Origin of the sequence: Arthrobacter sp. ISL-69, from assembly GCF_018613775.1 — a bacterium.
Taxonomy (GTDB): domain Bacteria; phylum Actinomycetota; class Actinomycetes; order Actinomycetales; family Micrococcaceae; genus Arthrobacter.
The window spans coordinates 1-57163 of the sequence record NZ_JAGGPO010000028.1 but is presented as its reverse complement, the minus strand read 5'-3'; the positions used below and the strand labels follow the sequence as shown (position 1 = coordinate 57163).

Sequence of the window (57163 nt, the reverse complement as noted above, 5' to 3'; positions counted from 1 at the left end):
CGCGGGGTGGCGTCTTTTTCGACCCGCTGGAAGGTCAGCGGTTTGAGGAAGCGGGCCACGGAAAGTCCGGCGGATGACCGGGCGCCTCCTCCGGTGGGCAGCACATGGTTCGTGCCGGACGAGCCTTTATCCGAGTAGGCCACAGTGGACCACGGGCCCAGGAAGATGGAGCCGTAGTTCTGCAGGTTCTCGTGGTAGTAGGAATCGTCCGAGGTCTGGATTTCCAGGTGCTCCGGCGCCAGCAGGTCCATGATCTGCACCGCTGTTTCCCGGTCCTCTGCCACGTACACGGTGCCGTAGTCCCGCCAGGCCGGACCGGCAATGTCCCGGGTGGCCAGCGTCCGCAGCTGCTTGTCGATGTGCCGGATAACCTCTTCGCCGAGTTTGCGTGAAGTGGTTACGAGGGAGGCCGGTGACTGCGGGCCGTGTTCGGCCTGGCCGAGGAGATCGGCGGCAACCAGCTCGGCGTCGGCGGTTTCGTCGGCAATGACGGCAACTTCGGAGGGGCCGGCCAGGAGGTCAATGCCGACGCGACCGAACAGCTGCCGTTTAGCCTCGGTGACATAGGCGTTGCCTGCGCCGACCAGGATGTCCGCCGGCTGCTCGTCCAGGAGCCCGAATGCCATTGCGGCCATTGCCTGCACCCCGCCGAGGGCGAAGGCCCGGTCCGTTCCGGCCAGATACGCGGCGTACAACACGGCGGGGTTCCCGCCGTCGGGCCCGGCAGGTGGCGTGCATGCCACAACGTTGCGGACGCCGGCGGTCTTGGCGACCCCTACTGTCATAAAGGCGCTGGCAAGAATGGGGAACCGGCCCGCCGGGAGATAGGCGCCAACGCGGCCGACGGGGACGTACTTTTGCCCGGTGAAGACTCCGGGGAGGAGTTCGGATTCAAAATCGGTGAGGTGTTCGCGCTGCTCGACGGCGAACAGCCGGGTCCGCTCGGCACTGGCGATGAGCGCCTCCCGCAGTTCCGGGGAGAGTGAGTCGCCGGTCCTGGCCAGGTCATCCTGACTGATCTCCGGGCTCGCGCCCTGCCATCCGTCCAGCTGCCGGGCGTATTTGAGGACGGCGTCCATCCCGTTGGCCTCGATGTCAGCGAGCATCGCGGACACGGTTGCCACAACATCGGGCAACCGCTGGGCGGGGACGCCCCCAATGGCCGGGCTCTTCAGGGTGAGGAAGTTTCCCTGAATGTGCGTTGCGTCACGTGGGGATAGCTGCATGAGTCAAAGCTACTGATTCCCATCCCATCGCACAACGGGACCTAAACCCGTATCTGCCATAGGGTTTCCCTGTGAATCGAATGGCGTGTTTCAAACGCGTAACGCAGCTTCTCCGCCACCTTAGCCCCTGCCGAAACCGCGGTATTCCGGGCTGTGACTAGGGTTGGTCCATGACCCTCGCGCAACTCCGGGCTTTCCTCGCCGCCTACGAGCTCGGCACTTTCACCGCCGCGGCACGAAAATTGGAAACAAGCCAAGCCTCCATCTCCGAGCTCATCAGCAGGCTGGAACACGAGCTGAAACTCAGCCTCTTTATCCGCGGCGGTCGGCGCCTTCTTCCCACCACGGCGGCCGTTGAACTGCAGGTGCATGCGCTGCAGTCCGTCACCTCTTTCGACAACGGCGTGGAGGCGCTTAAATCCATGTCGTCACTGCAAGGAGGCGTTTGCACCTTCGGTGTGCTGCGTTACGGAGCCCACTACGACCTGGCCGACCTGGTGCAGCGCTTCCACCGGCGCTATCCCAAGGTAAAGGTACGCCTCGTCGGCCTGAACTCCCTGGCCGTGGCCGAGTCAGTGGCGTCCGGTGAAATTGAAGCCGGGCTGATTGTCCTGCCGGTTGCGGAAGCCGGCCTTCAGGTCAGGCCGCTGTTCCGTGACGAAGTTTTTTACGTATCAGCCACCCGCAGTCCATCGCGCGGCCCGGTGACCATTGAGGAACTCACGGAGTCAAAGCTGGTGCTTTATGACGCCTTCGCCGGCTGGCATGACCCGACGCGTCGGCAACTCTTGGAGCGTGCCCGGCTTAAGGGGCTGAAAATCGATCCCGCAATCGAAGTCGAACACGTGGATACAGCCCTCGGCCTCGTCGCCACCGGAGCGGCCGACACCTTTGTCCCGCAGGCAATCGTCAACGGACCGGGCTTCCCGAAAAACGTCCATGCAGTCCCTTTTGCTGAGCCGTTGTACGACACGATCGCCCTGATTCAGCGCGAGGGTGCCTATCTGTCCCCCGCGACCCGCAAGATGGCCCAAATGGCCGCGCGGACCCTGCTGGCGAAGGTAACTCCTGAACAAACTCTCTGGCGCACCGGCATGCCCTAGGAGGGAGCGGTCGGGCGGCTTTAGTTCAACAGGCTCTCACTGCGGCTGGGCGCCGCGGACGATCAACGTCCCATAGCGGAAGCCTGCCCTCGGCGCCGAATGGCCAGACTCAGCTCACGGCTAGTAGGCATTTTCCTTAGTTCGTCGGGGTTTAGGCCCGGGCGGTCGGGTCGGCGAGATAGAGTCCACAGGCCGTGTCGAGTGGGTCCTCGGCGGTGCCGGCCGGGGAACCGGCCGGCAGCCAGGAGTCTTAGTAGTCGTTGTGGCGGCGCGGTAGATCGCGAGGCCCCAGCTGTTGCGTAGCCGGCGTAAACAACGGGTCCTCCCATAACGGAGCCCAGTCCATCGAGCGCACGAACATGGCCTGGCCGACCCGCGACCCTGGTCTTTCTGCCCGTGCATGCCTCGTGGCTGAACCAAAGCGGAGGTCTATTTCTCCATCCTGCAGCGAAAAGCCATCAGCGGCAGCGACTTCAAGGACTCGACTGGAAATACACCCGCTGCCTGACCCCCGACGAACTAACGACAATGCCCAATAGTGTCCTGCGCCTTGCCCGGGATTAGGGCTCCGGCCGCAGCTTTGAGTCCGATGGCAGGGAGCAACACGACAGCGGCAACGACTGACAGTACGGTCCAGCCCAAATCCTCCGGACTGAATCCGGCTGGGCGCTCCGGGCGCGAGTTCCGCCGGTGCCCGTCATGCATCAGTGTGATCATGGCCCAAGGCTATGTACGGAACTCCTAGCTACACCTCAGTAGCCAGTACCTGTCTTTAGCCTCACGCGACACTTGCTTGTACTGAGGAGCAGTGGCAGCGAAATCCTAGTGGTGCGCGCGGGTCTCCTGCAGGCGCTTGATGAACCAGCGGGACTGCTCCGGCCCGTACGGCAGCACCGGGATCGCCTTGGTGGCGTCGCTCGGGGTGTCGCGGATGGACTGGATGGCCTGGCGCACGGCCGTGGACATGGTGTTGGCCATGGTCTTCACGAACTGGTCGCTGCAGGGTTCGCCGTGGCCCGGGATGAGGAACTCGTAGCGGTGGCGCAGTGCGGAGAGGTGCCGCAGGGCGTCGGCCCATTCCTCGGGGAAAGCGTCCTCGAAGGACGGGTGCGAGCCCTGCTCCACGAGGTCGCCGGCGTACAGAGTGGTGGAGGTTCCCACCAGCAGGTCGCCGTCAGTGTGGCCGCGGCCCAGGTAGAAAAGCGTGACGGTCTGGCCGCCGAGGTCCACAAGAACCGGCTGGTCCTTCACGATCGCGTTCGGAACCACCAGCTCGGCGTCGGCGCCTTCGCCTGCGGCCATTTCCGGTTCAAGGGTGGCGACCATGCGGCGCTGCCGGTCCCCGTTTTCCTCAATCTCGCGAGCACAGTTTTCGTGGGCATAGAACTCCGTGACGCCGTCGTCCGCGAAGATGGCGTTGCCGAAGAAGTGGTCATAGTGGGCGTGGGTGTTCACCACCACCAGCGGCAGCTGGGTCTTTTCGCGCACGGCGGCCAGGATTTCCTGGCCCTGCCGGGGTCCCCCGCCGGTGTCGATCACCATGGCGCGTTCGGCGCCGACTATGAGTCCGGTATTGAGCTTCGAGCCTTCGGTGGTCAGCACATAGTTGCCCTGGCCGACCTCCATCCATCGCGACATTCTGTTCTCCGTATTCATGCGTTCCGGCGATCCTAGGCCTCGATTCTACCCACGACCAGCTGGTGGAAGCCTGATGAACGGCACGCGGCGGCGGACCAAATCAGCGGCCATCGCCATGTTCGGCGCAGGCGAGTAGCCTGTGCCGTACTTCAGTTGCCCGGCCGAGGAGACGGAGGTGACCCGCATGGAATCAGGAACGTCCCTGGAGCGCATGGTGTTTTTCAGCGACGCCGTCTTTGCGATCGCACTGACCCTGCTGGCCCTGGACCTCAAATTGCCCGAGAACATCGCGGCGGCACAGCTTGACGGCGCCCTGATCGGGGCACTTCCCGAGCTCTTCGCCTACGCGTTGTCGTTTGTGATCATCGCCAAGACCTGGTTGTCCCACCATTCGGATTTCGCCCTGATCCGCCATTTCAATCCGACACTGGCATGGCTGAACCTGGCCCTGCTGTTCTTCATCGCCATGCTGCCAGCACCCACGTCCGTCCTCAGCGAATACGGGGACGATCCCACCCCGTGGCCCAGCATTCTGTACGCCGCCAATATCGCCGCGATCTACCTGCTGATGGCAGTGATCTGGAGTTACGCCCGGCATGCGAAACTCATGGATCCGGGGATGGCCGCGCATGTGCACCGGCGGGTGTTTAGCGCCCGCATGGCCGTGCCGATGGTCTTCCTGCTCAGCATTCCGGCCTCTTTCGCCCTGAACGCGTACACGCCGCTGATATGGCTGCTGCTGCTTCCGGCATCGTGGGTGTCACGCTGGATGTCCGCCCGGTCCCATCGGATGGCGGCCACGGAAGTGGACGGCTAGTAGGGCTCCAAATGCCCGGACCAGGTGCCTGCGACCGAGGGCAGTACGGGAAGGCGCCGCCCAACGGCATGCCCGTAGCGCCCGGCCCGGAGCTATCGGCTGGTTCGGCGCCGAAGCAGGGCAACCGGATCGCCTCGGCGACCCCGCCGGCAGCTGAAGTCCTCACCATCTGGACGGCCATCACCTCCGACGGGTTCTCCGGGGATGGCTCGATGGCTTCCCGTGCGGCTGACCTTGCTGGCGGCGGCTCGGCAGCGACGTGGGCTGAGACAGTGGCGAACGCCGTGGCAACGTCGGGTGGGAAGCTGACCTTCGGTTCCAACCTCGCGTCCGCCCTGACCTACGTCCCGACCACGGCAACGAACATTTGCGCCTCAATCAGGGTCAATGCCTCGACCACGGCAAGCGCCTGGTACCTGATCGCGATGCGAACGAACCTTGTGTCCGGGTCGGCGCTCCAGCTCCGGGCAGTGTTCACGAACATGTCCGTAAAGCTCGGCAAGGTCATCAACGGCACCGCAACGTACCTGTCTGGCCGCCACACCGTCACGGCGGGCGACCTTGTGCAGGTTGAGAAGGTGGGCTCGACAATCAAACTGATCATCAACGGCGTGACACTGGAAACCGTTACGGATTCCTCGGTGACGTCGAACGCCTACGCCGGTATCGCGAACAGCTCCGGTGGCGGCACGCTGACGCTGGATGACTTCAAGATCGAGTTTGGCGCCTAAACCAGTCAGGCGTGGAACGGGTGCTTGCAGTCGCAGTATCCGTCGTGGACCATGCCGTCGCCCAGGCCGTCATCATAGGCGCAACCTGGGCGCGCTGGCCGCATGTGCAGCAACGAGCGAATCAGCCGAGTGGAGCGTGGCACCGACCGCCCTCGTGGTGGTCACAGTGCGGGCAGATCGAATCGCCGGACACGCCAACAGTCGGATCAGTGATTAAAGTAGAAGTCCCCATGCCAGAAGTATAGAGCGTGGGCCGATTAACGTTCTGCCATGTGCCGGGGTCGCTGGCTCTCTGCCTGCTTCGCCGGCCCACGCAACGCACCTCGCAGGCCTTCAATGGGACGCTCAACCAACAATCGGATCAGCAACGCAACGATCAGGGCAGCGGCCAGGCCGATGACGGCCTCAGCGGCGTGCGGGAGATTCAGATGCTCGTCCGCCAGAATGAGCAGTGGGCGGTGCACAAGGTAGAGCGAGTATGACAGGACGCCGATGTAGACGATGGGCTTCCAGTTCAGCACTCGGCCGAACACTGATTCAGGGCCAAGGATCAACGGGACAAACACTCCCGCCAGGACGATGCTCTGAACGGTGTAGCCCACCGACATGCCGATGCTGTCCGGCGCTCTACTCACAAGGTAGAACGCGGCGGCGCTGACCAGCAGCACGGCGGGCAGTACGAGCTTGTTCCGGGGCTTGGGAACCTCGCCATAGACAGGGTTTGCGATGATGGCGAGGATGGCGCCCCAAAGGATCGCGTCAGCCCTCGTATCCGTGGAGAGGTAAACCCGGTCAAAGCCAGCATCCTGCCAGACCAGGAAACAGCGCCAGGCAAGGATCACGAAACACAGCCCGGCCAGCACCAGAGCCTGGTGCAGACGGTTCGGGAGCCACTTCCGCATCGCCACATACAGCAGCGGGAACAGCATGTAGTAATGCTCCTCAACGGCCAAGGACCAGAGGGCATTCATCCCACCGGGCAGACCGTCCCTGCCCTCAAAGATGATGAAGTAGTTGGAGAGGAAGGTCGCTGATGAGGCGACACCGCCGGCGTTCATCGCGTTGGGGATCAGGCCCACCAGGGAGAGCGCCACCGCGCCGGCCAGCACGATGTAAAGCGACGGGAAGATCCGGAGCACACGGCGCAGGTAGAAGTTCTTGAGTGACACCCCACCGCGCTTGTCAGCCTCGGCGCGCATCAAGGTCGTGATCAGGTAGCCGCTGAGGAAGAAGAAAATGGTAACGCCGGTGGACTCACGGATCAGGGTGGGGAAACCAGCGTGGCCCCACAGGACGATCACGATGGCGACGGCACGCAGGCCATCAAGGGACGGAATTTTGCCAGCGCGCAGCAGCTCTTTTTTCATGAAATGACTTCCCCCAACGAGACCAAAGATTGCCCACAGTCTATCCGGCGCGTAATTCCGGTTATGCGCAAGCCCAGCCACCGCTCCGCACCGACTGCGCTTGTTAGTACAGCGCCCTAAGACGAATTTGGCATTTTCGTCATTTTGGTGCGCCGTTCTCGCGATCCGATCGGCTGCCCCAACAACAGTCCTGCACGCGCGAGAAGACCACACTGGCATTGTTGTCGTCAAGGCTCTTGAGACCGACCAAGTCATGGTTATCTTTACGGCATCCCGGACAAGGCGTCCCGGCCGGGCTCAGCCGAGAATCCGGGAGGGTCGGCCTCTTCCACGTGAGAATGATGTGCCCAAAGTGCGCATTCGCCTGACCTCGAATCAACGTTCCCAACAGTCAGGCCAGTGCCCCGCGCGGGTCTCCTGCAGGCGCTTGATGAACCAGCGTGACTGCTCCGGGCCGTACGGCAGCACCGGTATGGCTTTGGTGGCGTCGCTGGGGGTGTCGCGGATGGACTGGAAGGCCTGGCGGACGGCGGTGCTCATGGTGTTGGCCATGGTTTTCACGAACTGGTCGCTGCAGGGTTCGCCGTGGCCGGGGATGAGGAATTCGTAGCGGTGGCGCAGTGCGGAGAGGTGCCGCAGGGCGTCGGCCTATTCCTCCGGGAAGGCGTCCTCGAAGGAAGGGTGTGCGCCCTGTTTCACCAGGTCGCCGGCATACAGGGTGGTGGGCGTTCCCACCGGCAGGTCGCCGTCGGTGTGGCCGCGGCCCAGGTAGAACAGCGTGACGGTCTGGCCGCCGAGGTCCACCAGGACCGGTTGGTCCTTCACGATCGCGTTGGGAACTAACCAGCTCCGCGTCGGCGCCTTCGCCTGCGGCCATTTCCGGTTCCGGGGGTGGCGACCATGCGGCGCTGCCGGTCACCGTTTTCCTCAATCTCGCGAACACAGTTTTCGTGGGCATAGAACTCGGTGACGCCGTCGTCCGCAAAGATGGCGTTGCCGAAGAAGTGGTCGTAGTGGGCGTGGGTGTTCACCACTACCAGCGGCAGCTGGGTCTTTTCGCGCACGGCGGCAAGGATTTCGCGGCCCTGCCGGGGTCCGCCACGGGAAGACGCCGCCCAACGGCATGCCCGTAGCGCCCGGCCCGGAGCTATCGGCTGGTTCGGCGCCGAAGCAGGGCGGCAGACAGACCCAGTGCTGCCACCATCGGGACCAGCATGATCGAGAGTCCTACGAGATAGCTAGTAATCGTCATCTCAGCGCACCTTTCGTCCGGCGTGTGCACCGAGCCTAAGCACTGACCCTCAGTTTTGACTGAAGATACCCGGGCGTTTCGCTCAAGATTCCCGGGTATCTTCAGTCACAGGACGGGGTTCCGGCTGTCCGCTTCGATCCCGGCGAGCAACTGCTTCAGTGTCCGCTCGTAGTGGTCCTCACTCCCGTAGCGGTTCATCGGACCGGCCACCGCAGCAGTGAGCGGAAACTCCGGCGGCGCGTGCGGCAGCTGCACCGCTCCCCCTCCACTGGCCTGCTCGGTTGCCTCGCGGGCCAGGACGAAGGAGGACCAGCCGTAGTTCAGTGCAACTATTCCGCTGAAGACGGCGACGGCGGCGTCCCCAGTGATGCCCGCACGCTCAAGGATGCGCAGCGCTGCCTCGCCGATGGGCAGTGCATTGGGTCCCGGGTACGGGTGTCCGATCAGCGGGGTGACGGCCCACGGGTGGTCACGCAGCAGCTGCCGGTGGTTCCGCGCGAACGCCGCCAGGTCGGCCGGCCACTCAGCGGTCTCCTGCGGAGCGATAAACCGCCCCAGGACCCGGTTCAGCAGTGCGTCCACCAGCCCGTCCTTGGTGCAGAAATAGCGATAAAGGGACATGGGCGCAGCCTCCAGCGCCACAGCGACGGCGCGGACGGTCAGCGCCTCGAACCCGGCTGCCGCCACCTGCTCCGCCGCATTCAGGATGGCGTCCACGGTCAACGAGTTCCGGGCACGGCGGCTGCGGGGTTCCGCCGAGGTTTTCGAGGGCATGGCACAGGCTTTCAGTCGGAAAAGTTTGGTCGGAGAACTCTTGTGTACAGTGTACGTTATGCCCTAGCGTACTTAGTACACAAACACTTCCAAAAGGAGATCATCCCATGTCATTCCTGCGCTGGGCACCAACATTCCTCGGCTTCCCGGTAGGAGGCTGGCTGGCCTTCCAGCTGGCCGGCTCAATCACCGGCCCGCTCACCGCGGCGCTGGCAGGCGTCATCGCCGGAGCCGTGATTGCGGCGCACAATAGCTGGCACTGGGACGGGCCGCCGGGTGGCGCTGGCTCGCCGGCACCGTCCTCGGAATGGGCGCCGGCAGCGCCCTGGCGGAAGTCGTCGCCGGGGCAGGAACCCCGACGCCGGCCCTCGTCATGTCGGGGCTGATCACCGGAGCGGTGGTCGGCGCAGCCCAGGGGGCGGCGTTGCACCGCGGACTGCGCGTCACGGCGCTGTGGGCCGCGACAGTCAGCATCAGTTGGGCCCTCGGCTGGCTGGTCACGGCCAATGTGATAGTCGACGCCGGGAACGGCCACGTGGCGTTCGGCTCCAGCGGCGCGCTGGTGGCCACGGCTCTTACCGGCGTGGTGCTGCGCCGCATCCTCGGCCCCGATACCCGTCGCCCCGCAGCGGGAACTCCTTCGGCGGCTCCTGCGCCCGTGAAACCCGTTCAATGAACGCCACAGTTGCCGCCGCGGTCCTGCTGATCGTGCTGCCGCTTGCCTTCAACGCAGCCTTCGCGGCCCTGGCCGCCAAGTTCAACGACCCGGACATCCTCCGACGCCTCACCGGCGAAGTCCTGGAACGATTCCGGCAAGGAGGTTCTGGGCTGGTGCTGCTCTGGTGGGCGTTCGCGATGACGGCGGTCCTGCTGGCGCCGCTGGCGGTGCTGTTAGCGGGTGTCATGCCAGGCGCCGATCCCGTGCTGCTCAGCCTGGGATCAACCGTCGGCGTGTTGGCGGCGGTGGTGCAGTTCCTAGGGTTGGTCCGCTGGCCGTTCCTGGTGCCGTATCTGGCCCGGATGGCGGGCGACCCGGACGCCTCCGAGGCGCGGAAGGAAGCGGTGGACATCGTCTTTCAGGCATTCAACCGGTTCCTGGGCGTGGCGTGGGCGAGCATCTGGGCTACCCCTTCACTGGAGCATGGAGCGTGCTGGTTGGCGTCGCAATCATGCAGAGCGACACCGTGCCGGCGTGGCTGGGAGTCGTGGGGATTGTGGTCGGTGCGCTGTTGGCTCTCTGCTCGCTGGAGTTCGTCGGCCCGTTCGAGCGCAACGGCTGGAAAGCGGCCGCGGAGCTCACACCCGTCATCTACATCGCATGGTCGCTGTGGCTCGTGACGACCGGCGGGGCAATGTTGCTGTGATCTTGCTGCACACCTTTTGTTCCACTGCGGTAACCCCAGGGAAACCTGCGCCTGCATATGATCTGGGTATGGCTACTAAACAGCACAAGACTTTCTGCGCCCCGTGCGGCGCGAATACAAACCACGTTACATCCTATGGATCCCCCGACGGCGGGGGCGGCACCTCAGTTATTAGCGTCAGGTGCGCCGAGCACTCGGACTTATTTTCCTAGAACGCATACCCTTTTGGTCCGAGCCAAGGTTCGAAGTCCCTGAATACATATGCAGGCACCAACAACTGAGTTCTGCGGATAATTCCAGCTGAAATTCCAAGGATCGAGACTAGCAGTTCGCCCATGAAGATTGGCTACAACAATCATAAATAGTTGATTGAGTCCCCTGTATGTGCGGAAGATGCGCCAGCATCTACGGACGCATCCTCAGAACTCCGAACGCATGCCTGGAGAGTCTGCCAATGACATCACAACCCTAGAAATCAATGGTGCCACGTTCCGCATCGTGTTCTGGGAACATGGCACGAACCATCGTCTTGGTTGTCGGCATCGCCGATATGCAGTTTTTGGAGCCTTCGGACTCACCCTGCCTCGCCTTCACAATGAAGCCATCCCACGGGAAGAGGGCTGCCGCCTAGTCCATCAAGCCTCGATACCATGCCAGACCGATCCGACATCTGTTGTGGTAAAAGCGGACACGGCAAGAGTGCGGACAAACGGAACCTTGCTCGTCCACATGCCGTCGAATCATGCCCGGCGCACCCCCAGCGAATGCGTTGTGGGAGATACGCAATCCGGCGAGATTAAGATGGATCCGGGCCGGAATCTTAGGTCCGGGCCAACCGAAGAAGCCTATAGGATCCGCCCACTCCGGGCCCCTCAAGTTGGCGGTCAGATCCAGGCACACCGTCGTTGTCGGCGAGGATTGCGGACTTCTTGCCGCGTTGTAACGAGAGTGGGCGGCTCACGGATGAAGTATTCCACGCCGGCGTATTCCCGTTCCAGCCTCTGGCTGTCGATCGCCTATGACACTAGTGGCGCGCCACCGCACCTACCCAAGTTCTGAGGGTGCAAAGTCTTAATCGCGTCAGACACCCTGCGTATAACGACTAGCGTGCGGGTACCTATGAGAAAAAAGACGAGTACTTACTACTGTGGTTAACTCAATTTCCAGAATTTAGCGTTAGTCAAGGCGATTTGCCTGTTGGGATTGGCTGGACCAGCGATACCTCTTCTTAGAGCTAACGGCTGTGCTAGTGCTTGACCCGCTAGTCAATCGGCGGTTCTCGTTAAATTCATCTGGGATTGGGTGTACTGCTGTGAAAAACGAAGCTGGGGAGACCATTACGCCACTGCCGCGAGGTGGAAGTGTTGTTAAACGTCGAGAACTGCTGAGGCTTGGCACGTTGGCGAGTGCCATGACTGGGACATTGGCACTCTCAAGTCTCAGTGTCGGCCGCGCCGCAGAAGCGGCGCCAACTTCCGACAGGAACTATTGTGACGTCATTAATGTAAAAGACTTCAACGCGGTGGGCGACGGCGTGACGGATGACACCGCAGCGATTCAGTCCGCGATAAAAGCGGCCGAGAGCAACGGCGGCAGTGTTGTATTCATCCCGCGAGGCACGTACCTGGTCTCGACCCTGACGCCTCGGCCCTACGTCACAGTGAAGGGTGCCGGGCGCTATTGCACCAGCATTGTCGCCAAGCCTGGCGCCTCGGCCGCATTAATCAACTTCCCTGCCGGAATGGTACCGGCATTCTATCTTGAAGACATTCAACTGAGTCCGGGCGCAACACCGAACGCGGGCCAACACGGCATCTACGCGAGGGCCGTGGGCAACGGGCGTACACCCGACCAAGGTGGCTGGTGGTACGGCGGACTTCGACGCGTCCGTGTCGCCAAGTTCGATGGGCACGGCATCTGGCTCCGGGGTGGCGGAACAGACTTCCTGAAGCCGCACCAGTTCTTGTCATTCGATCACGTTGAGTCCTTCGCCGGGCCAAACGTGACGTCTCGTTGCCTGATGATCACCGGGCAGGTAGGTCAACTGTCTATCAACGCCAGCGAGTTTGACGGCAACGGGCAGGGCGTTGTCGGCGCTGGCACGTCCGTAGAGATACGGCGCGAAGTTAACGATGCCGGAACGTTCTACTCTGACGTGTCCCCGTACGCCATAGAGTTTCTAAACTGTACATTCCAGGCGAACGCGCTAGGTGCCCGTGTCGAACGCGCCTCAGGCATGAAGTTCAACAATTGCTGGTTTGAAGACCTTAAGTCTGGTGTGGTGTTCGATACCTCTGTGGAAATGGGCTTCGTGGAGGGATGCAATTTCTCCGACACTGGATCTGACGGTGGAAATGGCTACGCAATCAAAGCCGGAGCAACCTCTTACGTGACAGTGATCGGAAATAGGTTTGCCGGAACATACGATAGGGCCCTGGTCGCGGACGCATCCAACGGTTCCCTATTCCTGAAAGGTAACCGCTCAAACGTCGCTGCCTTTCCCACCGCCGGACTTACGAAACAACCAACGGCGTCTTCCGGTGCGATTGACATCCAGGGATCGAACACGGCCATCATCTCCGGTTCCCCCGTAATCTCGACAATCACCAGCAGACACGCACCGGGCGAGCCCGTTTACCTCCGGGCATGGGCTGCAGACTTCATGCTGGCATCGGGCGGGAACATCAGCCTTGGTAACAAAGTTTCCCCGCTGACGATACCCATTGGGGCTATTGTGACTCTGGTAAGAATGGACCTTGGCGCCAAAAACTGGTCTATTGTGAGCATCACCTAGCCGAGAGGTGAGACTTTGCCGTCAATGGACGATGACCACAAGCTCGATATAACGGGCGCCGGGCACAGACAAGACATGGATAGTCTGAACTCGTCACTTCCACATCGTGCATGCCATCAGATACTAGACGTCAGCCAGCACTCCGCTCGGATTTTCGATCGCGTCACCCACGTACCGGAGGAACCCGCCAGCCGTTCCCCCGTCGCACACGCGGTGGTCGAAGGTGAGGGTCAGCTCGGTGACTTTGCGGACAGCAAGCTCGCCATTGACGACCCACGGCTTGTCAATAATGCGCCCCACGCCCAGGATCCCCACCTCGGGGTGATTGATGATCGCGGCAGAGCCGTCCACTCCGAAGACCCCATAGTTGTTCAGCGTGAAGGTGCCACTGCCCAGCTCCGACGGCGTTGCCTTGCCTTCGCGCACAACTGCGGTGAGCCGGCGAATTTCGGCATCAAGCTCACGGGCGCTCATCTTGTCCGCGTTGCGCACTGAGGGCACCATCAGGCCGCGGTCCGTCTGGGCCGCGAAGCCCAGGTTGACGCCGTCGAACGCGACGATCTCCTGGGTCTCCCCGCCCGCGGCGTCCTCGCTGGTGACGATCCGGGTGTTCAGTTCCGGGTACTTCTTCAATCCGGCGGTCACAAACCGCGCGATGAATGCCAGCAACCCGGGGGTGTTGTGCGGGTCCGCCTTCTTCAAGGCGGCCCGCATCTCCATGAGCGCTGTGGCATCCACGTCGACCCATACCGTCGCTTCCGGAATCTCCGAGCGGCTGCGGGTCATGTTCGCGGCCACAGCCTTGCGAACGCCCCGTAGTGGCGTCCGGGCGGTGACGCCGAGACCCGTGCGGGAGTCGGTCTCGGCGCCAATTTCGGCAGGGTCAGCCACGAAACGCGGTTCAATCCTCGGACGACGGGTTTCCACGGGCTCAACCACCGGGTAGGGCTCATCCAACCGGCGCGGCTCTACCGCCGGAGCGGGAGCGATCGCCGCCTCGACATCCTTGCGCATGATCTGCCCGCTTACGCCCGACCCTTGGAGTTCCCCCAAATCAACTCCATGATCACGGGCCATCCTGCGGACCAGAGGCGAAATCACCGCACCGAGCTTGCCTGGCACACGGGTCCGCAGAAGCAGGAGATCGTCAGCTGCCTTCTCCTCGTCGCTGACCTTGGTTGCGACAGCACCGGTCACGGCGGCACCGCCGACCGGCTGCTTGCGTGTACGGGTGCGACGGGCGACGCCGTGTCCGCCCGGTGTTCCGTATCCGATAAGGACGTTGCCGGAGCCGGCCTTTTCCTCGTCCCGGTAGGCCTCCGCTGCGGCTGATTCCGCAGGCTCAGTTTCGATAGGCTCCGCCGCCGGGGCCGTGGCCGAGGCAGACTCAGCCACCGGGGAACCAACAGGTGTGACGGAGATCAGCGGTTTGCCCACATCGAGGGTCTGGCCCGGTTCACCGTGAAGCACGGCAACGGTGCCGGCGTACGGGGACGGGACTTCCACCATGGACTTCGCCGTCTCCACCTCGGCGATGGGCTGGTCCACCCGGATTTCGTCGCCAACGGCCACGAGCCAGCTCACGAGTTCGGCTTCCGTGAGGCCTTCGCCCAGGTCCGGCAGCAGGAATACTTTCGTTTCGCTCATCTGATCAGTCTTCCCACTGGAGGTCGTCAACGGCGTCGAGGATGCGGTCCACGCCGGGCAGATAGTAGTGCTCAAGCTTCGGTGCCGGGTACGGCACGTCAAAGCCGGTAACGCGGCGGATCGGGGCGGCCAGGTGGTGGAAGCAGCGTTCCTGGACCCGGGCCACGATCTCTGAGGACACGGAGGCGAAACCGTGGGCCTCGGCGATGACCACGGCACGGCCGGTCTTGCGGACCGACGCGCAGACAGTCTCGTCGTCGAACGGCACGATGGAGCGGACGTCGATGACTTCCAGCGAGCGGCCCTCCTCTGCCGCCGCTGCAGCGGCGGCCAGCGCGGTCGGCACAGACGGTCCGTAGGCGATCAGCGTGGCATCAGTGCCGGGACGGGCGACGGCGGCGCGGCCTTCCGAGGAAGTCCCCCGCTCGGCGTTCGCGGCGTGCTCGGCGCGGAGCCCTTCCAGGTCCACCAGGTCCTTGGACCAGTAAAGCTTCTTGGGTTCCATGAACATCACCGGGTCATCGGAGTCGATGGCTTCGCGGAGCATGCGGTAGCCGTCTGCAACGGTGGCGGGGGTGAAGACTTTCAGGCCCGCGGTGTGGGCGTAGTAGGACTCGGAGGAATCGCAGTGGTGCTCCACTCCCCCGATCCCGCCGGCGTACGGGACGCGGATGACGATGGGCAGCTTGACCGTACCTTTGGTCCGGTTGTGCATCTTGGCCACATGGCTGACGATCTGTTCGAAGGCCGGGTAGGCGAAGGCATCGAACTGCATCTCGATCACCGGGCGCATGCCGTTCATGGCCATTCCAACGGCCATGCCGACGATGCCGGATTCGGCGAGCGGGGTGTCGAAGCAGCGGGACTCGCCGAAGGTCTTGGTGAGGCCGTCCGTGATCCGGAAGACGCCGCCGAGCATTCCGACGTCCTCGCCGAACACCAGGACGGAGGAGTCGGCGTGCATGGCGTCCGCCATGGCGGTGTTCAGTGCCTTGGCGAGTGTGATGGTCTGCGGACCTGTTGATTCGGCGGTAGCGGCGGCCTTGGCGGCGGCGCGGGCTGTTGCCGCACTAACGTTGCCGTTGACCTCGGAGGAGGTGGTGACAGTGGGGCTCATTTTGCGGCCTCCGTATCGGATGATGCGCCGGCGCTGGCGTCGCGGGCCAGTTCGTCGGCGAGCAGGGCGGACTGTTCCTTCAGCTGCGGGGTGGGGGTGGAGAAGACGTACCGGAAGAGGTCCTGCGGGTCCACGGGGACGTCTTCGCCCAGGCCGTCGCGAAGCTGCGTGGCAACTTGCTCCGCTTTCTCCGCGATCCGGGCGGCGCCGTCGTCGTCCAGCAGGCCGCGGTCCGTCAGGTAGGTCTGCATCCGCTTCAGCGGATCCCTGGCCACCCACTGTGCCACTTCGCTGTCCTGGCGGTAACGGGTGGCGTCATCAGCGTTCGTGTGCGCCTGCATGCGGTAGGTGTGGGCCTCCACCAGAAGCGGGCCGGAGCCTTCCCGGGCGAGCTTGACCGCGCGGCCCAGCACGGCGAGGAGGGCGACGATGTCGTTGCCGTCCACCCGTTCGCCGGCCATTCCGTAGCCCACGGCTTTGTGCGCGAGCGACGGCGCCACGGACTGATGGGCCAGCGGCACCGAGATGGCGTACTGGTTATTCTGGACGAAGAAGACGACGGGAAGGTGGAAGACTGCCGCGAAGTTCAGAGCCTCGTGGAAATCACCTTCACTGGTGGCGCCGTCGCCGCACATGGCCAGGACCACGGTGTCCTCACCGCGGAGTTTTGCCGCGTGGGCGACGCCGACGGCGTGGAGCAGCTGGGTGGTCAGCGGCGTGCACTGGATGCCCACCTTGTGCTTGGCGGGGTCGTAGCCGCTGTGCCAGTCACCCCGGAAGAGCGTCATGGTCTGCACGGGGTCCACACCGCGGGCCATCACGGCAACGGAGTCGCGGTAGGTGGGGAAGATCCAGTCGCCGTCAGCAAGGCACAGGGCGGCCGCAACCTGGCACGCCTCCTGGCCGTGGCTGGACGGGTAGACCGCCATGCGGCCTTGGCGGACCAGGGCGGAGTTCTGGTCATTGACGCGGCGGCCGACGACGAGCTGCTCATAGGCCGCCAGCAGTTCGGCGTCACCGGGCAGCGCGTATTCGTGGCCGGGCTGGGCACCCTGCTCGGTGTGGGCGTTCAGCGTGCCGTCCTGATCCACCATCTGGATCTGATGGCGGGCCGGCAGCATGTAGTCCTCCACCGTGATGCCGAACTTGCGCACCGCCTCGGCTACGGCGCCTTCAGTCACGTGGTTCCCGGCCGGCTGTTCCGGCGAGTGCTGCCCGAGGGCAGTGTGGTCCGCGGAGATCGTCATTGGTCCGTCCTTCTGTAGCCACTATTCGCTTCCAGTATCGTCCTGAAGGAACTTTCGTATCCAGTCCCGCGGGAAATCGTGGAGAAGTAAGGAATTCTGGCCTAGTCTGAAAGACGAATCGTAAGTGTGAGCTGCGTTACCGGCGGGAGTTGTGGACAAATGGCAGGGACCGACGGGGACCAGGTGGCGGTGCCGCTGGATGACGTGGACCGGAACATCATCGCGGAGCTGACCCGGGACGGGCGGATGTCCGTCACCCAAGTGGCGGAAAACGTGCACATCTCACGAGCGCACGCCTATACGCGGATCGCCAGGCTGACGGGCGAGGGGGTGCTGACCAAGTTCACGGCCCTTGTTGACCCTATAAAGGCGGGGCTCAAATCCTCCGCCTACGTGACCCTCAAAGTCAGGCAGCATTCTTGGCGCGAACTGCGCGAGCTCCTTCGGGCTATTCCGGAGGTACACCACATTGCCCTGGTGGGCGGCGACTTTGACGTCATCCTTCTCGTGCGCGCGGTGGACAACGTGGACCTGCGGCGGGTGATCTTCGATCAGTTGCAGTCCATGCCAGGGGTGTTGGATACGCAGACGTTTCTGGTGTTTGAGGATGTGGATACGCGGTGACCAGCACATAGGAGGCGTCTCGCCCCGCTGCTCGACCGGAACCTGGTCGAGCAGGGACGCCAACCCAGCTCGCTGAGCACTGGCAAACCCACAAGACCAAGCCTCAGCTTTTAGGGAGCAGACCTGTCCTCGCCCTCGATGTCACTCCAAGGTAAACCTCGAAGTGCTTGCCACCTATTGTCGTCCAATTCCGTGCCGCAAGATCTGGGCTTCCGACCAAGCCCCGCACAGCCTCAGAGCCAGCAAGAATTGCATCAGGCGTAACTCTGCCCTCGAATCGCTGAACCCACCGTTCCCCAACTTCCCGAGCAAGGGCATCGGTAATTTCGTTTTTCGGAACAAGAACAGGCGTCCCCAAAGAAAGGGCGAGCAATAGGACACCTGAATTGTGCATAGACTGATACGGCAATACGACAAGCTCGGATTCGGCTACGCTCAGCGCCAGTTCGTCGTCAGGGATATGGCGGAGATCCGCCGCTACTTTCATTGAACTGCCAATCTCCTCAAGCAGCGAGTCGGCAATACCGGCTGAGACTGGCTTACCCATAATACTGAGTGTGAGTCCAGTACTCTCCGGTAGCGCCTTGAACGCTGCAACCAGATCTTCAACTCCCTTGTAAGGTCGAATCAGTCCAAAGTTCAGAACCTTTCCAGGCTTCTTGCTCACACTTGCCGGCAAGCGATAGCAATCCCGGTAATGTCCGTGAACGATCAACGTGACCTTGTGTTGCGGATGACCGGTTGGCACCTCATTCATGACGATCCAAGCGGCAGTCCTTCGATCCAAAAGGTCTAAGACGGCATTTTCCGCGCAATCGCCTTTCTCATGGGGTCGCACGTTGTGTTCGGTTCGCACAATCGGGATGCGAAAGAGAGCAAGTCTTAGGATCAAAAGCAGCGCAAGAGCCTGATTTATAAATCGTCGCAAGAGCGAGCGTCGCCTTATGAGGGCTTCAGGCCAGTGCAAATGAAAAACGTCATAGGAGCCCAAAAGTGCAAATTTCCAGCTGAAGTACTTTACCTTCGCATGCCCGGACACCGACCTGACCAAGAGATCCACGTACGGATTAGCGTCCTGGGCTGACGGTCCAAAGGAGAACAACACCCTCAACGGCTGCTCTTTGGTCATTGGTTCTACTCCGATTTCACCCATGCTCAGGATGCTACCGGACGCCAGTTTCACTTCATCAATCGGAGAGTCGTCCATTCGAAGTCAGACCGGTGCCGCGACGACGCGGCACCTAGAACAATGCCAGCCACTAGAGACGCCAGCACACGTGTGTGCAGTTCACCAACGAAACACCTCCAGCGTACCAAGGCCATTCCCGCTGTGGAACTTGGGTCTCGCCTACTATCAGTCCGCGCAAATGGTGCAGGCGGCCAGCTCAAGCATAGGCCGTAGTCGTTTCGAGAACCGGCGTCGAACGACTCTGCGGCCGTTGCACGGCGGGTACAATTGGCGAGACCGCACGAATATTGCCGTTCTGGGGGCGTGCCGAATGGCGGCTTCCTGCAACCGACCCAGGGGGACCCAAGTTTGGACCTACGCGAATACTTGCGCATCCTACGCCGAAACTGGATTCTGATCGTCGCAACTACCCTCGCCGGCCTCTTAGTGGGCGGAGCAGCTTCAGTGCTTGCCAAACCGGTTTACACGTCCGACACCCAGCTTTTCGTCGCGATTCAAAATTCCGGGTCTGTTCAGGAACTGCAGCAGGGCAACACTTTTAGCCAAGCGCGGGTTCAGTCGTATGTAAAACTAGTGGCCGCGCCAGCCGTTCTCCAACCGGCAATCGACGTGCTTGGACTCGACACAACAGCCGAAGCCATGGCAGGTCGGATCAAAGCAACTTCGGACTTGAACACTGTCCTCATCTCCATCTCCGTTGAGGATCAGTCGCCTGTTCAAGCCGCTGCTATAGCCGAAGCGGTCGCAAATAGTCTGATAAAGGCTATTGAGAGGTTTGAAAGCCCAAAAACTGGAGGCTCCTCCCCAGTAAGCCTCTCCGTAATCAAACCCGCCAAGGCGCCACAGTCACCTTCCTCACCGAACACACGACTCAACCTCATCCTTGGATTACTCGTCGGACTTGCAATCGGTGTCGGCTCTGCAGTTCTACGCACGAGCCTCGACAGCAGAATTCGCGGAGAAGAAGACCTCAGGCGGGTAAGCGATGCACCATTGCTCGGCGGTATCTCATTTGACCAAGACGCTTCGGCCAGACCTCTCCTGACGCAGACTGCACCTCAAAGTCCTCGAGCAGAGTCGTTCCGGCAACTCAGGACTAATCTGCAATTCGCGAATATCTCCGGACGAGCAAAGACTGTGCTAATCACCTCGTCTTTGCCAGGTGAAGGGAAAAGCACCACTGCAACAAATCTCGCCATTGCCTTGGCGCAGGCAGGACAGACGGTCTGCCTCATTGATGCCGACCTCAGGCGGCCGATGGTAAATGAGTATTTGGGGCTTGATCGAAACGCAGGACTCACGACTGCCCTCCTCCGCTCCGCCGATGTCAATGATCTGATCCAGCCGTGGGGTGAGGAGAATTTGTTTGTCCTTACATCCGGCGTAATTCCGCCAAACCCAAGTGAATTGCTCGGATCTGAGGAAATGAAGAACCTGATCGTTAGGCTGGAACAAGCATTCGATGCGGTGATCGTGGACGCACCGCCCCTCTTGCCCGTCACGGATGCTGCGGTTCTATCGCAGCACGTCGGTGGGGTGGTCCTAGTGGTTGGATCACAGAAATTGCGCCAGCATGACCTTGAAAAATCCCTCAATGCCCTCAGGATGGTCGGTTCAAATCTGTTGGGCATCGTACTCAACAGGCTGCCCACCAAGGGACCGGACGCATATTCCTATAGTTACTACACCCACGACGAAAAACCGACGCCTGTCCCCGCACGGACTGCAAAGAGGTTGCCGAAGCGCGTCCTGTCGGGCCAGCCCCAGGTGGACTCAGGAAATTTCGACGACGAAACATTCGAATCCAACGTCCACGCGCCGTCACACTTGTCGGGCAATCGCTTCGAACGATCATAGGGCGCCGGCTAAACCCGCGGCAGTGCCGCGGGTGAGAAGCCTTATCAAGCGACCGAACTTAGGCACCTCAGTCTGGACTGGGCTACCAAGCCCATGCAGATTTTAGAATAGAAAACTTGTCGAACCCCGGGGGCACCGAATGAAACCGAAACAGAGCGTTGCAATCATTGGAACGCGTGGATATCCCAGCTACTACGGTGGCTTTGAGACAGCCGTTCGTAAACTCGCACCGTTCTTGGCCGAAAAGGGCTGGGACGTCACCGTTTACGGCCGCCCCGGCGCAACGAAGGATACTGACCCAGACCGAGACAACCGCGTACGGACAAAAACGACGCGTGGACTCGAGACAAAGTCCTTAAGTACCCTCACCTACGGGCTCACGTCAGTCCTCGACGCTGTGCGAACAAAGCCGGATGTTGCACTCGTGATGAACGTGGCTAACGGTTTCTGGCTGCCGCTCTTGAAGTTGCGGGGAATAAATACCGTTGTCAACGTTGACGGTATTGAGTGGGAGAGGGAGAAATGGGGTAGCCTAGCAAAATTCATCTTCAAGCTCTCCGCAAAGTTCACGGCAAGGTTCGGTGTCACCCTAATTACGGATTCACTCGAGATACAACGCAGGTGGTCCTCCGAGTTTAAACGCAGTTCGGTCTTCATTCCCTACGGTGGTGACATTCCCGAAACGTTGCCGGTGGAACCTGGGCAGTCTTCACGGGGTTACATTCTTATGGTTGCCCGGTTTGTTCCGGAAAACACAGTTCCTGAATTCTTTGACGCCGTGGAGTCGCTCGCAAAAGACTTCCCGGTCGTCATCGTTGGGTCGGCAGGCTACGGTGGTGAGTTGGACGCACGGGCCGAAGAACTATCCAAAACACACGGCAATGTCAGTTGGCTTGGACACGTCAGTGACGACCGCCGACTCCTATCCCTCTGGCAGCACTCCGGCGCCTACTTCCATGGTCACAGTGTTGGGGGAACGAATCCGGCCTTGGTCCAAGCTATGGCTTGTGGCGCTCCCGTCGTTGCTCGCGACACCGTCTACAACCGCGAAGTTCTAGGCTCAGCTGCTAGCTTTACGGATCCGTCGCCAGACTCCATTACTGAGGCATTGCGCGCAACGATGGATAACTCACTTTCTGGCAGGTTCGACCCACAAGAAGGCGTGGATCGCGCACGGCAGCACTACTCCTGGCTTGAAGTTTGCGCGAATTACGAGAGGGCTCTGCTTTCCATCACAAGCCGAACTCATAAGACCGCCGAGACCGTCTCATCATGAAAATACTATTCGACGCCTACTGGTCCACCGATGGTCCACCGTCCGGGCGTATGGTCGTTACGGAGACAATTCGAGAGTGGGAAAAACAATTTCCACAAGACCAGTTGCTTGCTTTGGTGAGAGACACCTCGAATTCGTCACAACTGCCCGCCAATGTTGCTGTCGTGAAAACACGCCTCCGCCCGCATGCTCTTGCGGTTTCGACCCTGCGCCGCCTTGCCACGCGAACTGGCGCGGACGCCGTCATCACTCAAAACTTCGCGGTTAAGGGAAGGAATTCATGCGTCTTCATGCATGACGCAATTTTTCAATCAAACCCAGAGTTTTTTACGCCTTCCGAACGCGCTTATTTTCGGCTAATTACGGCGTCCCTGCCCCAGGCAACCACAGTCTTCACTAGTTCACAGAATGAAGCGGCAAGAATTCTTCGTCATAACGCTAAACTGAAGGATGTACGTGCGGTCGGTCTGGCGGTCGGAAATGAACTCCTGGGCGCCGAATCGGTCCGGCCAGGCTCCGTCGCCGATCTCGATGGTTTTGTGCTGGCAGTCGGTCGACTGAATATCAGGAAGAACCTGGCGACGGTCTTCGATGCCGTCAACTGCTCAACTCGCTTTTCGACGCGCTTTCCGCTCGTGGTTGTCGGCGAACGTGATGGCAAGATGAAGGATCTGTCGGAAGACGTCCGGCGTTTAGTTGCAAAGGGCCACATTCGCTTCCTCGGCGGTGTTCCGAACTCGCAATTGCGCTGGCTTTACGAACATGCCGCAGCGATGATTTTCGCCTCCTTGGATGAAGGATATGGGCTTCCACCCCTAGAAGCCCAACATTTTGGTTGTCCTGTTGTACTCAGCGACATTCCTGTTTTTCGGGAGCTATATTCGGAGTTTGCGACATTTGCAGCGCCATTAAGTCCTCACGATATAGCTGCGAAGCTAGATGAAGTTCTAGAAAGTGGCAGAAGATCCTCCGATCGGAAATTGAAAGCAACGCCTTCCTGGGAAGGCGTAGTCAGTGCAATGCGTAAACAAATTCTGGAGAGTTGGACTTCGAAGTAATGAAACGAGTTTTTGCTAGTCTTTATGAGAAAGTCCGCGGACATAGTCTAGAGGACAGCAGCCTCCCCACGTCTGTGATGATTGATTTTTCGTCCAAGAAGCTCGGTGACTTGGCTCGAGGAACCATCCATCAGGCCCTTTATGGCAATTCGTCGGGGTTGCATTTCCGCGGGAGGAGGACGTCTGTCAGCAATCCCCGGTACTTACGCGTAGGCAGCGGGGTAGTCTTCGGAGAAAACGTATCTATAAACGCGTTTGGCAGTGAAGGCATACATCTCGGATCGTCCGTTACAGTTGGATCGGGGTCTGATCTCCTGGCTACGGCAGTTATCCGCGAACCGGGCGTCGGTATATCGATAGGTCCAGGGACGTCCGTTGGGCGTTCCAACGTTATTTGGGGACAAGGCGGAGTGGTAATTGGAGCCAACTGTTTGCTGGGACCGAACGTAACTGTCCTCAGCGAAAATCACGAATTCAGTAACACTACCGTTCCGATCAAGTCCCAAGGGAATATCCGAAATGCAGTCCGCATCGGGGATGATTGTTGGGTTGGCGCCGGGGCTAAGATCTTGGCCGGAGTAACTATTGGACATGGCTCAATCATCGCGGCGGGCGCCGTTGTTACAAAGTCATTCGAACCATACAGCGTCGTGGGTGGCGTACCGGCGAAGATCATCCGACTACGAGAGAATCTAACGTCACAGCTGGACCACGGCTCCGATGTCTGACTTTGGTATACCTTGATGTGCGGAGTACTTACAAAATGAAACTTGCTGTCTTCCTAAAAGCTCCAGAAGTGTGGGGGGCGGAACGCAGTCTCCTGACTCTTTTGGCATCGGGACCGGCAAAAGACCATCTGATAGAGATTTTCGTCAGTCCAAAGTCACCGTTGTGTGAGGAACTTGATCGTCTAGGAATCAAGTGGACGGCATTCAACTTCGTCTCGCATCGCTCAATTGCAGATGGTGGGCTGAAAAACGCTTCCCCTCTGTCCGTCGTACTTGATTTATTCCAGATTTTCATGGGTGGTCTAAAGGCGCGTCGTCGGGTGAAGCAATTCGATGCCGTTCTTACGTTCGGGCTATGGGAAACGCCCGAAATCGCCCTAGCCGGCCGTCTGAGTAGGACGCCAGTGATTTTTGATTTCCACGTGACATTCTCGGGTCGAACCGGGCAGTTAGCTTTGAAGCAGATCATGCGCCTCGTCACCGGCGTCATTGCGCCAGCGAAGGCAACTTACACTCAAGCTGGGATTGATAGCCATTCCCTTTCCTGCCGTCAAGTCGTCGTTCCACGGCCGGTTACCACTCCTGCTGTGCGCGAAAACACGCAAATATCACCCCAAGCCAGAAGGCTTCGGGTGGGAATGTTCGGCCAGGTAGACGACCGAAAGGGCATTCTCGAGGTTATCGAAACCCTGAGTCCGTTGGCAGGTGAAGTTGAGTTGCTCATCGTGGGGGTCCGGCCGACGGCCTTCAGAACCGATTACGAACGCACCGTACTGGCGAACATTGAAGCGGTAGGACATGGATGGACTGCTCTTCCTAGGTCGACTGACGTGTCCGCACTGATGTCCCGTTGCGACGTCGTGCTCAACATGTCTCGTCATGAAGCATTTGGACGAACAGTTGTTGAAGCAGCTTGCGTTGGTACAGTGCCACTTGTTTTCAGCGGCGGCGGGCCAGAAGAAATTGTTAATGACATGGGGGCCGGGATAGTCGTCCACTCGTGGGAGGACTTGCGAGCCCGTATGGCTGAACTAAGCCGATCCGCCGCCGCCGGAGCTGATCTGAAGTTGACAAACGATCAAGTTCAGGCCATAAGGCACAACTACTCCCCAGGGGTCTTGGCCGAGAAGTATTTTCAGAAGGTCCAAGTATTAGCATCACCAGGACGCCGCTAGGAGTGAACTTCTGCTCAACAAGGGCGTTCTAGCGTCTGAAACTCATACGATAGTACTTCTGGCGTAAGGATGATTTTGAAACTGTTCTGGGCAGCAGCGCCAGTGGCTGCGGTGTTGATTCTGGCTCTTGGATTGTCCGGTATTGGCTGGGGAACTGCTGTCCTCATGGTTACGACGGGACTGGCATTACTAGGTGCATTGCGCTCGTCCCGTTTTGCCTGGGCCGCTTTCGTTGCGTCTTTGACTATGTCTGGACTCAGCATCGGACTAATGGGGCAAAACGTTCTACCAGAGCACGTCTTTCTTGCGCTGCTTCTAACCCATGCTCTTAGGAAGCAGCCGGTGACCACCGTTAGAAGCACTCTGATCCTAGGCAAGGAGAAGTACCGTCCCAGTCTAGTTCTGGGTGTTGTGCTGATCGTTACTTGGCTTTTGGTCACCCTCATTTTCAGTACATTCAACTCGCCGTCCCCGAATAGCAGCCTTCGGTTGTTGGCGTGGCTCTGCCTGAACCTAATCGCGCTTTTCATTGTGAGAGGCATGCTGAGGGATTCAGTTCGGATGGTATCGGACGCCCTTGTAACTAGTGTCTGCGTGTTCGGAATATATGTTTGCGGATGGCTTGTCGCGAACGTCACTGGCCTAACCAATGTATTTGTAGAGGCGGATTACGCAAGTAAGACCTTTCGGTTGAAGGGTCTTATGCTGGAACCAAACCTGCTGGCAGGTCTGGCGCTTCTCCTCCTATGTGTCGCATTTGCCTATAGAGAGGCAATTGGTCCCCGCATTTTTTGGATCGGGGCGTGTGTTCTTGCATTCGGAATATTCATTACCTACACAAGAGCAGCCTGGATCGTCCTTTTCGTCGTTTTGGCACACGCAATTTGGACCGCCGGAATCCGCCACCGGCTCCTCGTCATCCTTGGACTGGGCACCGCAGTAGTCGTGATCGGGTTATTGATAAGCGACATGAGTATGTCCGCAGGGTCAATCACCGACACCATTCTGCGGAGGTTTGACTCTCTGTTTGATTTTGATTCTGGAACCGGGGCATACCGTTTTAGAACTTGGGAAATAGCGTGGCAAGAGATACACATGGACGGGTGGTTCCACGGCCATGGCTACAACTCGTTCTCGCAGTCCCATGACGCCCTCGACACTTCCGATGGAACTCTCTACCTCAGTTTGTTGTGGCTTGCCCTTGTCTATGACGGGGGCCTGCTCGCTTTTGGCCTCTTCACCTGTGCGTTCTTGTTGATCTGGGCAAATGCCAAGATCGGATCGAACTGGTTCTTCATTGCCTTCGTGATAATTAGCACGAGTACAAACCCAACTTGGTTCATGTTTCCGTGGGTTTTTGCGGCGCTTCTGCTTCCTAAAGTTCGGAACGCAACAGTCTCAACCAGCCCTGGTAGTCAGGTTCGGTACTACCTCCCGGCCAAAGAGGTTGCACCCGTCGGCGTACCCACCACTCCTCCCCTTCGCTCGCGCCCCTAGCCTGCCTGCTGATGACGAGCGAGCCAGTTCCAGCCCACCCCGTACTGGGCTCTCGTGGAGATGCAATCGTGTTGACGTCGACATGGCCCAGGCTAATTCAGGCGATTGCTGGGCCTTCGCTATGTCCAAAAGCCATCGAACGGCTTAGACGCGGCTACCGATCTCCCGCTTCGAGTGCTTGCCCGTCGAAAACAGGTGGCGTATCTCCGCCCAATCATCCAAATTGATCACCTTCCATAATGGTCGGTGGCCCTATTTTCAGTTGGCGTTCCTGGCCCTATTTTCGGGTGGCGTTAACAGGCTCAAATGCGATGAGCCACTTCAAGCCGGAGTACATGACTTGGATCATCGAACACCACTGGGACTCCACATATCGGTGGGGAAGGCATCTACCAGTGCACGCTGGTTCCAATGTTGTAGCGGATCATAATACGATTCAGTGCTGAACGAACTGGCACGGGCTATAGCTTTGGAGAGGTCCGAAAAGGCAGTGTAACTTTCACGCCCAGTTCCTCTGAAATAATCCTCATATTTGAAGGCCGGCTCGGCCCCGGACTCCAACAACGCGGAAGGCACGCCAAGGCTGTCGGCGATTACAATCGCGTGCAGCGATGAACCGACGACGTACTCACTCTCGGCAATCCTGCGTAAAACTTGTTCCAGAGGAGCAACCGGGCTACAAAAACAAGGGTGGTTACGATATTGGTGGACCTCGTTGAGATTCGGAATGAGCGTTAGCTTTCGGGTCTTTGGGACCCTCCTAAGCTCCGGCCAGAAGTGTCCCACGAGCAATCCTGGATCCCCAAAAATTTCTGGGACATCTATTTTTTTGTTTTTTTCCAACCACTCGGCTGTGAGAGGTCCTCTGACGGCGCGCACGTCCAGGTTGCCATAGCCGTGTTCACTTGCAGCGACCTTGCCATTAACGCCGGTCCCCCAAACGACGTCTCCGTCTTTGGCCATATGCATGATCGAACCAACGGCTAGAAGTCTGTTGTTTGTGTCCGAAACAGCGCCGCGAGGCAACTTTTGATCACGTTTCGACGCCGTCTCGTTGTCGCAGCTTTTTAGGATTTCGTTCGCCACGCGCGGACCAAGAAGATCACCAAAGTTATTCTTCCGGCCACCGAACACTATTTGAGTTCTTGGAATACGATATTTTCGCGGATTCCAATGTACGACTTCAATATTTTGGATGCGCACTAAAGAGCCTTTCTGAGGATTATCCTTATTGCTATTAAGTCTTCCCGGAAACTTTTGTAGGAGAAAAAGACGACGCCATATAGGACGATCACTATCCCGACTTGAAGGCCAAGCAATGAAAGCGAGGGAAGCTGGTCGACATAAATAGCTCCAACTAATGCCACCGGAAGATTCACTAGAAGGTGAATTGTAATGGGGCGTATTACGGCCATGACCAGGTGCCGGACATTCAGCCCTGTGGTCCTCATGGGCCAGCGAGACAAAATGAGCCAATTCGAGATCAGACCGGCTGTGACACCGACCGCAACACCGATGGGGCCGAATACAACACCGCCAGCGATGAAGATCACCATGAGAGAACGGGTTATAATCGACGCTCGGAGCTGCACCCCTGTCTGATTTGTAATAAGAAACGCCCAGTAGTACACATATCCAATCGATTGGAATACGCCACCGAGGGCCAGAATGGCCAGAACGGGAGCGGACTCCAGCCAATTTGCGCCTAAGAGGACGCCAACCACAGACCACGCCATGCTGCCGAGGACGACAAAAACTCCGCCTACAACATAGGCCACAATCCGTTGAATTTGAACGAGTTTCTCAGAGACCCACGCGCGCTCGTCCTGCCTTCGAGAGAGCATCGGCAAAACAACTCGCGTTAGGGGCGTCGCAATCTGCTGGATGGGCATTCGGTAAAGCTGGTACGCCCTGTCGTAGAGCCCCAATGGCACTGGGCCCCAGAAGCGTCCAAGGAGAACCGAATCTACGTTGGAACTGACGTAGGTAAGCAGTTGAACGAGAAAAGAGTTAACCCCAAAGCCGACAAGTGACTTCATCTCGGCCCGCCTGGGAAGCTTTGGAACCCACCGCCCTGCGACTGACAAAATCAAAAGAGTCCATAGTGCTATGGCCAGTTGTTGGGCGACTAACGCCGTGACCCCGGCCCCTGCCGTTGCTAACACTAAAGCGGTGCTGAACCCGACAAGTTGTGCGGTCACGTCAACTTGTGCGAGCAACTTGAACCGGAGGGATCGTGCAGCATTGGCCGTTAGCTGAGAGATCGCTGCCTGAAGTACAAACGTGGGGGCAAGTGTCTGAACGGCCGCGGTCAACCGCGGTTGACCGTAGAAACCTGCGATTAGGGGCGCGCAGAGAAACGCTAGAACAGTGCACAGAACCCCGATTCCGGTGTTCATCCAGAAGAGGTTGCTTCGCTGCTGATCGGACAACGATTTCGCCTGCATCGCGGCCGATGAAAGTCCAAAGTCACCGAGCAGTGTTGCCAGCCCAGCGAACGCAATAATCATTGAAAACAGTCCAAATTCGCTTGGCGCAAGAAGCCTCGCGAGAATGACCGTTGCAGTCAACTGAACGGCAAATTTCAACCACTGGCCTAGAAGAGTCGCCTTGGCACCTCTAGCTGCTGACCCCGCCCCAAAGCGCCTATCACTCATACTGTTCCGGGTCACATGTCGGTATTAGTCGCAAACATTGGCTTCGCCGCGTCCCATGAATGTCCGCATGGGCGTCGCCAACGCATAAGAGTACTGAGGGACCGTCAACACATTTCATTTCCAACGTCCCCCGGTTGAGATTTGAGCTCGACGGTAGAGCTCACCGCTATGGATACCAGCTTAGGTTAACCGACCTTTCGGGTCCGTCCGGCATCGTGACATGTCCGGCAACTCCAATATGTGACCTAGGGCACGCCAATGGGCCGTGCGTGGACTTCTCTTCACTCGCCTGGGGTCGTGCGATTGACCGTGGTTTCGCTCTGCAACTGCATCGCCGCTCAGGCTAAAGGGCCTCCCAGATCGGGGCTAGCCCACCCGAACAAGCGCGTTTCTTTGTGGGTGCTCTAGACGCATTATTGATACAGTCGTTGCCGGCTGTATCCTGTCGTCGGGGTTCACCCGAGAAATTATACGAACGACTACATTTCGGGGATGCTTCGTGGGGATAGTGGCGGACTGGCGGGTACGGACGTCCCGGAGACTACGTGTTGTTGACGCGTTCGTCATTATTTGGGCTATTGCCGGCGCTTATGTCGTCAGGTTCGGTTTGGAACCGAACTTTGTCGTAGACGGGCAGGAGGTCACTTATGTGTGGCTTTCTGCAGCGTTGGTTGTTGCCTGGTGGCTCATGTTGGGTGCATGGAATACACGGCAGAGCCGGATTCTAGGATCTGGCGCCGATGAATACAAGAGAGTCGCCGCTGCGTCACTCTGGCTCTTTGGGCTCGTCGCAATCGTTTCTTATGTTTTGCGAATTGACACCGCCCGAGGCTATGTAGGCATCGCCCTCCCAGCCGGTTTGTTCGGACTGATTCTGGCACGCTGGCTACTCAGACAGCACCTGAGTGTCGATCGGCAAGTTGGGGAAAGTATGTCCCGACTCCTACTGCTCGGAGGACCCGGCGCCGTTGCACACTTGGCGAAAACTCTCACCGGAGCCAAATACGCAGGCTATCTGCCAATTGCCGTGTACACGCCTGGAGTAGCGGGCACGGAGTGTGTTTCTGGGCTTCCTGTTCTTGGCCATGACCCAGGGGTGAACGAAATTCTTGCTGCTATCGATCGCAGCAATGCAGATGCCGTTGCTGTTTCCGCTGGCGTTCAGTTGCATCCTCAGACACTCAGGCATCTGGGTTGGGAACTGGCTGCACGGAATGTTGGCCTCATCATGGCTCCCGCGCTTACTGATATTGCAGGCCCACGAATTCACACCCAACAGGTTGCTGGTCTTCCGCTGATTCACGTCACGACCCCTACCTTGGAGGGTGGCCAACGCGTCGCTAAGAGGCTTTTTGACGTCGTTGTGTCTGGATTCCTAATTATTCTTGCCGCACCCCTGATGGCCCTACTTGCCCTCATGGTCAAACTCGATAGCCGCGGACCAATCCTTTTCAAGCAAGAACGGGTAGGTATCGAAGGAGCACCTTTTGGCATGCTCAAGTTCCGTTCAATGGTTGTGGATGCAGAGCAGCGTCTCGCCGAATTAGCTGATCGCAACGAGGGCAACGGCGTACTGTTCAAAATCAAGAATGATCCGCGAGTTACCCGCGTGGGCGGAGTCCTGCGCAGATATAGTCTCGACGAGCTGCCCCAGCTGTTCAACATCTTTGCCGGCTCCATGAGCCTGGTCGGACCCCGCCCTCCGCTCCCTCGCGAGGTTGAGGCATACGAACATGACGTACGGAGGCGCTTGTTGGTCAAGCCTGGCCTGACCGGGCTTTGGCAAGTTAGCGGACGTTCGAACCTTTCATGGCAGGACTCTGTTCGTCTCGATCTGTACTACGTGGAAAATTGGTCGTTGGCGGGCGACTTGGTAATTATCCTCCGAACTGTACGCGCCGTGTTTCACAGCACCGGCGCATATTAATTGCTCTCTAGAGTCTTAACGACTGCCCTCTTGGGGAAGGACATATCACAATGCGCATTTCTGTTATTGGTTGCGGCTACCTCGGAGCAGTCCATGCTGCGTGCATGGCGCAACTCGGCCACGACGTCGTCGGAATCGATGTGGACCAGAGAAAGATAGACGCCCTCTCAGTGGCGAAAGCCCCCTTCTACGAGCCCGGCCTCGAAGCCCTCCTCGAGGAGGTACAAGCAACTGGACGGCTTTCATTCACTACTGACATGTCCGCGGCGGCGGGCAGTACCGTGCACTTCATATGCGTAGGGACGCCGCAGAAGAAGGGTGAGAACGGCGCCGATATGACCTACGTTGACGCCGCTGCCACCGCTCTTCTTGAACATCTTTCCCCCGGAGATCTAGTTGTCGGCAAATCAACAGTGCCAGTCGGTACCGCCTCTCGGTTGTCAGACCTCGTTCAGAAGCAAGAGCCATCAGCGCATCTAGTGTGGAACCCGGAGTTCCTTAGAGAGGGCCACGCCGTCTCGGATACGCTCAGCCCCGATCGTTTTGTGTACGGAGTTGCGGATGGCTCGGAAGATCACCGCGCAGTGGCTGTCCTGGACGAGGTCTATTCAGTCCCTTTGTCGACTGGAACACCACGTTTGGTCACCGACCACCCCACCGCAGAACTAGTCAAGACCGCAGCCAATTCGTTTCTTGCCACGAAAATCTCTTTCATTAACGCGATGGCAGAGCTGTGCGAGGCTGCAGGCGCCGACGTTACCCGGCTGGCTGACGCGATTGGCATGGACGACCGCATCGGGCGGAAGTTTCTAAATGCAGGAATCGGATTCGGCGGAGGCTGCTTACCGAAGGACATCCGAGCCTTCATGGCTCGAGCAGGCGAACTCGGTGCTGACCAAGCACTGACCTTCCTTAGGGAAGTTGACGCAATCAACATGCGACGGCGCACACGGGTGGTCGAGCTGACGCGGGAACTATGCGGCGGCACGCTGCTAGGCAAACGAATTACCGTCCTAGGGGCAGCTTTCAAGCCTGAAAGTGACGATGTTCGGGACTCCCCGGCCCTCAGTATCGCGGCGCAGCTCCAATTGCAGGGCGCCGTAGTAACCGTGACAGACCCCAAAGCGCTTGGTAACGCCTCCAAGAGGTTCCCAGAACTCCAGTACGAGGCCGAGACGAACAGATCTGTCGACAACGCTGATGCGCTGCTTCTCCTTACGGAGTGGGAAGAATATCGGAGTCTCGACCCTTATGAATTAGGCGGGCGGGTTTCATCGCTCCGAATCCTCGACGGACGCAACGTTCTGGATGCCGAGAAGTGGCGGGCAGCCGGTTGGACCTTCCGAGGGCTAGGACGCCCCTGACTATGGCCCAAATCGAAGGTGATAAGAGCGGTGCAACTACTAAGAGTCGAGGCAAGGGCCGCATTAGACGGAACAGGCGACGCCGCGCTCTGCTAGTTTCGTTGGCTTCAGTAGGCCTGGCCGGGGTGTTGGTGCTGCTAACTGCCGTTTGGTTGGGTTCGAGAGCCTCTATCATCAAGAACGAATTAGAGGCCGCGACCCAGCTAATACCCGTCTTGAAAGCGGATATCGCAAACAACAGCCCGGAAAAGGCGTCGACGACCGTAGAGCAGCTACGAACCCACACCGGAGCCGCACGTGATGCGGCCGATGACCCTCTGTGGACGATTGCCTCTGTCGTGCCAGGACTGGGACCCAATTTCAGCGCTGTCGCCGAAGTTACCCGTTCAGCCGACGATGTCTCCGCATTGGGCGTAGCACCACTTGTCAGAGTCTTCAGCTCCTTGAATTGGGACAGTCTCGTTCCGAGCGCCGCTGAGACTGATTTGGAACCACTCAGCAAGGCCGCGCCGAGCGTTTCATCCGCCGCTCACGCAGTAAGAGTTTCGGCCGAAAGGCTGAACAGAATTGATGCGAGCGGTCTCCTGCCCCAAGTCGCCGAACCACTAACCCAGGCTCGCGAGCAACTGCAGTCGGTGACTGGCGCTCTGGACGCTTCCGCCGATGCTGCGCAAATCGCCCCGGAAATGCTTGGATCCGAGGCTCCACGCGATTATCTCCTTATGATCCAGAATAATGCCGAAGCCCGGGCGACTGGTGGAATTCCCGGGGCTCTCGCCATACTCACACTTCACAAAGGTAAGTTGACGCTAGGCGAGCAAAGCACAGCCAGCGATGTTGGCATTATGTCGCCGCCCTTCCCTGTGGAGGCAGAGCAGCAGCAGATTTACTCTGGACGTGTGGGAAAGTTCATGCAGGATGTAAACCTGACCCCGGATTTCCCCACTACCGCCAGCACGGCTCAGGCCATATGGGAACAAAAGACCGGCAAGCGCGTCGCCGGCGTTATATCCATTGACCCGGTGGCTCTCGGGTATCTCTTGGACGCAACCGGGCCTGTCAAAATTAAGAACGCTGAGCTCGCCACGCTCGCCAGCGTTGGATTGCCAACAGAACTGAACGGCAAGAACGTCGTACCGACATTACTCTCGGACGTTTATGCCAAGATCGAACAGCCTAAACTTCAGGACGCCTACTTTGCTGGCGTCGCCCAAGAAATTTTCGCTGCACTCTCCAGCGGCAAAGGTGACGCCAAGGCACTCGTCGACGGCATGACGCGGGGAACGGCAGAAGGGCGGGTACTCGTTTGGTCGGGCAACTCCGATGAACAAGCCACCATCGCGAAGTACCCTCTGAGCGGCTCTATCGCCGGCTCCAGCGTCTCGCCCGCGCAGTTCGGGGTCTACTTCAATGATGGCACTGGTGCCAAGATGGATTACTACGTGAAGCGCACCGTGCAACTCGTCGAAGAATGCACGGGTGATGACTACGGGCAGGTCAAGGTGCGCATCACAAGCACCAATACCGCTCCGGCAGATGCCGCCAGCTCGCTGCCGGCCTACGTGACCGGAGCCGGCGCCTTCGGCGTAGCGCCTGGGTCGGTGCAGACAAACATCATTGCCTATGGTCCAGTCCAAGCGAACGTCGAAACAGCGACGGTAGATGGCACCAAGACGGATTTCGCCGCGCATAGGCACAGCAACCGGCCCGTTGGTTCGGTGACTGTCACTTTGGCACCCGGTCAGAGCAGTACCGTAGAACTGACCTTTGGGAAAATCGTTCAGCACACAGAACCTAACTTGGTTGTCACGCCGACCGTCCAGCCCGTCAACGAGGTAGCCCTCGGCACCAAACAGGCAGAATGCATTCCGGAGAAGTAGACATCCCGTTAACAGTATGTAAAGCGACTTGATTCACTTTGGTAACACCCGTCACGGGGTGTTACCGTTTACTCGGGCACAGCAAATGAGATTTCAACCTACGGTCACTCGGGGGATCGGAAATCTCCACTCATCACGTGACACATCGTAATTACGGTCTCAGGGGGACTCATGAAGAAATCACTTGCAGCAATCGCACTCGCAGGTTCCATCGCACTTATCGGCGCCGTTCCGGCCGTCGCAGCCACCTACCCGGCACCGCCGGCCAACGCAGCAGTTTCTGACGGCACCGTTGGCCCGGGCGAGCAGTTCGTCTTCCGCGGCAACGGCTTTCTTGCTGGCGAAGGCCTGACCATCACCGTAACCCCGGGCAACCCCCCGGCAGCAAACGGCTCCAGCGTCTCCAACGGTAGCCGCACGGTTCCGACCAAGATCACTCTGCCGCTGGCTCCTCAGACCTTCTCCACGACGGCTGACGCCAACGGCGCCTTCGCCTACACGCTGTCCATCAACGAGCCGGGCGTCTACACCCTCACTGCCACTGGCGCTACGTCCGGCAAGACCGCCAGCGCGACCGTCACCGTCGTCGCCTCAGGCACTGGCCTGGCAAACACCGGCGGTGCCCCGCTGGCGAACACTGGCACCGGGCTCGCCAACACCGGTGCGGACGCAAGCCTGGTTCTGTGGTCCCTGGTGGGCGCAGGCGCACTGGCTGCCGGCGCAACCTCAGTAGTTGTGGTTCGCCGCCGCGCCAAGGCTGAGGCCGGAGCGTAAGGCTAAACTTACAAACACCAAAGAGGGTGGGTGGTCCTCCGGGAAACCGGAGACCACCCACCCTCTGCATTTAACCCGGAATACCTACGCCGAAACGTCATGCCGTGGTATTCATAAGAGCTATGGGGAGACATTGGCGCAAACCGCGGTGGCAGTTCCGTATCCCTTTCGACGTGGCCGCTCTGGTGCCGCCGCCTCAGACACTCCCCTACATCTTCCTGGCATTGCTTGCGATAGCGGCCTTTGGAGTGGGCGCCCTGGCCTTGCTGCGGACCTCCTGAGGCCCGCTTGAATCGCCTGGAACAGCCCCTCCTCTGGCGGATAATCCTAGGGGCCATGATCGTGCCTCTGGCGTTCGTGGCTTACTGGCCAACTCCGGTAGACCAACCGGTGCAGGGAGAGCTTGCCGGCTTCCTCCTCGTGATCCACGCCCTGGGGATTCCCGGCTGGGTCAATTATTCATTCATCGAGGCCACAGCGAACGTGGCCCTCTTCGTGCCCGTTGGAGTTGTCTCATCACGGGCTTTCCCAGGCAAACGTATTTGGCAGCTCGGCGCCTTCGGTCTGTTGGTCTCTGGCTGCATGGAACTGGGCCAGCAGCTATTTCTTCACGATCGGTTCGCAAGCCCGCTGGATCTTGTCACAAACACAGCCGGCACTGTCATGGGCTGCCTCTTCGCACGAAGGGCCGCTGCGATTCTTAAAGCGAGACGGGCCCAACGCTTTTCAGCGCTGAGCCCGTCCCACAACAGATCCTGAGTCTGCTTATTCGTTCACGAATTCCTTCATCCATGCTTTCAGGTCTTCGCCAAAGTCCACGCGCTCCGAAGCAATGGAAATGACGGCCTTGATGTAGCTGAGCTTGTCTCCGGTGTCATAGCGACGCCCACGGAACACAACCCCATAGACACCACTGCCTTCGCCCTCCGACGTCGCGAGGGTCTGCAGCGCGTCCGTCAGCTGGATCTCGCCGCCGCGGCCCGGCTGGGTCTCCTCCAGAACGTCGAACACCGCCGGGTGCAGCACGTACCTGCCTATGACGGCCAGGTTCGACGGAGCCTCGTCCACAGAGGGCTTCTCCACCAGACGGTTCACCCGGAAGTAGTTCTCGCCGTCCACCGGCGTGATGTCCGCGCAGCCGTAAGCACTGATCTGGGACGGGTCCACCTCGATCAGCGCAATGACAGAACCCCCGGTCTTGGCCTGGACGTCGATCATGGTGCTCAGCAGCTCATCGCGTTCGTCGATGAGGTCATCACCCAGCAGGACAGCAAACGGCTCGTCACCCACGTGCTGGCGGGCACATAGCACTGCGTGTCCCAGGCCCTTGGGGTCCCCTTGGCGCAGGTAATGCAGCGGCGCGAGGCTGGAGGCGTGCCGGACGGCCTCCAGCCGGTCCAGGTCGCCCTTGAGCTCCAAGGTCCGCTCAAGGGCCGGTGCGCGGTCAAAGTGGTCCTCCAGCGCCCGTTTCTGGCGTCCCGTGATCATGAGGAGGTCCGTCAGGCCTGCCTTGACGGCTTCTTCCACCACGTACTGGATTGCGGGCTGGTCAACAACCGGCAACATTTCCTTCGGCATTGCCTTGGTGGCGGGCAGGAAGCGAGTTCCCAATCCGGCAGCAGGAATGACAGCTTTTCTTACTCTTTTCCCCAAAGTCATAGCTGAACCATACAAATCGTTGGGCGAAACTGGCAATTCATTGCCCAGATTACGCGGGAATGGGGAGCGCTGCCCATCGCAGGCATTCGATTAACCGGACATACTCGGATTGCAGCTTTCACGAAACTTGGGGGACAACTTGAACAACGACCAGCAGCCCGGAACTCCGCAACAGCCGGACCACAACGGATGGCAACACCCCGACGCTCCGGCACCGGGACCCGACAGCCAACAGCAGCAGCAGTTCCCGCCCTACCCGCCGCAGCCCGGGCAGCCGTATCCGCCGCAGCCCGGCCAGCAGAACCAACAGGGCCAGCCGGAATTCGGCCAGCCGCCCTATCCTCCGCGGGCGGACCAGTACAACGTCGGCCAGCCGCCGTACGGCGAGCCCGGACACGGACAATACGGGCAGCCCGGACCGGGTCAGTTCGGCCAGACCCCGCCAAAGGGCGGCATCCCGGTCTGGGGCTGGGTTGCCGGCGGTGTTGGTGTAGTGGCGGTCCTTGCTGTGGCCGGCGTGATGGTCCTGGGCGGCATCGTGTCAGCCAACGCGCGGAACGTGACCCCGGCACCGACCGAGACGGCCGGGAGTACAGAGTCAGCCGGCGCTACCGAGGAAGCCACAGCCGATGGGTCGTCGGCCGCAGCCACTGACGACGCGGTATACCTCTTCGAGGACGCCGACTTCACCTCGGCGCCTGTCTGGGCAACTGCCCTCCCGGCCGGCTGGACCATGTCCGACGCGAAGGGTGGCACTTTCACGTACAGCAACAGCGACTATCCGTGTATCTTCACCGTGCACCAGGCAATCCTGCCGCCACGCAGTGCCATCACCGATGAAGAGGCGACGAAAGCCTCCATGCAGATCGAGATTGACGGCATCAAAAAAGCGGCAAGTTCCCCGGTCACGGTGGTGACAGACGCTGACTCGCTCTACACGAAACTTCGGAACGCGGACGGCCAGACCATTGAACTCCAGGAAGCCGAACTGCGGTTCAAGAACAAGAGCAACGTGGACCTGGTGTACCGCTTAGCGGTACGGTCCATGCCCGCCGGCGACGGACTAATGGAACTCATCCTTACCTGCCCGGCCAATCTGCCGACCGAGTCTGAGCTGTGGACGGAACTGACGGACACCGTCACCATGAAGGACGATCCGGCAGCCTGATTTCGAGGGGCCCTTACCGGCCCTTGAACTCGGGTGTCCGCTTCTCCTGGAACGCCTTGAAGCCCTCCGTGTAGTCCTCGGACTTGCACAGCCGGGCCTGCTCCGCGTTTTCCTCCTCCATGGCCTCCCAGAGGCCAAGGCGCTGGTCGCGGATCTGGGCCACCAGGTCCTTGCTGGCGTTGAAGGCACCCGTGGCGCCCGTGGCAACCTTCGCCACGATGCCGCGGGTGTTTTCCAGCAGCTCGCCCTTGGGCATCGCCCGGCTGAACATCCCCTGCGCTACGGCCTCGGCGCCGGTCATCAGCTCGGCCGTGTAGATCAGGTCCAGCGTCCGGTGCATGCCCAGCCGCTCGGTGAAGTACCAGTGCCCGCCGGAGTCCAGCGTGGCACCCAGCTTGGCGAACGGCGAGCCGAACTTGGCGTCCTCCGCCACGTACACCACGTCCGTGGCCAGCAGCAGGCCCAGCCCCACGCCCAGGCAGGCACCCTGCGCCGCCGCGAACGTCGGAGCCGGGAACGCGGTCATCTTCTTCAGCAGCGGCTGCAGCAGCCCGCCCAGGTACCCCTGGACGTCGTCCGTCTCCGGCGTCACGCCGGCGATGTCCCGGCCCGCACAGAAGGCGCGGCCCTCACCCCTAAGCAGCAGCGCCCGCACCTCACCGCGCAAGGCGGCGTCAGCGGCGTCGTCGTACGCCTGTGTTAAATCCTTGAGCGCCTGCTCGTCCAGTGAGTTCAGCTTGTGCGGGGCGTTCAGCACAACCTCAGCGATGCCGTCGGCGATGGAGAGGGAGATCATGGGGCTCCTTGCGGTTGGAAAGTCTTAGACGTCGAAGTCGACGGTGACTTCGGGGGTGGTGGGGTGGGACTGGCAGGTGAGCACGTAGCCCTTGTCCAGTTCATCCTGCTCCAGGGCGTAGTTCTCGTCCATGGTCACCTTGCCCGTGACCACCTTGGCGCGGCAGGTGCCGCACACTCCCCCGGCACACGCGAACGGCACGTCCGGGCGCACGCGCAGGGCGGCGTTGAGGATGGATTCGCGGGCGTGCGTGGGGCTGGCCACCTTGCCCTCGAGCCCGTCCAGCTTGAACGTGATCTTGTACGTCTCCTTGGACTCGTCCTCAATCACCGGCCGGCCGATGTTGCCCTCGGGGCGGTCCGGCTTGCCCGAGGTGAACAGCTCGAAGCGGACGTGCTCCGGCTTCACCCCGCGGGCGGCCAGGGTATCGCGGCACAGCTGCACCAGCTCGAAGGGACCGCACAGGAACCACTCGTCCACATCGTCCGCGTGGATGGCGGTGCCCAGCAGCTGCTGGAGCTTCTCGGCGTCGATCCGTCCGCTGAGCAGCGGCGCGATGCGCTGCTCGCGGGACAGCACGTGGTGCAGGGCCAGGCGCGCCGGGTACTTGTCCTTCAGGTCCGCCAGCTCCTCCAGGAACATCACGTCCATGGCGGCCTTGTTGGCGTAGATCAGGTCGAAGCGGGTGTCCGGGTTCGCCGCCAGCAGGGTGCGGGCAATGGCGATCACCGGGGTGATGCCGGAGCCGGCGGCGATGGCCACGAAGCTGCCGGGCTCCCCCGCCAGATCCTCCGGGTGGTTCATGGAGCTCATGATGTCCTGCTCCACGGCTTTCCCGTCCCGGCCGTGCTTGGAGACGAACGCGCCCATGGGGCTCATCACGTCCAGCTCATCGCCGGCCTTCAGCTCGGCGTTGGCCCACGTGGAGAACAGCCCGCCCAGGTCCTTCTTGATGGCCACCCGGACCTCGCTGCTGCCGTCCGCGAAGCTGCGCGGTTCGGCGCAGATGGAATAACTGCGGCGCACCTCGTGCGGCTGGCCGTTCTCATCCGGCATGGTGGTGCGCAGGGCCACGTACTGGCCCGGGAGGTAGTCGAACTGGCCGGCCAGTTCCGCCGGGACGGCGAACTTCACCTCGATGGCATCGTCCGTGAGCCGGCGGACTTCATCCACCGTCAGGGTGTGGAAGGTCGCGCGACGGCGGCCGGTGGCTGCAGCCGACTCAGCGGCGGTCTGGCGGACAACAGTCATGGGAGCACCTGTTCCTTACAAAACTTTGAAATAGTCGAACGGTTCCTTGCAGTCCTGGCAGACGTACAGCGCCTTGCAGGAGGTGGAACCGAAGCGGGTGAGTTCCTTGGTGTTCAGGCTGGAGCATTGGGGACACTTCACAGCCATTTGCAGGCGGATGGGCCCGGCGTGCCTTGCAGCATCGGAGCGGCCCGTGGGCGGTGCAATGCCGTACTCCTCCAGCTTCGCCTTGCCGGACTCGGTCATCCAGTCCGTGGTCCATGCGGGCGAGAGCACCAGCTCCACATACACGGTGGGATAGCCCTCCTTGGCGAACGCCGCCCTAAGGTCATCACGGATGGCGTCCATGGCCGGGCAGCCCGAGTACGTGGGCGTGATGGTGACCTGCACTGCGGGGACCATACCGCCGTCGTCGAACATCCTGACATCCCTGAGGATGCCCAAATCGGCAATTGTGAGCACCGGGATCTCCGGATCGCACACCGTGGCGGCCAGGTCCCAGGCCTTCTGCTCCGGCGTTTTGGCGTCCGCGCGGCTTTCGGTCGCGGTGGGGTGGCTGACGTACATGTCCGGCATGGCTACCAGCTCGCCCCGGGGAACTGGCGGGCGAGGACCTGCATCTCGGCCAGGAGGTAGCCCAGGTGCTCGGAGTGCTTGCCCTGGCGTCCGCCACCGCGGGCGGCCGGAACCTGCGGAATGTCCAGTAACGCTTCAGCCAGGACCTCTCCGGTGAGGCGGTCAAAGTCCGCGCGCAGGCTGGAAGGCTCGACGGCGGCACCCGCCGCTGCGAGGCGTGCGGTGAGTTCGTCGTCGCGGAACAGCTCGTCGACGTAGGGCCAGATGACGTTGAAGCCATGGATCATTTTGGCGCGGGACTCGTCCGTGCCGAGGGCCAGGCGGAGCACCCACTGGGTGCTGTGGTCCCGGTGGTAGTCCACTTCCTTGACGGCCTTGGCGGCGATGCCGGCCAGGGTGGCGTCCGTGGACTCGGTGAGCCGGCGGTAAAGCTCGAACTGGTAGTAGCTCACCACGAACTGCCGGGCGATGGTGACGGCGAAGTCCCCGTTGGGCTGTTCGAAGAGTTCCACCGAGCGGAACTCCTCCTCGTCGCGGAAGTAGGCGAGCTCGTCCTCGCTCTTGGCTGTTCCGTCCCCTCCGAGGGCCCCGCCGGCGTAGCTGAGGAACGAGCGGGCGTGGCCCAGCTGGTCCAGGGCGATGTTGCCCAGGGCCACGTCCTCCTCCAGCTCGGGGGCGCGGGAGATCCAGTGGCCCAGGCGCTGGGCCAGGACCAGGGCGTCGTCGCCCAGGCGCAGCGCGAACTCGGCGGCGTCCTCGCTGGGCTTGGCGGTGCCGCGGCTGACCGCGAGCGCGATGTCCTCCGGGCGGAGGGCGTTGCCCGGCGTGATGCGGGTGGCGCTGGCGTTGGCGTCCCCGCTGGTGCCGGCGGTGGCGACGCCGACGGAGATGTCCCCGTGGCCGCCGTCGTGCGTTTCAGTCGTGGTCTCAGGTGTGGTGCTCACAGGTGCTTCACGCCCTCGCTCTTGGTGTAGTACGTGGCGTGGCGGTAGTCCTTGCCCTGGGGCGACTCGAAGAAGGAGCCCTTGGCGTCCGGGTCGCTGGAGGCGATGGCGTCCGCGGGGACAACCCAGATGGACACGCCCTCGTTGCGGCGGGTGTACAGGTCACGGGCGTTGCGCAGCGCCATCGCTGCGTCCGGCGCGTGCAGGGATCCGGCGTGCACGTGGGAGAGGCCGCGGCTGGAGCGGACAAAGACTTCCCAGATGGGCCAGACGTTGCCGGCGGGGGTTTCGGGGCTCATGCTGCGGATTCCTTCTCTGCTTGCTTGCGGGCGTACGCGGCGGCGGCTTCGCGCACCCAGGTGCCGTTCTCGTGTGCTTCGCGGCGCCGTTCGAGGCGCTGCGCGTTGCAGGGGCCGCGGCCTTTCAGGACCTCGTGGAACTCGTCCCAGTCCAGCGGGCCGTGCTCCCACTTCTTGGTTTCCTCGTTGAAGCGGATGTCCTTGTCCGGGAGGGTGAGTTCCAGGACCTTGATCTGCTCCATCATCATGCCGACGAACCGGTTGCGCAGTTCGTCGTTGCTGAAGCGCTTGATGTTCCAAGCCATGGACTGCTTGGAGTTGGGTGAATCGTCATCCGGCGGGCCGAACATCATCAGGGCCGGGGCGTACCAGCGGTTTACGGCCTCCTGGGCCATCTGCTTCTGCTCCGGGGTGCCGTGGGAGAGTTCCAGCAGGATCTCGAAGCCCTGGCGCTGGTGGAAGGACTCCTCTTTGCAGACGCGGACCATGGCGCGGCCGTAGGGGCCGAAGGAGGCGCGGCACAGCGGAACCTGGTTGGCGATCGCGGCGCCGTCCACCATCCAGCCGATGGCACCCATATCCGCCCAGGTGCGTGCGGGGTAGTTGAAGATGGAGGAGTACTTGGCCTTGCCGTCCATCAGGTCCTGCATCATCTGGTCGCGCGGCTGGCCCAGGGTCTCGGCGGCCGAGTACAGGTAGAGCCCGTGGCCGGCCTCGTCCTGGACCTTGGCCATCAGGATGGCCTTGCGCTTCAGGCTGGGGGCGCGGGAAATCCAGTTGGCTTCCGGCTGCATGCCGATGATCTCCGAGTGCGCATGCTGTGAGATCTGGCGGATGAGGGTCTTGCGGTAGGCAGCCGGCATCCAGTCGCGGGGCTCGATGCGCGAGTCCTCCGCCATGACGCGGTCAAAGTACGCCTGACCTTCTGCCTCGTGCCGGGCTGCCTCTGCGAGCTGTTCAGGTGAAAGCTCAGCGGGCACTGACTGCAGGGTCTGCGATGCCATGGTTGCTCCTATGCATATCCGATAAATAATTACCGACCGTTCGTTCAGGATATGCGGAAGCCGTGAGATGCGTCAAGGAGGCCGGGCGCGTCGCAGCAGCGGGAACTTCCTAGCGGGCGTTCGTTTTTCAGGGGAGGTGGGCGTCCTGCGGCTGGGTTGTGCGGGCGACGTCCTGGATTCGTTCTGTTGCGGCCCAGCTGGCGAGCAGGCGCAGTCGTTCATCCGAGGGGGATCCGGGCACGGCCGGGTAGACGGTGAGGGTGAAGCCAGGATCCTCCGCGAGCTCCATGGCTTCGTAGGGGAGTTCGAGTTCCCCGACCACCGGGTGGCGGAAGACTTTTGTCCCGGCGTAGTGGCGCCGGACGTTGTTGGCCGCCCAGCGGGTCCGGAATTCCTCGCTGCGCACGGACAGTTCTCCGACGAGGTCGGCCAGGCGTTTGTCGAAGGGGTTGCGCCCGCTCTGCGTCCGCAGGATGGCCACGTTCATGTTGGCCGCCAGCTCCCAGTTGGGGTAAAACTCCTTGGCCCTGGCATCGAGGAAGATGAAGCGGGAATGGTTGGCGGGCCGCGCCGGACCGCGGTACATCTCCGAGTAGAGGGCGTAGCCGAGCTGGTTGGCCGCCACGATGTCCATGTGGTGGTTGCCGATGAAAGCCGGCGCAGCGGTAATGGCGTCCAGCATGAACTGCAGGGCGGGGCGGACGGTTCCGCTTTGGAGCGGGCGCCGCTGGCTTCTGCCGGACGGGCTGGCTGCATAGGCCAGGTTGTAGAGGTGGTCCCGTTCGGCCTCGTCCAGCTTCAGTGCCCTGGCGATGGCGTCGAGGACGCTTTCGGACGTGCCGGCGAGGTACCCGCGTTCAAGCTTTGTGTAGTAGTCCACGCTGACGCCGGCGAGCATGGCCACCTCTTCACGGCGCAGGCCGGCGACCCGGCGTCGTCCGCCATAGAGCTTGAGCCCGGCCATTTCTGGAGTGATTTTTGCCCGCCTTGAGGCGAGGAATTCGCGAACTGCCATCCTGTTATCCACTCATCCACGCTACCGCTCGGAAGCCGCCCCAGGGAGGTACTGCCAGAACCCGGATAGGCAGGGCTCTCGCTACGGATGACGTGTCCCTGTTGCATGGAACGTGAACGGGTTATCCCCACAAAGCGAACGGAGCCAGCGTGACAGCCATCGACACACCGACGTCCACACCTGCACAGACCGTCGGCCGCCCACTGGCGACGGTCCTCGGCCTGCTGACAATCTTCGGTCCGATCTCCATGGACCTTTACCTGCCGGTTCTGCCGGCCCTCACCGCCGAACTCCAAAGCACGACGTCGGTAGCTCAGCTGACCATCACGGCCTGTCTGCTCGGACTCGCGATAGGACAGGTCATCGCCGGCCCCGTCTCGGACCGTTTCGGCCGCCGGACGCCGCTGCTCATCGGAGTCATCGCCTACACCGTCACCTCGGCCCTGTGTGCGCTCAGCCCGACAGTCGAGACCCTTATCGTCGCAAGGTTCGTCCAGGGACTCGCTGGCGCGGTAGGCATTGTGATCGCGCAAGCGGCCGGACGGGACGTCTACTCGGGCGGCAAGCTGCTCCGCTACTACGGCCGCCTGACCGTCCTCGGCGGAGTTGCCGCCATCATCGGCCCCGTCATCGGAGGCCAGCTGGCAACGGTCACCGACTGGCGCGGGGTCTTCCACTTCCTCGCAGCCGTGGGCGTGGCCATCCTCGGAGCATCCCTGGTGATCTTCCGGGAGACGCTGCCGGCAAACCGGCGCACCACCGGAGGCCTCTCCCACACACTGAGCGACTTCCGCCGCCTGCTCGCCGACCGGGTGTTCGTGGGAGCGGTCCTGATCACCGGCTTCACCTACGCCGCCATCTTCGCCTACCTCAGCGGGGCAACGTACATCCTGCAAGGCGTGTACGGGCTCTCACCCCAGGGCTACTCCTTCGCGTTCGGCCTGAACTCCCTGGGCTTCTGATCTTTGGGTTCATCGGCGGCCGCCTGTCCGAACGGTGGTCCGAACGGGGAACCCTCGCCGTCGGACTGGTCATGGCCCTCGCCGGCGCGCTGGGCTTGCTTGCCACGGCGCTCCTGCACCTGCCGCTGATCGCCATCATCCTGTCCCTGTTCACGATGGTCAGCGGCGTGGCAGTGACCAGTCCCCCGGCCACATCCCTGGCGCTCAAGGATTATCCCGACATCGCAGGCACAGCCTCGTCACTGCTGGGTCTGGCCCGGTTCGCTTTCGGTGGCCTGGCCGCACCCCTGGTGGGCATCAGCGGGGCAAACGACCCCGTGCCGTTCGGCGTCGTGGCAGCCGTTGCCGCCGGGGCGGCAGCACTCAGCCTGGGGCTGGTAAAAGTCAGCGGCTCCTCCAGTAGGTGACCAAGTCCCGCGCCAGCCGCGGGGCCACGCGCAGGAACCGCCCCCCACGCGGTTGGCGGCTAGTGGCCGCCCTGTTCCAACACTGATTTGGCGATGAGCTGTCCCACGGCTGCGGTGACGGCGGCCTGGTAGCCTTCCGGCCGGCCGTGCCGGACGCCGACTTCTTCGGCCAGCTGGTCCAGCGGGACGGCCGCGGCTGTGGCCTCCCAGATGGCCCGTCCGATCCCGCTCAGCCGCACGATCTCCGCGTCCAGCATCACCAGCAGATCGTCGCCGACAGCCACGGCATCCTGTGGATCGACCCGCCGGATCCACCCCTCCGGGATGTCCCCGGACACGGCTTCTGCTGCGCGCGCTTCCCACGCAGGCTTCGAGCGGCGCCGCTTCCGGAAGAGCGGTTCCAGGGCCTCCGGCAGGTCCGCGGCCTCCGAATACGTCACCTGCCAGACTCCCCCGACGCGGTCGATCAGCCGGCACAGCGACTGCAGCGGCTCGTCGATTTCACCCTGCGAGGACGAATCAGGGACCAACGCCAGCAACGCCTCCGCCAACGGCAACTGGCGCAGGACGGGGGCTGGGCGGTCCTGCTGGTCAGCGCTGAGGTCCGCCCTTGGGGCGGCGTCAACCCGGTCCAGCAGCACGATGGACTGGATGAACGGCTTGGCCGGCGCCGGCTGAAGTCCCAGTTCGTCCGGGCCCACCTGGTGCTTGGGCTCCCCTGGCCCCTGCTTCACGGACAGCGGCTTGGGGTAGGGAACCACAGAGCCGTCCGGGCCGATGGCCACGGTTTCGTCCGAAACGTAGCCGTACGTCCCTGCCAGCACCGAGGCTGCCGTGGTTTTGCCCGTTCCTGACTTGGCCACGAGGGCCACCACGGCCCCGGTCACGGGTGAGGCCACCGCACAGGCGTGCAGCATCATGAGCTCCCCGGCGTTCTCCAGGATGGCCGCGACAGTAACCCGGGAGGTGACGTTCTCGGCCAGCTCCCCAAAGGAGGTGGCCTGCAGGGCGAACGTCCCGCCGTCGTACATCGACAAATACGAGACGGAAGCGGAGAACGGCAAGGCCTCCGTGGGTTCCTTGGGCAACGGCGGAATCAAGGGCGCCCCGCCGCTGGCACACCTCGCCCAGGCAGAGCGCATGCTGTGCTGCTGCTCCTCCGTGACCGAGCGGCCCCAGCGGACAGTGAACTGCGTGCCCAGGACGTCGATGCACAGCAGTTCCCCGCCGCGCAGCAGATCCTCAAAGAGCCGCGCATCCCACCCGTTTGAGAAATCCCAGTCAAACTGGGGCTCCCCGCCGTGTTCCCCGTCCTCACCGCTCATGACTCCCCCTCAAGTCCAGCCGGTCGCTACTCTGCGCCGCCCGCAGCTTCGATCAGCCGCTGGGCTTCAAGGCTTGCCAGGAATCCCTCAGACAATTGCGCCCCCGACGTTGTTTTAGCTGGGCCAGTCCTCTTGGACCGGCCCAAGACTTCGCCGCGTTTTCACCGGCTGCGCCCACTCTTCCCAACGGCGCCAAAGGTTCGCGCAAGCGATTTGCAAGACTTCATCAAGGTTTGCTGTGTCAACGCGAAAGTGAACTTGGGGAGCGTTGCGCTGATCTAAAGACTGATGAGCGAGCTGGAAGCCAAAACTGTCGGCGCCTGCTTCCCACGCTCCTGGAATGTGATCACTGCGGTCACCGAGAAGTCGCGGTGATCGTTGTTCCCGCCGCCGTATCCGTAGCCGTCGATGGCGAAATCCACCTGCGTGAGGTCGGCGGCAGCGGCGTACATCAGATCCGCTGTGAAGGCGCCAGTCCTGAGGTTATGCGTGGTCGAAACGCTGGCTGCGCCCATGCCCATGGACGAAAATGTCAACAACAGATCGCCGGTGGCCGGCGCTAGCCGGCGTCGCTGCAAAACCGACGTGACCGGCGCTACCGGGCTCATGGTCACTTGAATGCTCACAGAACCGGCGAGGTCGTCGAGTCCCCGCAGGCTGAGCGTGACGGGCACTTTTACGGCTGGCCGCAGGTGGCCGGCCTCATTGGGATGCGTGATCGAAGGAATGGCCCGAATGCCTGAAACCAGCGCGGCGGAAGCCTGCGTAGCCGAACCTGTTGTTGCCGCGCCTGTTGTTGCCGGGGCCGGTGCGGTCGGGGCCGGCGCGGCGGGCGCTGTCATAATGGCCGGCACGGACCAGGCGCCGTCCCACGCCGCCCTGCTACGGGTGGCTCCGGCAGGTTCCGTGGCGCGATATGCGAGTTCTGACATCTTCGTCCCCCGTAACATTCGGTTGGGGATCCTTGACGGACCGCCCAGCGGCTGTGGCCGGGATCTTCACCGGTTGACTCCACTGTGCACAATGCGCCTCTAGTTTCCCGCAGCCGAGCCTCAAGACTCGGTCAATATCTGCTGACGCCTCTGGGCGATTCACCCCCGGGCCGGGGCTGCCCTGCGTGTTAAGTTGAATATCCGGGATCGCACCGATCTGCCAGCAACTCCGGAAAGAGCCCTCACTGTGGAATCGCCAACGCCCGTACGGATCCTGACAATCTGCACGGGAAACATCTGCCGGTCCCCCGTAGCCGAACGCCTGCTGCAGGCCGGTCTGGACCAGGTCCTGCCTGGCGGCTTCGAGGTGCGAAGCGCCGGAACCCGCGCCATGGTGGGCAGCCCCATCCAGCCGCTCTCCGCGGACATCGTCCGGATGTACGGCGGCACGGACAAGTCGTTCGCCGCACGGCAGCTGACCGCCAAGATCCTCCGCGAAACGGACATTGTGCTGACCATGACGTCCAAGCACCGCGGTGAGGTGCTGCAGCTGGATGCCTCCCTGCTCAAGCGCACGTTCACCATCCGAGAGTTCGCGCGGATGCTGGAGGCACTCGAGGAACGCGACGCCGCCGGCTCCGATTCGTCCGCTGAAAAGGCGTCCTCCGAAAAGGCGTCCGACGCCGGCACGCTGTGGCGCGGGCTGTCCGCCCGCCTCGCCTCCGTCCGGCACCTCGCCCTCGCGGCCGACAGCGCCGACAACGAAGTGATCGACCCCTACAAACGGGGCCCCGAGGTCTACCGCCAGATGGAAGACGAACTGGCCCCGGCCATCCTCACCATCCTCCGCTACGCCCGGCTCAACACGCCCACATAAACAGGACCTTCGGCGTCGTTCTTTTCGGTGTCCGCGGTGGTACCGTCCGGTTATGGACAACCAGTCAGATCCGGAAGGGGCGGCTGAGAACAAGCCGCCGCGGGGAAATTCCGCATGGCTTCCCGCCTGGCTGCGCCGGCAGCCCACGTGGCTCAAAGCGGTTCTGGCGATGGTCCTGGTGATCGCCCTGGGCAGCACCGCCTACGCATTCTCGCAAGTGGGACGCGGCGGAGCGCCCACCCCCACCGCCAGCGCGGTACCGACGGCGGAAGGTGCCACGGCGCCGCCGTCAACGGAGGCTCCGGCCCCCACACCGACGCCGACGCCCACTCCCACTCCGGAACCGCCGCCCGTCGCGCTGAACATCCTGCTGATCGGCAGTGACAGCCGCGGGGATTTCCGGGCCGAGGAAGCCCAGGCCGCCGCCGGAACGCCGGCCGACCAGCGCGGCGACGTGCTGATGCTGATCCATATCCCGGCCGATCGGCAGAGGGTCTACGGCATTTCCATCATGCGCGACATGTGGGTGAACATCCCCGGCTACGGCGAGTCGAAGGTCAACGCCGGGCTGGAGCTGGGCGGCACCCCGCTGATGGTCCGGACCGTGGAAACGCTGTTCAACACCCACATCGACCACGCCGTTATGGTGGACTTCAAGGGACTCTGGGACGCCACCAACGCCCTGGGTGGGGTGGACGTGAACGTCACCGTTCCCTTCACCTCCACGCACGATACCCGCCATAGCTTCCCCGCCGGCATCAACCATCTCGACGGCGGGGCGGCCCTGGAGTTCGTCCGCGAGCGCTATGCGTTTGCCGACGGCGATTTCCAGCGGATCCGCAACCAGCAAACGTTCCTCAAGGCGTTCATCGGCAAGTTCATGAGCGAGGGCACGCTCAGCAACCCGGCCATGGTGATGTTGCTGGTCAACACCCTCCGGCCCTTTGTGCTGGTGGACCCGGGCCTCACCCCGGAGACGCTGGTGCGGCTCGGCTTCAGCATGCGCGGGGTGGGGGCCGAGGACGCCATGTTCTTCCGGCTGCCCGACGGCGGTTTCGGCACCAGCACCACAGGCCAGTCGATAGTTTTCCAGAACCCCGCAGCTGTGGCCGCGGTATCGGCAGCACTCGCCAACGGCACCCTGGCGGACTACGTGGCGGCCAACGGTTTTGAGGGCGGTAACTGAGCGTTCACAATCGGACGCCCCACGCGAACGGGGCGTAAACTGAAGGCCAACTGCAGGGGCTGGGGAGCTGATGGGGTGCGCGCACACTGCGTGGTGATTGAGGAGGATCCGGACATCCGGAGCCTCCTTTCCCTTGCCCTGTCCCGGGCCGGCTTCAACGTGAAAACCGAGTCGACCGGCGCCGCCGGCATCAATGCCGTGGCCGAGGACAAGGACCTTGGGCTGGTCACGGTGGACGTGGCCCTGCATGACCTTGGGGGCAATGACGTACTGCACGCCCTCCGTGGGGTCTCACGTGCGCCCATCCTGGTGATCTCGGCACGCGCCGAACCCGTGGACCGGCTCGCCGCCCTGGAATCGGGCGCGAGCGCGTATCTGACCAAGCCGTTCCGGCTGCGCGACCTGCAGGATCTGGTCCACACATTGGCGCCGGCAAATTAGTTCCCGGGCACGCCACGTTGTCACCATCTGCAGGCGATTAGGTGCCTACACAGCTGGTCCGTGGAGCAAGGTGATGGGCTTCTGCCGGTTGCCCGCCGCTTAGGCGGGGAGGCCGCCATCGTAAGTCCCGCCGTCGTGGGTGCTGCCGGTTCCCCGCCGCTTAGGCGGCGAGGCTCATGGCCCGGCTCCTGACTCCGGTTGCACTCTCGGAGCCCATTGACGCGGGAGCCAGGACGCTGATGTTGCATTCTGACTGGAGCGGGTCAATCGACGCCGGGAGGTGGTGCGATTCCGAACATGCCTGCAGCTGCGCCATTGCAGCTGGTTCGACACGTGCGTGGCTTACATCCACAACGAGGTGGAGTCCTTCTTTCAGGTGGTTGGCGCGCTTTACGACTACATACAGGGCCTGGAGGCTTTGAGCCGTCAGATGCCCTTGGGCTGCTACTTCTGCTTCTCCACAATCGAGGTCGAGCCGGACTAAAACCTTGAGCTTCTCGTTCAAGTGGTTCCCCTATTCATGCATGGCCGCGACGCTGCGACCGCATTCAGCCTATGGGCCGAATGTGACCTACGCAACACTTGGCGTCACATCCGGACAGAGTGGCGTTACGAACGGCGCGGGCTGTTGAACCGGGCTGCGCCGTGGGGTAAAGGGTCGCCTACGATGGAGCCGGTGAGGATCAGGACGTTTGTGGCATGGATGGAACGCCGCCAGATCGGCCTGTATGTGGCCGCTATTGTCGCCGGTGCGAGCGTGGGTTTCGTTGCGCCAGGCTCGGCCTCCGCCTTGGAACTCGCCATCAATCCGGTGTTGGGGCTGCTGCTCTACGCCACCTTCCTGGGGATACCGTTCGCGTCGCTGGGACGGGCCGCGCGTGACCTGCGGTTCATGGCAGCGGTCCTGGTGGTCAATTTCGCCGTGGTGCCGGTGGTGGTGTTTGGGCTGAGCCGGTTTGTTGCCGGGGACGAGGCGCTCCTGGTGGGCGTGCTGCTGGTGCTCCTGACGCCGTGCATCGACTACGTGATTGTGTTCACCGGACTGGCCGGCGGTGCGAGTGACCGGCTCCTCGCCGCTGCACCGGTGCTGATGCTTGCCCAGATGCTCCTGCTGCCGGTGTATCTGCTGATCTTTGTGGGCCCCGACCTGGTGTCAGCGATTGACCCGTCACCCTTCGTGCAGGCACTGGTGGGGCTCACCATCATCCCGCTGGCCCTGGCCGCGCTGACGCAGTGGTGGACACGGAGCTCTGCACCCGGTCGCGGCGCCGGCCGCCGGGTCATGGCGGCCATGCAGTCTCTGATGGTCCCGCTCATGATGGCCACGCTGGCCGTGGTGGTCGGGTCGCAGATTGTGGCGGTGCGCCAGGAGCTGGGATCGCTGCTCGCCGTGGTGCCGCTCTGCGCCGCGTTCCTGCTGGTGATGGTGCCGCTGGGCCTGCTCGCCGCCAGGTCTGCACGCCTGGACGTCCCGGCAACCCGTGCTGTGGTGTTCAGCGGCGCCACCCGCAATTCCCTGGTGGTACTTCCGCTGGCACTGGCGCTTCCCGAGCCGCTGGCACTTGCTGCGCTGGTGGTGGTCACCCAGACCCTGGTGGAACTGGTCGGCATGGTGGCCTACGTGCGCTTCCTGCCGCGGCTGGCGCCTGCCGACGCTTCCGCGCGGTGACGGAGCTCAGGCTCCAGACTGTGCCTCTGCGGCAATGACTGGAGCCTGGCTGTGAACCGCGGAATCAAATTACGCGAATCGCGCTTAGCAGGTGAGTGCCACCGATCCGGTCAGTCCGTTGGGGTCGGACTTCGAGCAGGTGAAGATGACCGTTCCCGGGGGCTGTTCGATGACGAGGGAAATACTCGTCACAGTCACTACCGGGTTGACGCCGGTCCAGTTGGGATTCGGGCATCCAGCTGCGCTGCCGCTCACTGTGCTCGGCGCCGACAACACAGTCGGGTTAGTGACGAGGGTGAGGTTGCCGTTCTTAATAGCATCGCTGTTTACGGGCGTGGCAGTGACGGCCGGACCAATGACGACCTTATTCTGTCCCGGCGCAGTATTTCCGCCGGCGTTCTGGCACTGATAGACGGCGGACCCAGACACGGTAACGGTGGCGAGAAGGTCGTCGCCGCCGAGTCCGGTGATGACCGCCTTACATGTTGTTGTCGCGGTGGACCCGCTGATGGTCACAGTGCAGACCGGTGAACCGTTCTTCTTGAAGTGCGGACTGGCCGCTTGGGCAGCCGACACACCTGCTGTGAACACGAACAGTGCAACTGCGAAAAGCATGATGAAGCGTTTGATGATCTTGTTCATTGGATTGACCTCTGAGGAGGCACCGGTTTGCACCAGTGCTGAGTGGCACCGCCATTCGGACACCGGCTACCGTTGTCCGAGCACAGACCGCGGCCCCCCAGAAATACGGGCCAAAATCCGACGCAACGCATGAACGCCCGCGTCTTCGAGATCAGGAATTCTGTGCTCAGCGCTCCCGACCCTCCAAGGCAACACCTCAGGGACTGTTGCCGCAAGGGCATTCCGGACCTATTCCTGGGAATTCCTGATTTACGGTCGTAACCGGAGCCACGTGGCTCAACGCAGCGCATCGCCTACGGCCCAGGCGTGCGGTAACAGGGCGGCTGGCGCCTGCCGATTCGCGGCTCCGGCACTGAGGCGTGGGCTGAGGCAATTCACGTGGGCTAAGGGCCGGCGGCGCCTGGGGAAGCCTCGGTCTCAGAAGGCTTGTCACCGCCGGCCCAGCTCAACGTGATCCGGAACATTATCCGGGCCAAGTATCGATCTGGCGGGGCCTTCCCAGGGGGACCGGGATGTCCGTCGACCGACTCCTAAAGACTATTTACAGCCGCCATTCCGATCTTGAGTGACGGCTACTTGTCTTTAAGTTGCAGAAGTGACGCTGTGTGCAGGGCGCTACGCACGGCGAAAGCGGACCACTCTATACCCCGGTAGCGAACGCGGGTGCCTGCAGCGGAATAGCTTTATATATTGAGTCAATGACCCAGACTTCAGTGCAGCACCCAGCCGACAACACCCCAGCGGCCGCCGCGCCCGTAGCCCGGAAGGTCCCCACGGAACGGATCCACCACGGCGACACCTTCGTGGACAACTACGAATGGCTGCGCGCCAAGGAATCCGCGGAAGTGGTGGAGCACCTCAAGGCCGAGAACGCTTACCAGGAGACCGTCACCGCCCACCAGGAACCGCTCCGCGAAGCGATCTTCCAGGAAATCAAGGGACGCACGCAGGAGACAGACTTGTCCGTCCCGAACCGCAAGGACGGCTGGTGGTACTACACCCGCTCCGCGGAGGGCAAGGAATACGGCATCCAGTGCCGGGTCAAGGCCCAGGACACCGGGGACCCGGTGGCCGACTGGACGCCCCCGGCGGTGGAGGCCGGCGTCGAACTTTCCGGTGAAGAAGTCCTGCTGGACTGCAACGTCGAAGCCGAAGGCAAGCCGTTCTTCGCGGTGGGCGGGACCGCCGTGACCGTGGACGGCAACCTCTACGCCTACGCCGTGGACAACGCCGGCGACGAACGCTTCACGCTGCGCTTCAAGGACCTGCGCACCGGGGAGATGCTGCCGGACGTCATCGAGAACATCTTCTACGGGGTCTCCTTCTCCCCCGACGGCACGCGCCTGTTCTACACCGTGGTGGACGACGCCTGGCGCCCCTACCAGGTGAAGTCCCACGTGCTGGGCACGCCCGTCACCGAGGATGAGGTGATTTACCAGGAGGACGACGTCGCCATGTGGCTCGGCTTCGACCTCTCCTCCGACCGGCGGCACCTGGTGCTGAGCATCGGCTGCTCGGAGTACAGCGAAACGCGGCTGCTCCGCTTTGACGATTACGACGCCGGACTCGCCACCGTGATCTCCCGCGACGAACGCGTCCTGTACGAGGCCGAGCCGTTCCTCCTGGAGGGTGCCGAAAAGATCCTCGTGACGCACAACCGGGACGCCATCAACTCCATGGTCTCGCTGGTGGACCCGGCCGAGCTCACCAAGCCGCTGGCCGAGCAGGAGTGGACCACCGTCGTCGGGCATTCCGACCAGGTGCGCGTCAACGGCGCGGGGGTCACCTCCACGCACGTGATTGTGTCCGTCCGCAAGGACACCATTGAACGCGTCCAGGTGCTGGCGCTGGCCGGGCTGGGCACGCCCGCTCAGGGCGATCCGGTGGAGCCGGCGTTCGACGAGGAGCTGTACACGGCCGGTGTGGCGGGCTCCGACTACGAGGCGCCCGTGATCCGGATGGGCTACACGTCCTACTTCACGCCGTCACGCGTGTACGACTTTGTGCTGCCCACCGCTGCGTTGCCGGTGGGTGAACTGCTGCTCCGAAAGGAAAGCCCGGTGCTGGGCGGCTACTCCTCCGCCGACTACGTGGCCACCCGTGAATGGGCGACGGCGGCCGACGGCACGCGCATTCCCCTTTCGGTGCTGCGGCATGCCTCGGTGGCCCGGGATTCCTCCGCGGCAGGCCTGGTGTACGGGTACGGCTCCTACGAGCTGAGCATGGACCCGGGCTTCGGCATCCCGCGGCTGTCGCTGCTGGACCGCGGCATAGTGTTCGTGATCGCGCACATCCGCGGCGGCGGCGAGCTGGGCCGGCACTGGTACGAGGACGGCAAGAAGCTCCACAAGAAGAACACCTTCACGGACTTCGTGGCCGCCACGGACTGGCTGGCTGGCTCAGGGTGGGTTGCATCTACGCGGATCGCGGCCATGGGCGGCTCCGCCGGCGGGCTGCTGATGGGCGCCGTGGCCAACCTGGCACCGGAGAAGTACGCCGCCATTGTGGCCGCCGTGCCGTTCGTGGACGCGCTGACCACCATCCTGGATCCGGAGCTGCCTCTGTCCGCGCTCGAATGGGAGGAATGGGGCAACCCGATCACGGACCCCGAGGTCTACGCGTACATGAAGTCCTACACGCCGTACGAGAATGTTGGTCCCCGGGCGTATCCGAAGATCGCCGCGGTGACCTCGTTCAACGACACCCGGGTGCTCTACGTGGAGCCGGCCAAGTGGGTGCAGGCCCTGCGGTCGGTTTCCACCGGGGCCGAGCCGATTGTCATGAAGATCGAGATGGACGGCGGCCACGGCGGAGCCTCCGGCAGGTACGTCCAGTGGCGCGAGCGGGCCTGGGACTACGCCTTCGTGGCCGACTCAGTAAGTGCCGTGGAGCTGCTGCCGGGGGCCGGGCTGAAGTAGCTTCTTGGCTGCTACAACCCCGTCGATTGGTCCGTGCCGCGGGCCGAGTTCCTGGGCTTGTCCGCGGATCCTGTCCCTGAAAGTTCGGATCCGCGGACAAAAGCTTAGGAATCCAGCCAGACGGCATCGTCGTGGCCTGATCCGGATTCCGCGCGGCGGCTAAATTGTCGGTGCCTGCTGTCATGCTGAGAGTGTGGAAAACAGAGCAGTTGTGGAAGTGCTGGAGGCCATTAGTACCTCCGCTGCCGCGCTGGCTGCTGTTCTCCGCCGCGGCACCCGAAACCCCGAGGCGGCCGGCGCGGGCCTGGCCGGTTCCTACCCGGCGCGGGACGGGGCAGATCCTCCGTTAGGGGACGATGTGGATCCTTGGCGGGATGGGGCGGATCCTTTGCGGGAGCGGGCGGACGCATACCTGGACGGCCTAGTTCAGGCCGCGGAGATGGAGGCCCGGTTCTCTGCCGTGAAAGTGCACCTCGCGGCCGGATATGCCACCAGCGCCGAAGCTTTGGCACCGCCGGCCTCGTCGCCCCAGGAACACACCGCACAGGAAATGTCGGTGACCGCCGAGGTCGCGTGTGCCCTGACCGTCAGCGAACGCAGCGCCGGTGCCTTAATTTCCGAAGCCCTGGCCCTGACCACCGGGCTGCCGCTGACGCTGGCCGCGCTGCAGTCCGGGACGGTGTCCTGGCAGCACGCACGCATTCTGTGTGATGAAACCACGGGACTGGAACCCTCGGCGGCGGCGGCGCTGGAAGCGCATTTCCTGGACCCGGATGCCCAGAACCCGGCGCGGGGCTGTCCGGCCGGGAACCTCACATCCGGGAGGTTCCGGGCAAAGGCCCGCTCCTGGCGGGAACGCCACCACCCGGTCAGCATCGAAACCCGCCACCACCGCAGCGCCGCCGACCGGCGGGTGGAGTACGTCCCGGACCGGGACGGCATGGCCTGGCTCTCCGCTTACCTCCCCGCAGACACAGCGGCCGGGATCTGGGACCGCACCACCACGGCGGCACGCACGCTGCAGGGCCCATCCGAACCCCGTACCCTCACCCAGCTCCGCGCTGACGTCGCCGCTGCCTGGATGCTCACGGCAGGAGGCCGGGTCGACGGGGCTAACGGCGTGCCTGCCGGTTCCTGGCGGGCCGATGATGTCCCGTCGCCTGCGGCGCAGGTCCTCGTCACCGTTCCGGTGTTCTCGTTGCTTGGCCTGACCGGGGAACCGGCTGTCCTGGACGGGTACGGGCCGATCCCGCCGTCCATGGCCCGCCGGCTCGTCGCGGATGGCGCATCCTCATTTCTGCGCGTCCTGACTGACCCACGCAGTGGTGCGCCGATGGAGATCGGACGCGCCAGCCACCGGATCCCGAAAGCAATGCGGCAATGGCTGCGGCTCCGTGACGGACGCTGCCCATTCCCGGGCTGCAACAACCACTCCCTGGACAACGACGCCGATCATCTCCTCGCCTGGTCTGACGGCGGCGGAACCGGAATCAGCAACCTCGGCCAACCCTGTCGCAGGCACCACCGCCTGAAACACACCACCGCATGGAGGCCCGAAGGCGCCACCGCCCACGAACCACCCGGTTGGACCTCACCGACGGGACGTCACTACCCCAGCGAACAACCCGACTGGGAACTGCCACAGTGGCCGCCTTTGGACCTGCAGGAGAGAGAGTACTGGCAGGAATAGGAGGACTGGCAGGACCGGGAGACGCCGGACTGGCACGAGCCGCCTGATTGGCCAGTCGCACCGGAGCCGCCTTGCAGCCTCGACCGCCTCGGGATCCCCGACGGTATCCACGATGTCGACGGCATCGAAGGCCTGGGGCCGCCACGTCCCGCGGATCCCTTCCCTGACTGGGCACACTTCATGGCCGCCTAGGAGACTGCTGAAATAATCGCTGGGTTAGGCGCGTCGGCTGGACTGGTGGGGCTGGTGGTTAAGACTGGTCTTATGCAGGGACGCGAGGACGCTCAACGCGGGTATTTGGATGTGGAGGCGCTGGCCG

Annotated in this window: 49 protein-coding genes and 2 pseudogenes (1 of these 51 cut by a window edge); 28 read left to right on the top strand and 23 right to left on the bottom strand. The window is 61.9% G+C overall.

The genetic code is table 11. From position 1 onward, the window contains the following. Positions 1-1226 carry the 5' portion of a histidinol dehydrogenase gene (gene hisD, locus J7I79_RS19505; protein ID WP_214956058.1) on the bottom strand. 124 nt of this gene lie to the left of the window's left edge, so the window shows 1226 of its 1350 coding nt (coding positions 1-1226); it begins with the start codon at positions 1224-1226; its stop codon lies off the left edge, out of view. A 170-nt stretch (positions 1227-1396) separates the two neighbouring features. On the opposite strand from hisD, the gene J7I79_RS19500 reads away from it, so the two are divergent. Then, entirely contained in the window at positions 1397-2329 is a 933-nt protein-coding gene (locus J7I79_RS19500) for a LysR family transcriptional regulator (RefSeq protein WP_214956056.1), read from the top strand. Positions 2330-3151: 822 nt separating this feature from the next. Here J7I79_RS19500 and J7I79_RS19495 read toward each other — a convergent pair. After that, positions 3152-3967 (bottom strand): MBL fold metallo-hydrolase, encoded by an 816-nt coding sequence (locus J7I79_RS19495; RefSeq protein WP_214956054.1) that lies wholly within the window; start codon positions 3965-3967, stop codon positions 3152-3154. Positions 3968-4151: 184 nt separating this feature from the next. On the opposite strand from J7I79_RS19495, the gene J7I79_RS19490 reads away from it, so the two are divergent. Both J7I79_RS19490 and J7I79_RS19485 read left to right on the top strand, forming a co-directional pair. Further along, on the top strand, positions 4152-4784 hold the full coding sequence (locus J7I79_RS19490; RefSeq protein ID WP_214956116.1) for a TMEM175 family protein: 633 nt from the start codon (positions 4152-4154) through the stop codon (positions 4782-4784). A gap of 68 nt (positions 4785-4852) precedes the next feature. Next, on the top strand, positions 4853-5515 hold the full coding sequence (locus J7I79_RS19485; RefSeq protein WP_214956052.1) for a hypothetical protein: 663 nt from the start codon (positions 4853-4855) through the stop codon (positions 5513-5515). 257 nt (positions 5516-5772) lie between these two features. Here the strand turns inward: J7I79_RS19485 and J7I79_RS19480 are convergent, their stop codons facing one another. The 3 genes and pseudogenes from J7I79_RS19480 to J7I79_RS19470 all read right to left on the bottom strand — a co-directional run bounded on the left by J7I79_RS19480 (position 5773) and on the right by J7I79_RS19470 (position 8908). Then, the gene (locus J7I79_RS19480) at positions 5773-6882 is read right to left on the bottom strand and encodes an acyltransferase (protein WP_214956050.1); all 1110 of its coding nucleotides are present in this window, start codon (positions 6880-6882) and stop codon (positions 5773-5775) included. A 375-nt stretch (positions 6883-7257) separates the two neighbouring features. Beyond that, positions 7258-7979, bottom strand: a pseudogene (locus J7I79_RS19475) (MBL fold metallo-hydrolase); the annotation flags it as partial. A 260-nt stretch (positions 7980-8239) separates the two neighbouring features. Beyond that, positions 8240-8908, bottom strand: a complete 669-nt coding sequence (locus J7I79_RS19470) for a TetR/AcrR family transcriptional regulator (RefSeq protein WP_214956048.1) — start codon at positions 8906-8908, stop codon at positions 8240-8242. A 307-nt stretch (positions 8909-9215) separates the two neighbouring features. Between J7I79_RS19470 and J7I79_RS19465 the strand changes: the two genes are divergently transcribed. The 4 genes and pseudogenes from J7I79_RS19465 (at position 9216) to J7I79_RS19450 (ending at position 13066) form a co-directional block, all read left to right on the top strand. Then, positions 9216-9584: a hypothetical protein gene (locus tag J7I79_RS19465; RefSeq protein WP_214956046.1), complete on the top strand. Its 369-nt coding sequence runs from the start codon at positions 9216-9218 to the stop codon at positions 9582-9584. After that, positions 9581-10012 (top strand): annotated as a pseudogene (locus J7I79_RS25000) (DUF4386 family protein); the annotation flags it as partial. The gene J7I79_RS19465 and the pseudogene J7I79_RS25000, both read left to right, overlap by 4 nt. Before the next feature lie 65 nt (positions 10013-10077). Beyond that, the gene (locus J7I79_RS24995; protein WP_396020216.1) at positions 10078-10272 is read left to right on the top strand and encodes a hypothetical protein; all 195 of its coding nucleotides are present in this window, start codon (positions 10078-10080) and stop codon (positions 10270-10272) included. A 1312-nt stretch (positions 10273-11584) separates the two neighbouring features. Further along, positions 11585-13066 carry a glycosyl hydrolase family 28-related protein gene (locus J7I79_RS19450; protein WP_214956040.1) on the top strand — a complete coding sequence of 494 codons (1482 nt, stop codon included), beginning with the start codon at positions 11585-11587 and terminating at the stop codon, positions 13064-13066. Positions 13067-13189: 123 nt separating this feature from the next. Here the strand turns inward: J7I79_RS19450 and J7I79_RS19445 are convergent, their stop codons facing one another. Genes J7I79_RS19445 through pdhA form a run of 3 tightly spaced genes read right to left on the bottom strand, consistent with a single transcriptional unit; the run spans position 13190 to position 17077 of the window. After that, on the bottom strand, positions 13190-14713 hold the full coding sequence (locus J7I79_RS19445; protein WP_214956039.1) for a dihydrolipoamide acetyltransferase family protein: 1524 nt from the start codon (positions 14711-14713) through the stop codon (positions 13190-13192). A gap of 4 nt (positions 14714-14717) precedes the next feature. Further along, complete coding sequence (locus J7I79_RS19440; protein ID WP_214956037.1) at positions 14718-15830, bottom strand: alpha-ketoacid dehydrogenase subunit beta; 1113 nt, start codon at positions 15828-15830, stop codon at positions 14718-14720. Next, positions 15827-17077, bottom strand: coding sequence for a pyruvate dehydrogenase (acetyl-transferring) E1 component subunit alpha (gene pdhA / locus J7I79_RS19435; RefSeq protein WP_214956035.1), 1251 nt, complete (start codon positions 17075-17077; stop codon positions 15827-15829). The genes J7I79_RS19440 and pdhA overlap by 4 nt, the downstream gene beginning before the upstream one ends. A gap of 159 nt (positions 17078-17236) precedes the next feature. Here pdhA and J7I79_RS19430 point away from each other — a divergent pair, with 159 nt between their 5' ends. Then, a complete protein-coding gene (locus J7I79_RS19430; RefSeq protein WP_214956033.1) occupies positions 17237-17701 on the top strand; it encodes an Lrp/AsnC family transcriptional regulator in 465 nt (154 codons plus the stop codon). Between the two features lie 103 nt (positions 17702-17804). On the opposite strand, the gene J7I79_RS19425 is transcribed toward J7I79_RS19430, so the two are convergent. Continuing rightward, complete coding sequence (locus tag J7I79_RS19425) at positions 17805-18854, bottom strand: glycosyl transferase (RefSeq protein ID WP_214956031.1); 1050 nt, start codon at positions 18852-18854, stop codon at positions 17805-17807. 384 nt (positions 18855-19238) lie between these two features. Here J7I79_RS19425 and J7I79_RS19420 point away from each other — a divergent pair, with 384 nt between their 5' ends. From J7I79_RS19420 to J7I79_RS19395, 6 genes are all read left to right on the top strand, one after another. Beyond that, on the top strand, positions 19239-20747 hold the full coding sequence (locus J7I79_RS19420; RefSeq protein ID WP_214956029.1) for a polysaccharide biosynthesis tyrosine autokinase: 1509 nt from the start codon (positions 19239-19241) through the stop codon (positions 20745-20747). 139 nt (positions 20748-20886) lie between these two features. Next, positions 20887-22023 carry a glycosyltransferase gene (locus J7I79_RS19415; RefSeq protein ID WP_214956027.1) on the top strand — a complete coding sequence of 379 codons (1137 nt, stop codon included), beginning with the start codon at positions 20887-20889 and terminating at the stop codon, positions 22021-22023. After that, a complete protein-coding gene (locus J7I79_RS19410; protein ID WP_214956025.1) occupies positions 22020-23081 on the top strand; it encodes a glycosyltransferase family 1 protein in 1062 nt (353 codons plus the stop codon). The genes J7I79_RS19415 and J7I79_RS19410 overlap by 4 nt, the downstream gene beginning before the upstream one ends. After that, entirely contained in the window at positions 23081-23809 is a 729-nt protein-coding gene (locus tag J7I79_RS24990) for an acyltransferase (RefSeq protein ID WP_396020218.1), read from the top strand. The genes J7I79_RS19410 and J7I79_RS24990 overlap by 1 nt, the downstream gene beginning before the upstream one ends. 35 nt (positions 23810-23844) lie before the next feature. Continuing rightward, the gene (locus J7I79_RS19400) at positions 23845-24984 is read left to right on the top strand and encodes a glycosyltransferase family 4 protein (RefSeq protein WP_214956021.1); all 1140 of its coding nucleotides are present in this window, start codon (positions 23845-23847) and stop codon (positions 24982-24984) included. 75 nt (positions 24985-25059) lie between these two features. Beyond that, positions 25060-26481 carry an O-antigen ligase gene (locus tag J7I79_RS19395; RefSeq protein WP_214956019.1) on the top strand — a complete coding sequence of 474 codons (1422 nt, stop codon included), beginning with the start codon at positions 25060-25062 and terminating at the stop codon, positions 26479-26481. Positions 26482-26826: 345 nt separating this feature from the next. On the opposite strand, the gene J7I79_RS19390 is transcribed toward J7I79_RS19395, so the two are convergent. Continuing rightward, positions 26827-27684, bottom strand: a complete 858-nt coding sequence (locus J7I79_RS19390) for a polysaccharide pyruvyl transferase family protein (protein ID WP_214956017.1) — start codon at positions 27682-27684, stop codon at positions 26827-26829. After that, positions 27684-29138: a lipopolysaccharide biosynthesis protein gene (locus J7I79_RS19385; RefSeq protein ID WP_214956015.1), complete on the bottom strand. Its 1455-nt coding sequence runs from the start codon at positions 29136-29138 to the stop codon at positions 27684-27686. Before J7I79_RS19385 ends, J7I79_RS19390 begins: the two co-directional genes overlap by 1 nt. A 568-nt stretch (positions 29139-29706) precedes the next feature. Here J7I79_RS19385 and J7I79_RS19380 point away from each other — a divergent pair. The 5 genes from J7I79_RS19380 to J7I79_RS19360 all read left to right on the top strand — a co-directional run bounded on the left by J7I79_RS19380 (position 29707) and on the right by J7I79_RS19360 (position 35842). After that, the gene (locus J7I79_RS19380) at positions 29707-31065 is read left to right on the top strand and encodes a sugar transferase (RefSeq protein ID WP_396020217.1); all 1359 of its coding nucleotides are present in this window, start codon (positions 29707-29709) and stop codon (positions 31063-31065) included. Between the two features lie 50 nt (positions 31066-31115). Beyond that, a complete protein-coding gene (locus tag J7I79_RS19375; protein WP_214956014.1) occupies positions 31116-32429 on the top strand; it encodes a UDP-glucose/GDP-mannose dehydrogenase family protein in 1314 nt (437 codons plus the stop codon). Between the two features lie 2 nt (positions 32430-32431). Beyond that, positions 32432-34309, top strand: a complete 1878-nt coding sequence (locus J7I79_RS19370; protein ID WP_214956012.1) for a DUF4012 domain-containing protein — start codon at positions 32432-32434, stop codon at positions 34307-34309. 171 nt (positions 34310-34480) lie between these two features. Next, complete coding sequence (locus J7I79_RS19365; RefSeq protein WP_214956010.1) at positions 34481-35083, top strand: LPXTG cell wall anchor domain-containing protein; 603 nt, start codon at positions 34481-34483, stop codon at positions 35081-35083. Between the two features lie 336 nt (positions 35084-35419). Further along, a complete protein-coding gene (locus tag J7I79_RS19360; protein ID WP_214956008.1) occupies positions 35420-35842 on the top strand; it encodes a VanZ family protein in 423 nt (140 codons plus the stop codon). A gap of 6 nt (positions 35843-35848) precedes the next feature. On the opposite strand, the gene galU is transcribed toward J7I79_RS19360, so the two are convergent. Continuing rightward, on the bottom strand, positions 35849-36742 hold the full coding sequence (galU, locus tag J7I79_RS19355; protein WP_214956006.1) for a UTP--glucose-1-phosphate uridylyltransferase GalU: 894 nt from the start codon (positions 36740-36742) through the stop codon (positions 35849-35851). 139 nt (positions 36743-36881) lie between these two features. Between galU and J7I79_RS19350 the strand changes: the two genes are divergently transcribed. Further along, on the top strand, positions 36882-37910 hold the full coding sequence (locus tag J7I79_RS19350) for a hypothetical protein (RefSeq protein ID WP_214956004.1): 1029 nt from the start codon (positions 36882-36884) through the stop codon (positions 37908-37910). A gap of 13 nt (positions 37911-37923) precedes the next feature. On the opposite strand, the gene J7I79_RS19345 is transcribed toward J7I79_RS19350, so the two are convergent. From J7I79_RS19345 to J7I79_RS19315, 7 genes are all read right to left on the bottom strand, one after another. Then, a complete protein-coding gene (locus J7I79_RS19345) occupies positions 37924-38706 on the bottom strand; it encodes an enoyl-CoA hydratase/isomerase family protein (protein WP_214956003.1) in 783 nt (260 codons plus the stop codon). Positions 38707-38730: 24 nt separating this feature from the next. Beyond that, entirely contained in the window at positions 38731-39957 is a 1227-nt protein-coding gene (paaE, locus tag J7I79_RS19340; RefSeq protein ID WP_214956001.1) for a 1,2-phenylacetyl-CoA epoxidase subunit PaaE, read from the bottom strand. 15 nt (positions 39958-39972) lie between these two features. Next, positions 39973-40533: a 1,2-phenylacetyl-CoA epoxidase subunit PaaD gene (gene paaD / locus J7I79_RS19335; protein ID WP_214956000.1), complete on the bottom strand. Its 561-nt coding sequence runs from the start codon at positions 40531-40533 to the stop codon at positions 39973-39975. A gap of 2 nt (positions 40534-40535) precedes the next feature. Continuing rightward, a complete protein-coding gene (gene paaC, locus J7I79_RS19330; RefSeq protein WP_214955998.1) occupies positions 40536-41477 on the bottom strand; it encodes a 1,2-phenylacetyl-CoA epoxidase subunit PaaC in 942 nt (313 codons plus the stop codon). Then, positions 41474-41776, bottom strand: coding sequence for a 1,2-phenylacetyl-CoA epoxidase subunit PaaB (gene paaB / locus J7I79_RS19325; protein WP_214955990.1), 303 nt, complete (start codon positions 41774-41776; stop codon positions 41474-41476). The genes paaC and paaB overlap by 4 nt, the downstream gene beginning before the upstream one ends. Continuing rightward, on the bottom strand, positions 41773-42780 hold the full coding sequence (paaA, locus tag J7I79_RS19320; RefSeq protein ID WP_214955988.1) for a 1,2-phenylacetyl-CoA epoxidase subunit PaaA: 1008 nt from the start codon (positions 42778-42780) through the stop codon (positions 41773-41775). Before paaA ends, paaB begins: the two co-directional genes overlap by 4 nt. Positions 42781-42907: 127 nt before the next feature. After that, the gene (locus tag J7I79_RS19315; RefSeq protein ID WP_251043040.1) at positions 42908-43795 is read right to left on the bottom strand and encodes a helix-turn-helix transcriptional regulator; all 888 of its coding nucleotides are present in this window, start codon (positions 43793-43795) and stop codon (positions 42908-42910) included. Between the two features lie 149 nt (positions 43796-43944). Between J7I79_RS19315 and J7I79_RS24805 the strand changes: the two genes are divergently transcribed. Both J7I79_RS24805 and J7I79_RS24800 read left to right on the top strand, forming a co-directional pair. Beyond that, the gene (locus J7I79_RS24805) at positions 43945-44757 is read left to right on the top strand and encodes a multidrug effflux MFS transporter (protein WP_311380613.1); all 813 of its coding nucleotides are present in this window, start codon (positions 43945-43947) and stop codon (positions 44755-44757) included. Beyond that, the gene (locus J7I79_RS24800) at positions 44754-45164 is read left to right on the top strand and encodes an MFS transporter (RefSeq protein ID WP_311380615.1); all 411 of its coding nucleotides are present in this window, start codon (positions 44754-44756) and stop codon (positions 45162-45164) included. The genes J7I79_RS24805 and J7I79_RS24800 overlap by 4 nt, the downstream gene beginning before the upstream one ends. Before the next feature lie 59 nt (positions 45165-45223). On the opposite strand, the gene J7I79_RS19305 is transcribed toward J7I79_RS24800, so the two are convergent. Both J7I79_RS19305 and J7I79_RS19300 read right to left on the bottom strand, forming a co-directional pair. Next, positions 45224-46489 carry an ATP-binding protein gene (locus J7I79_RS19305; protein WP_214955985.1) on the bottom strand — a complete coding sequence of 422 codons (1266 nt, stop codon included), beginning with the start codon at positions 46487-46489 and terminating at the stop codon, positions 45224-45226. Positions 46490-46767: 278 nt separating this feature from the next. Continuing rightward, positions 46768-47331 (bottom strand): hypothetical protein, encoded by a 564-nt coding sequence (locus J7I79_RS19300; RefSeq protein WP_214955983.1) that lies wholly within the window; start codon positions 47329-47331, stop codon positions 46768-46770. A gap of 337 nt (positions 47332-47668) precedes the next feature. On the opposite strand from J7I79_RS19300, the gene J7I79_RS19295 reads away from it, so the two are divergent. The 3 genes from J7I79_RS19295 to J7I79_RS19285 all read left to right on the top strand — a co-directional run bounded on the left by J7I79_RS19295 (position 47669) and on the right by J7I79_RS19285 (position 49925). Beyond that, complete coding sequence (locus J7I79_RS19295; protein ID WP_214955981.1) at positions 47669-48298, top strand: low molecular weight phosphatase family protein; 630 nt, start codon at positions 47669-47671, stop codon at positions 48296-48298. Between the two features lie 52 nt (positions 48299-48350). Beyond that, complete coding sequence (locus J7I79_RS19290) at positions 48351-49484, top strand: LCP family protein (protein WP_214955978.1); 1134 nt, start codon at positions 48351-48353, stop codon at positions 49482-49484. Positions 49485-49559: 75 nt separating this feature from the next. After that, complete coding sequence (locus J7I79_RS19285; protein WP_214955971.1) at positions 49560-49925, top strand: response regulator transcription factor; 366 nt, start codon at positions 49560-49562, stop codon at positions 49923-49925. Positions 49926-50085: 160 nt separating this feature from the next. Here J7I79_RS19285 and J7I79_RS19280 read toward each other — a convergent pair whose 3' ends face one another. Further along, positions 50086-50430: a hypothetical protein gene (locus J7I79_RS19280; RefSeq protein WP_214955969.1), complete on the bottom strand. Its 345-nt coding sequence runs from the start codon at positions 50428-50430 to the stop codon at positions 50086-50088. A gap of 162 nt (positions 50431-50592) precedes the next feature. Between J7I79_RS19280 and J7I79_RS19275 the strand changes: the two genes are divergently transcribed. Further along, entirely contained in the window at positions 50593-51594 is a 1002-nt protein-coding gene (locus J7I79_RS19275; protein WP_251043039.1) for an arsenic resistance protein, read from the top strand. Positions 51595-51678: 84 nt separating this feature from the next. Here J7I79_RS19275 and J7I79_RS19270 read toward each other — a convergent pair whose 3' ends face one another. After that, positions 51679-52236: a hypothetical protein gene (locus J7I79_RS19270; RefSeq protein ID WP_214955967.1), complete on the bottom strand. Its 558-nt coding sequence runs from the start codon at positions 52234-52236 to the stop codon at positions 51679-51681. A gap of 698 nt (positions 52237-52934) precedes the next feature. Here J7I79_RS19270 and J7I79_RS19265 point away from each other — a divergent pair. Together J7I79_RS19265 and J7I79_RS19260 are read left to right on the top strand one after the other, a co-directional pair. Then, positions 52935-55154 (top strand): S9 family peptidase, encoded by a 2220-nt coding sequence (locus J7I79_RS19265; protein WP_214955965.1) that lies wholly within the window; start codon positions 52935-52937, stop codon positions 55152-55154. Between the two features lie 193 nt (positions 55155-55347). Continuing rightward, positions 55348-56844, top strand: a complete 1497-nt coding sequence (locus J7I79_RS19260; RefSeq protein ID WP_214955963.1) for an HNH endonuclease signature motif containing protein — start codon at positions 55348-55350, stop codon at positions 56842-56844. Positions 56845-57163 lie beyond the last annotated feature (319 nt).

What these genes read in the sequence shown, in the direction of transcription:
- J7I79_RS19500 (WP_214956056.1), top strand. Translation starts at nt 1,397, where the DNA reads ATGACCCTCGCGCAACTCCGGGCTTTCCTCGCCGCCTACGAGCTCGGC.
- J7I79_RS19495 (WP_214956054.1), bottom strand. Translation starts at nt 3,967, where the DNA reads ATGTCGCGATGGATGGAGGTCGGCCAGGGCAACTATGTGCTGACCACC.
- J7I79_RS19490 (WP_214956116.1), top strand. Translation starts at nt 4,152, where the DNA reads ATGGAATCAGGAACGTCCCTGGAGCGCATGGTGTTTTTCAGCGACGCC.
- J7I79_RS19485 (WP_214956052.1), top strand. Translation starts at nt 4,853, where the DNA reads ATGCCCGTAGCGCCCGGCCCGGAGCTATCGGCTGGTTCGGCGCCGAAG.
- J7I79_RS19480 (WP_214956050.1), bottom strand. Translation starts at nt 6,882, where the DNA reads ATGAAAAAAGAGCTGCTGCGCGCTGGCAAAATTCCGTCCCTTGATGGC.
- J7I79_RS19470 (WP_214956048.1), bottom strand. Translation starts at nt 8,908, where the DNA reads ATGCCCTCGAAAACCTCGGCGGAACCCCGCAGCCGCCGTGCCCGGAAC.
- J7I79_RS19465 (WP_214956046.1), top strand. Translation starts at nt 9,216, where the DNA reads ATGGGCGCCGGCAGCGCCCTGGCGGAAGTCGTCGCCGGGGCAGGAACC.
- J7I79_RS24995 (WP_396020216.1), top strand. Translation starts at nt 10,078, where the DNA reads ATGCAGAGCGACACCGTGCCGGCGTGGCTGGGAGTCGTGGGGATTGTG.
- J7I79_RS19445 (WP_214956039.1), bottom strand. Translation starts at nt 14,713, where the DNA reads ATGAGCGAAACGAAAGTATTCCTGCTGCCGGACCTGGGCGAAGGCCTC.
- J7I79_RS19440 (WP_214956037.1), bottom strand. Translation starts at nt 15,830, where the DNA reads ATGAGCCCCACTGTCACCACCTCCTCCGAGGTCAACGGCAACGTTAGT.
- pdhA (WP_214956035.1), bottom strand. Translation starts at nt 17,077, where the DNA reads ATGACGATCTCCGCGGACCACACTGCCCTCGGGCAGCACTCGCCGGAA.
- J7I79_RS19430 (WP_214956033.1), top strand. Translation starts at nt 17,237, where the DNA reads ATGGCAGGGACCGACGGGGACCAGGTGGCGGTGCCGCTGGATGACGTG.
- J7I79_RS19425 (WP_214956031.1), bottom strand. Translation starts at nt 18,854, where the DNA reads ATGGGTGAAATCGGAGTAGAACCAATGACCAAAGAGCAGCCGTTGAGG.
- J7I79_RS19415 (WP_214956027.1), top strand. Translation starts at nt 20,887, where the DNA reads ATGAAACCGAAACAGAGCGTTGCAATCATTGGAACGCGTGGATATCCC.
- J7I79_RS19410 (WP_214956025.1), top strand. Translation starts at nt 22,020, where the DNA reads ATGAAAATACTATTCGACGCCTACTGGTCCACCGATGGTCCACCGTCC.
- J7I79_RS24990 (WP_396020218.1), top strand. Translation starts at nt 23,081, where the DNA reads ATGAAACGAGTTTTTGCTAGTCTTTATGAGAAAGTCCGCGGACATAGT.
- J7I79_RS19400 (WP_214956021.1), top strand. Translation starts at nt 23,845, where the DNA reads ATGAAACTTGCTGTCTTCCTAAAAGCTCCAGAAGTGTGGGGGGCGGAA.
- J7I79_RS19385 (WP_214956015.1), bottom strand. Translation starts at nt 29,138, where the DNA reads ATGAGTGATAGGCGCTTTGGGGCGGGGTCAGCAGCTAGAGGTGCCAAG.
- J7I79_RS19375 (WP_214956014.1), top strand. Translation starts at nt 31,116, where the DNA reads ATGCGCATTTCTGTTATTGGTTGCGGCTACCTCGGAGCAGTCCATGCT.
- J7I79_RS19370 (WP_214956012.1), top strand. Translation starts at nt 32,432, where the DNA reads ATGGCCCAAATCGAAGGTGATAAGAGCGGTGCAACTACTAAGAGTCGA.
- J7I79_RS19365 (WP_214956010.1), top strand. Translation starts at nt 34,481, where the DNA reads ATGAAGAAATCACTTGCAGCAATCGCACTCGCAGGTTCCATCGCACTT.
- J7I79_RS19360 (WP_214956008.1), top strand. Translation starts at nt 35,420, where the DNA reads ATGATCGTGCCTCTGGCGTTCGTGGCTTACTGGCCAACTCCGGTAGAC.
- galU (WP_214956006.1), bottom strand. Translation starts at nt 36,742, where the DNA reads ATGACTTTGGGGAAAAGAGTAAGAAAAGCTGTCATTCCTGCTGCCGGA.
- J7I79_RS19345 (WP_214956003.1), bottom strand. Translation starts at nt 38,706, where the DNA reads ATGATCTCCCTCTCCATCGCCGACGGCATCGCTGAGGTTGTGCTGAAC.
- paaE (WP_214956001.1), bottom strand. Translation starts at nt 39,957, where the DNA reads ATGACTGTTGTCCGCCAGACCGCCGCTGAGTCGGCTGCAGCCACCGGC.
- paaD (WP_214956000.1), bottom strand. Translation starts at nt 40,533, where the DNA reads ATGCCGGACATGTACGTCAGCCACCCCACCGCGACCGAAAGCCGCGCG.
- paaB (WP_214955990.1), bottom strand. Translation starts at nt 41,776, where the DNA reads ATGAGCCCCGAAACCCCCGCCGGCAACGTCTGGCCCATCTGGGAAGTC.
- paaA (WP_214955988.1), bottom strand. Translation starts at nt 42,780, where the DNA reads ATGGCATCGCAGACCCTGCAGTCAGTGCCCGCTGAGCTTTCACCTGAA.
- J7I79_RS19315 (WP_251043040.1), bottom strand. Translation starts at nt 43,795, where the DNA reads ATGGCAGTTCGCGAATTCCTCGCCTCAAGGCGGGCAAAAATCACTCCA.
- J7I79_RS19305 (WP_214955985.1), bottom strand. Translation starts at nt 46,489, where the DNA reads ATGAGCGGTGAGGACGGGGAACACGGCGGGGAGCCCCAGTTTGACTGG.
- J7I79_RS19300 (WP_214955983.1), bottom strand. Translation starts at nt 47,331, where the DNA reads ATGACAGCGCCCGCCGCGCCGGCCCCGACCGCACCGGCCCCGGCAACA.
- J7I79_RS19290 (WP_214955978.1), top strand. Translation starts at nt 48,351, where the DNA reads ATGGACAACCAGTCAGATCCGGAAGGGGCGGCTGAGAACAAGCCGCCG.
- J7I79_RS19275 (WP_251043039.1), top strand. Translation starts at nt 50,593, where the DNA reads ATGGAGCCGGTGAGGATCAGGACGTTTGTGGCATGGATGGAACGCCGC.
- J7I79_RS19270 (WP_214955967.1), bottom strand. Translation starts at nt 52,236, where the DNA reads ATGAACAAGATCATCAAACGCTTCATCATGCTTTTCGCAGTTGCACTG.
- J7I79_RS19265 (WP_214955965.1), top strand. Translation starts at nt 52,935, where the DNA reads ATGACCCAGACTTCAGTGCAGCACCCAGCCGACAACACCCCAGCGGCC.